This window comes from Methanobacterium sp. (assembly GCA_016222945.1).
GTDB lineage: Archaea > Methanobacteriota > Methanobacteria > Methanobacteriales > Methanobacteriaceae > Methanobacterium_D.
The window spans coordinates 203,041-255,706 of record JACRPY010000003.1 but is presented as its reverse complement, the minus strand read 5'-3'; the positions used below and the strand labels follow the sequence as shown (position 1 = coordinate 255,706).

The 52,666-nt window shown below is 34.3% G+C and carries 51 protein-coding genes and 1 tRNA gene (1 of these 52 cut by a window edge); 26 read left to right on the top strand and 26 right to left on the bottom strand.

The genetic code is table 11. The features are described 5' to 3' along the window. The first annotated feature begins 103 nt into the window (after positions 1-103). The 8 genes from HZC47_05915 (at position 104) to HZC47_05880 (ending at position 5,218) form a co-directional block, all read left to right on the top strand. Complete coding sequence (locus tag HZC47_05915) at positions 104-523, top strand: tetratricopeptide repeat protein (protein MBI5680408.1); 420 nt, start codon at positions 104-106, stop codon at positions 521-523. 38 nt (positions 524-561) lie between these two features. Beyond that, positions 562-1,020 carry a hypothetical protein gene (locus HZC47_05910; GenBank protein ID MBI5680407.1) on the top strand — a complete coding sequence of 153 codons (459 nt, stop codon included), beginning with the start codon at positions 562-564 and terminating at the stop codon, positions 1,018-1,020. After that, positions 1,014-1,832: a tetratricopeptide repeat protein gene (locus tag HZC47_05905; GenBank protein MBI5680406.1), complete on the top strand. Its 819-nt coding sequence runs from the start codon at positions 1,014-1,016 to the stop codon at positions 1,830-1,832. Before HZC47_05910 ends, HZC47_05905 begins: the two co-directional genes overlap by 7 nt. Before the next feature lie 559 nt (positions 1,833-2,391). Further along, entirely contained in the window at positions 2,392-3,171 is a 780-nt protein-coding gene (locus tag HZC47_05900; GenBank protein ID MBI5680405.1) for a hypothetical protein, read from the top strand. 84 nt (positions 3,172-3,255) lie between these two features. Further along, on the top strand, positions 3,256-3,417 hold the full coding sequence (locus tag HZC47_05895) for a hypothetical protein (protein MBI5680404.1): 162 nt from the start codon (positions 3,256-3,258) through the stop codon (positions 3,415-3,417). 27 nt (positions 3,418-3,444) lie between these two features. After that, positions 3,445-4,164, top strand: coding sequence for a hypothetical protein (locus HZC47_05890; protein ID MBI5680403.1), 720 nt, complete (start codon positions 3,445-3,447; stop codon positions 4,162-4,164). A gap of 32 nt (positions 4,165-4,196) precedes the next feature. Then, a complete protein-coding gene (locus tag HZC47_05885; protein MBI5680402.1) occupies positions 4,197-4,439 on the top strand; it encodes a hypothetical protein in 243 nt (80 codons plus the stop codon). 53 nt (positions 4,440-4,492) lie between these two features. Beyond that, positions 4,493-5,218, top strand: a complete 726-nt coding sequence (locus tag HZC47_05880) for a SagB/ThcOx family dehydrogenase (protein ID MBI5680401.1) — start codon at positions 4,493-4,495, stop codon at positions 5,216-5,218. 61 nt (positions 5,219-5,279) lie between these two features. Here the strand turns inward: HZC47_05880 and fdhD are convergent, their stop codons facing one another. Both fdhD and HZC47_05870 read right to left on the bottom strand, forming a co-directional pair. Further along, a complete protein-coding gene (fdhD, locus tag HZC47_05875) occupies positions 5,280-6,032 on the bottom strand; it encodes a formate dehydrogenase accessory sulfurtransferase FdhD (GenBank protein ID MBI5680400.1) in 753 nt (250 codons plus the stop codon). A gap of 55 nt (positions 6,033-6,087) precedes the next feature. Further along, positions 6,088-6,435 (bottom strand): carboxymuconolactone decarboxylase family protein, encoded by a 348-nt coding sequence (locus tag HZC47_05870; GenBank protein MBI5680399.1) that lies wholly within the window; start codon positions 6,433-6,435, stop codon positions 6,088-6,090. A gap of 265 nt (positions 6,436-6,700) precedes the next feature. On the opposite strand from HZC47_05870, the gene nuoE reads away from it, so the two are divergent. Continuing rightward, the gene (gene nuoE / locus HZC47_05865; protein ID MBI5680398.1) at positions 6,701-7,168 is read left to right on the top strand and encodes an NADH-quinone oxidoreductase subunit NuoE; all 468 of its coding nucleotides are present in this window, start codon (positions 6,701-6,703) and stop codon (positions 7,166-7,168) included. A 34-nt stretch (positions 7,169-7,202) separates the two neighbouring features. Next, on the top strand, positions 7,203-9,104 hold the full coding sequence (locus tag HZC47_05860; protein ID MBI5680397.1) for an NADH-quinone oxidoreductase subunit NuoF: 1,902 nt from the start codon (positions 7,203-7,205) through the stop codon (positions 9,102-9,104). 99 nt (positions 9,105-9,203) lie between these two features. Here the strand turns inward: HZC47_05860 and mobB are convergent, their stop codons facing one another. Beyond that, positions 9,204-9,911: a molybdopterin-guanine dinucleotide biosynthesis protein B gene (gene mobB / locus HZC47_05855; protein ID MBI5680396.1), complete on the bottom strand. Its 708-nt coding sequence runs from the start codon at positions 9,909-9,911 to the stop codon at positions 9,204-9,206. A 110-nt stretch (positions 9,912-10,021) separates the two neighbouring features. Between mobB and fdhF the strand changes: the two genes are divergently transcribed. The 9 genes from fdhF (at position 10,022) to HZC47_05810 (ending at position 19,527) form a co-directional block, all read left to right on the top strand. After that, complete coding sequence (gene fdhF, locus HZC47_05850) at positions 10,022-12,697, top strand: formate dehydrogenase subunit alpha (protein MBI5680395.1); 2,676 nt, start codon at positions 10,022-10,024, stop codon at positions 12,695-12,697. 66 nt (positions 12,698-12,763) lie between these two features. Further along, positions 12,764-13,042, top strand: a complete 279-nt coding sequence (locus tag HZC47_05845) for a DUF2097 domain-containing protein (protein ID MBI5680394.1) — start codon at positions 12,764-12,766, stop codon at positions 13,040-13,042. 202 nt (positions 13,043-13,244) lie between these two features. After that, entirely contained in the window at positions 13,245-13,712 is a 468-nt protein-coding gene (locus tag HZC47_05840) for a 4Fe-4S binding protein (protein MBI5680393.1), read from the top strand. Positions 13,713-13,945: 233 nt separating this feature from the next. Then, positions 13,946-15,010, top strand: a complete 1,065-nt coding sequence (locus HZC47_05835; GenBank protein ID MBI5680392.1) for a 4Fe-4S binding protein — start codon at positions 13,946-13,948, stop codon at positions 15,008-15,010. Continuing rightward, entirely contained in the window at positions 15,010-15,258 is a 249-nt protein-coding gene (locus HZC47_05830; GenBank protein ID MBI5680391.1) for a 4Fe-4S binding protein, read from the top strand. Before HZC47_05835 ends, HZC47_05830 begins: the two co-directional genes overlap by 1 nt. Continuing rightward, positions 15,255-15,647 (top strand): protein fwdD, encoded by a 393-nt coding sequence (locus tag HZC47_05825; protein MBI5680390.1) that lies wholly within the window; start codon positions 15,255-15,257, stop codon positions 15,645-15,647. Before HZC47_05830 ends, HZC47_05825 begins: the two co-directional genes overlap by 4 nt. Before the next feature lie 21 nt (positions 15,648-15,668). Continuing rightward, on the top strand, positions 15,669-17,378 hold the full coding sequence (locus HZC47_05820) for a formylmethanofuran dehydrogenase subunit A (protein ID MBI5680389.1): 1,710 nt from the start codon (positions 15,669-15,671) through the stop codon (positions 17,376-17,378). A 5-nt stretch (positions 17,379-17,383) separates the two neighbouring features. Next, positions 17,384-18,196, top strand: coding sequence for a formylmethanofuran dehydrogenase subunit C (locus HZC47_05815; GenBank protein ID MBI5680388.1), 813 nt, complete (start codon positions 17,384-17,386; stop codon positions 18,194-18,196). A 26-nt stretch (positions 18,197-18,222) separates the two neighbouring features. Then, positions 18,223-19,527, top strand: coding sequence for a formylmethanofuran dehydrogenase subunit B (locus HZC47_05810; GenBank protein ID MBI5680387.1), 1,305 nt, complete (start codon positions 18,223-18,225; stop codon positions 19,525-19,527). Positions 19,528-19,612: 85 nt separating this feature from the next. On the opposite strand, the gene HZC47_05805 is transcribed toward HZC47_05810, so the two are convergent. Genes HZC47_05805 through HZC47_05790 form a run of 4 tightly spaced genes read right to left on the bottom strand, consistent with a single transcriptional unit; the run spans position 19,613 to position 22,194 of the window. Further along, positions 19,613-20,314, bottom strand: a complete 702-nt coding sequence (locus HZC47_05805; GenBank protein MBI5680386.1) for an ABC transporter substrate-binding protein — start codon at positions 20,312-20,314, stop codon at positions 19,613-19,615. Between the two features lie 60 nt (positions 20,315-20,374). Next, entirely contained in the window at positions 20,375-20,731 is a 357-nt protein-coding gene (locus HZC47_05800; protein ID MBI5680385.1) for a DUF2149 domain-containing protein, read from the bottom strand. Then, entirely contained in the window at positions 20,731-21,372 is a 642-nt protein-coding gene (locus HZC47_05795; protein ID MBI5680384.1) for a MotA/TolQ/ExbB proton channel family protein, read from the bottom strand. The genes HZC47_05800 and HZC47_05795 overlap by 1 nt, the downstream gene beginning before the upstream one ends. A 33-nt stretch (positions 21,373-21,405) precedes the next feature. Then, entirely contained in the window at positions 21,406-22,194 is a 789-nt protein-coding gene (locus tag HZC47_05790) for a DUF11 domain-containing protein (protein MBI5680383.1), read from the bottom strand. Positions 22,195-22,376: 182 nt separating this feature from the next. On the opposite strand from HZC47_05790, the gene HZC47_05785 reads away from it, so the two are divergent. Genes HZC47_05785 through HZC47_05775 form a run of 3 tightly spaced genes read left to right on the top strand, consistent with a single transcriptional unit; the run spans position 22,377 to position 25,279 of the window. Further along, positions 22,377-23,447: an ABC transporter substrate-binding protein gene (locus tag HZC47_05785; protein MBI5680382.1), complete on the top strand. Its 1,071-nt coding sequence runs from the start codon at positions 22,377-22,379 to the stop codon at positions 23,445-23,447. A gap of 21 nt (positions 23,448-23,468) precedes the next feature. After that, entirely contained in the window at positions 23,469-24,506 is a 1,038-nt protein-coding gene (locus HZC47_05780; GenBank protein ID MBI5680381.1) for an iron ABC transporter permease, read from the top strand. Further along, a complete protein-coding gene (locus tag HZC47_05775) occupies positions 24,503-25,279 on the top strand; it encodes an ABC transporter ATP-binding protein (GenBank protein MBI5680380.1) in 777 nt (258 codons plus the stop codon). Before HZC47_05780 ends, HZC47_05775 begins: the two co-directional genes overlap by 4 nt. Before the next feature lies 1 nt (position 25,280). On the opposite strand, the gene HZC47_05770 is transcribed toward HZC47_05775, so the two are convergent. The 19 genes from HZC47_05770 to HZC47_05680 form a co-directional block, all read right to left on the bottom strand. After that, positions 25,281-26,342, bottom strand: a complete 1,062-nt coding sequence (locus tag HZC47_05770; GenBank protein MBI5680379.1) for an ABC transporter ATP-binding protein — start codon at positions 26,340-26,342, stop codon at positions 25,281-25,283. 60 nt (positions 26,343-26,402) lie between these two features. Continuing rightward, positions 26,403-27,092 carry an ABC transporter permease gene (locus tag HZC47_05765; GenBank protein ID MBI5680378.1) on the bottom strand — a complete coding sequence of 230 codons (690 nt, stop codon included), beginning with the start codon at positions 27,090-27,092 and terminating at the stop codon, positions 26,403-26,405. 109 nt (positions 27,093-27,201) lie between these two features. Then, positions 27,202-28,092: an extracellular solute-binding protein gene (locus HZC47_05760; GenBank protein MBI5680377.1), complete on the bottom strand. Its 891-nt coding sequence runs from the start codon at positions 28,090-28,092 to the stop codon at positions 27,202-27,204. 429 nt (positions 28,093-28,521) lie between these two features. Then, positions 28,522-30,966: a hypothetical protein gene (locus tag HZC47_05755; GenBank protein MBI5680376.1), complete on the bottom strand. Its 2,445-nt coding sequence runs from the start codon at positions 30,964-30,966 to the stop codon at positions 28,522-28,524. A 120-nt stretch (positions 30,967-31,086) separates the two neighbouring features. Beyond that, positions 31,087-32,097, bottom strand: coding sequence for a 4Fe-4S binding protein (locus tag HZC47_05750; protein ID MBI5680375.1), 1,011 nt, complete (start codon positions 32,095-32,097; stop codon positions 31,087-31,089). A gap of 5 nt (positions 32,098-32,102) precedes the next feature. After that, positions 32,103-32,294, bottom strand: a complete 192-nt coding sequence (locus HZC47_05745) for a 4Fe-4S binding protein (protein MBI5680374.1) — start codon at positions 32,292-32,294, stop codon at positions 32,103-32,105. 170 nt (positions 32,295-32,464) lie between these two features. After that, positions 32,465-33,322: a class I SAM-dependent methyltransferase gene (locus HZC47_05740; GenBank protein MBI5680373.1), complete on the bottom strand. Its 858-nt coding sequence runs from the start codon at positions 33,320-33,322 to the stop codon at positions 32,465-32,467. 151 nt (positions 33,323-33,473) lie between these two features. Then, on the bottom strand, positions 33,474-35,186 hold the full coding sequence (locus HZC47_05735) for a DUF128 domain-containing protein (protein ID MBI5680372.1): 1,713 nt from the start codon (positions 35,184-35,186) through the stop codon (positions 33,474-33,476). Between the two features lie 154 nt (positions 35,187-35,340). Then, positions 35,341-36,669: a type I glutamate--ammonia ligase gene (gene glnA, locus HZC47_05730; protein MBI5680371.1), complete on the bottom strand. Its 1,329-nt coding sequence runs from the start codon at positions 36,667-36,669 to the stop codon at positions 35,341-35,343. Positions 36,670-36,819: 150 nt separating this feature from the next. Further along, positions 36,820-37,572 carry a HesA/MoeB/ThiF family protein gene (locus tag HZC47_05725; protein ID MBI5680370.1) on the bottom strand — a complete coding sequence of 251 codons (753 nt, stop codon included), beginning with the start codon at positions 37,570-37,572 and terminating at the stop codon, positions 36,820-36,822. Between the two features lie 175 nt (positions 37,573-37,747). Then, positions 37,748-38,596, bottom strand: coding sequence for an AIM24 family protein (locus HZC47_05720; protein MBI5680369.1), 849 nt, complete (start codon positions 38,594-38,596; stop codon positions 37,748-37,750). A 217-nt stretch (positions 38,597-38,813) separates the two neighbouring features. After that, positions 38,814-38,923 (bottom strand) — tRNA-Met (locus HZC47_05715). A 92-nt stretch (positions 38,924-39,015) separates the two neighbouring features. After that, a complete protein-coding gene (locus HZC47_05710) occupies positions 39,016-39,882 on the bottom strand; it encodes a 2-oxoacid ferredoxin oxidoreductase (protein ID MBI5680368.1) in 867 nt (288 codons plus the stop codon). A 139-nt stretch (positions 39,883-40,021) separates the two neighbouring features. Further along, positions 40,022-41,752: a 2-oxoacid:acceptor oxidoreductase subunit alpha gene (locus tag HZC47_05705; GenBank protein ID MBI5680367.1), complete on the bottom strand. Its 1,731-nt coding sequence runs from the start codon at positions 41,750-41,752 to the stop codon at positions 40,022-40,024. A gap of 190 nt (positions 41,753-41,942) precedes the next feature. Further along, entirely contained in the window at positions 41,943-43,382 is a 1,440-nt protein-coding gene (locus HZC47_05700; protein MBI5680366.1) for a 2-oxoacid:acceptor oxidoreductase family protein, read from the bottom strand. Positions 43,383-43,423: 41 nt separating this feature from the next. Continuing rightward, positions 43,424-44,488, bottom strand: coding sequence for a 3-methyl-2-oxobutanoate dehydrogenase subunit VorB (locus HZC47_05695; GenBank protein MBI5680365.1), 1,065 nt, complete (start codon positions 44,486-44,488; stop codon positions 43,424-43,426). A gap of 2 nt (positions 44,489-44,490) precedes the next feature. Then, a complete protein-coding gene (locus tag HZC47_05690) occupies positions 44,491-44,745 on the bottom strand; it encodes a ferredoxin family protein (protein ID MBI5680364.1) in 255 nt (84 codons plus the stop codon). A gap of 74 nt (positions 44,746-44,819) precedes the next feature. Then, positions 44,820-46,487 (bottom strand): AMP-binding protein, encoded by a 1,668-nt coding sequence (locus HZC47_05685; GenBank protein MBI5680363.1) that lies wholly within the window; start codon positions 46,485-46,487, stop codon positions 44,820-44,822. 40 nt (positions 46,488-46,527) lie between these two features. Continuing rightward, complete coding sequence (locus HZC47_05680; GenBank protein MBI5680362.1) at positions 46,528-47,082, bottom strand: helix-turn-helix transcriptional regulator; 555 nt, start codon at positions 47,080-47,082, stop codon at positions 46,528-46,530. Positions 47,083-47,365: 283 nt separating this feature from the next. Between HZC47_05680 and HZC47_05675 the strand changes: the two genes are divergently transcribed. The 4 genes in view from HZC47_05675 to HZC47_05660 are tightly spaced (at most 37 nt apart) and all read left to right on the top strand, a layout consistent with a single transcriptional unit that may run on beyond the window. Beyond that, positions 47,366-51,373 (top strand): right-handed parallel beta-helix repeat-containing protein, encoded by a 4,008-nt coding sequence (locus tag HZC47_05675; protein MBI5680361.1) that lies wholly within the window; start codon positions 47,366-47,368, stop codon positions 51,371-51,373. A 7-nt stretch (positions 51,374-51,380) separates the two neighbouring features. Further along, positions 51,381-52,265 (top strand): tetratricopeptide repeat protein, encoded by an 885-nt coding sequence (locus tag HZC47_05670; protein MBI5680360.1) that lies wholly within the window; start codon positions 51,381-51,383, stop codon positions 52,263-52,265. 37 nt (positions 52,266-52,302) lie between these two features. Continuing rightward, positions 52,303-52,530 (top strand): hypothetical protein, encoded by a 228-nt coding sequence (locus tag HZC47_05665; protein MBI5680359.1) that lies wholly within the window; start codon positions 52,303-52,305, stop codon positions 52,528-52,530. 14 nt (positions 52,531-52,544) lie between these two features. Next, positions 52,545-52,666, top strand: the 5' end (the start) of a protein-coding gene (locus tag HZC47_05660; GenBank protein ID MBI5680358.1) for a hypothetical protein. The gene runs 607 nt beyond the window's last position; only the first 122 of its 729 coding nucleotides appear in the window; its start codon is at positions 52,545-52,547; the stop codon falls past the right edge of the window.

The following is a 52,666-nucleotide window of genomic DNA, read 5'->3' as shown; positions in this document are numbered from 1 at the left end:
TGGCTTTAAACGTGCCACAGATGGTTTAGGTTGGTTTGGAAATAAGATAGGGATATGGTAAATGTGTTTTTCAATTTTAAAAAATATTAAGGGTGTTATTACCATGTTTAATAAAATTAAATGTTTTAAATGGAATGAAAATGGCATTAAACTAATAAAAGAAGGCAAATATGAAGAAGCCATTGAATTTTTCGACAAAATTTTAAAAATCAACCAAAAACATAAATGGGCCTGGTATAATAAAGGTTTAGCTCTTTTGAACCTTGGTAGACACGATGAAGCATTGGAGTATTTTGATAAAGCCTTAAAAATAGACCCAGAAGATGTAGATGCATTAAATAATAAAGGAAGATCACTTAGCGGATTAAGAAAACCTGAAGAAGCAATTAAGTATCATAAAAAAGCATTGAAAATTGATCCTAATAATAAAGGTGCTGCAGCAGGTATGGGAATAGCATTTACTGCGATGGAAAAACCTGAAGAAGCAATGAAATGGTATGAGAAATTTATGATGGATAAATAATTATTTAATATTTCTTTTAGGATTACATCTCTTTAATGATGATAAACACACCAGGGATAATTAGCGGAGCTATAACTGCTACAGGTAATGCTGTTGCATGGGCAGGTAATAAAATTAACGAAGCTAAGATTGTAATGAATAATTTTGTTGATAGTTTTAAAGCCTCAGCTAAGTCCATTTACAATAAAACTCTTAAACCTGCACTTGACCGGTTTAACAGTGAAAGAGCTGAGTTTCAAAAGAAGGGTTTAGTTAAGTATGTTGGATATAAATATGCTCAAGCTAAAACTTTTGTTAAAGAGAAGGTGTATCAGGTTAAAAATGTGTATGATAGGCATTTTAAGCCTTTGGCACAAAAATATATCGCACCAGCAGCACATAAACTATTAGATCCTATTGTGCAAAGTAAGACATTTAAGGCAATAAGAAACCTTCCAGGAATAAAACAAGTGGCTGACGGAGTAAGCTGGTTTGCAAGAGGATTAGGGATTTGGTAAAAGGAGCAGACATAATGGTTTTCGATCTATTTAAACGAAATACGTTAAGAAAATTGAATTCTAAAGGTATTAAACTCAGAGAAGAGGGTAAATTTAAGGAAAGCATTGAATATTATGACGAGGCTATAAAATTAGATCCAAAATTTAAATACGCATGGTATAATAAAGGAAATTCACTTAGGGGATTGAAAAAACCCGTAGAAGCAATTAAATGCTATGATAAAACTATAGGAATTGATCCTGAGTTTTCAGCAGCGTGGTATAGCAAAGGAAATGCATTAAACGACTTAGAAAAATTAGATGATGCAATTAAATGTTATAATAAAGCTTTAGAGATATGTCCAAAAAATTTAGATTCAATGCATAAAATAGGCAATACATTTTTGAAGATGGAAAAGTATGATGATGCTTTAGAGTGTTTTGATAGGGTTATTGAGATTGATCCTAAGTTTAGGGATGCTTATTATGGTAAAGTTTTTGCTTTTAATAAGTTAGGGATGTTTGATGAGATTATCACTTGTTTTGATGAGTTTTTAAAATATGAACCTAGCGATACTGAGGTTTACTATTGGAAAGGCGATGCTTATAAGAAACGTGAACAGTATTTTAAAGCACTTGATTGCTTTGATAAGGCTTTAGAATTAGATCCTGAAGATGAAGAATCATGGTTTGAAAAAGGAAACACGCTTCAAAAACTTAAAAAATACGGTGAAGCGCTTGAATGCTACAACAAAGCTTTAGAGTTAGATTCTGATTTTGAAGAAACAGTTGAAGCTAAAAAGAGGCTTTTAGAGTTGATGGGCAGAGATTGAATGAAATAATTAGTTTATAATTGAAAGCTGTTAATGTATGGAAGAGGTTTTATGAGCTTATGGGAGATTTACTTATTGTTTTGGGGTTTGATAGCTATATTTGTAGCTATATATTCTTTTTTAGGTTCAAGGTATCTATTAATGTTTTTTTTTAGTATCTTTTGGTGTTTATCTCATTTTAAGCGCGTTGCAACGTGAATATTATAATTATTTTAATCCTGAATTAGCTTTTGTGCTTTTAATCATATTTCAAGCATCAATATTGACATATGTCTGCATATTTGCACTAATATACACATCAGAACTATTATTCTATTTTGAAATAGGATTTTTCTTATATTGTCTAGCAGATCTATATTTAGTTTACAAAGACCAATCTAGATGTTAAACCAGTAACACATAAATATTTAGATCCTGTTTGGAATCATCCGGCAACTCAATGGGTTGTGAAAAATGTGCCTGGCGCTAAACAAGTCACAGATGGTTTAGGCTGGTTTGGAAATAAATTAGGAATCTGGTAAACTAATATAAAAATTAAAAGAAAGGTAGATGAAAGAAAATGTGGGAGTATGATGAATTCAAATACATAAAAAAAGATTACAATAATTTAATCAGTGATTTTGGCGATGTTAATGGTGTTAAGGAATTAGCAGATGAAATAAAGGGTTTGTATGACTCTGAATTATATGAACGATTTTTTAAAACATGGAAGTATACAGATAAACATCATAATAAGGTTAAATTCATTGAGGAGGATGATAAAAAATTAAGAGTAGCTCATCTTGCACATGAGAATATGAGCCACCGCATATTAATTTATCATCCTCCATTAACTGATTTAATTACTTTTTTTGAAGTTTACAGAATGTATTCATTCTTTTTAGATGTTTACCAGATGAATACAGGAAAAGAATTGGGTTACGAGGAAATGAAAAAACTGCATCTTTGCAAACTAGATGAACATCTCATTTTTGCATTAGATAAATTTGACGAAGTTACTGAAACTCCTGAACCTACAGCAGAATACTTCCAAAAACTAAAAAAAATCAAATGGAAAGACAAAAAAACAAAAAAACTTTTTGGGAAAATACATAAATTACATGGTGAAATAAAACGTGAAAAATGGGGTATGATAAAGAGTGGTGTTCTAAATGTTTCAGAGGAGAAATTTCTTTTGTTTTTAGCTGCTTGTAGTGCTGTAAATAATGGTAGGGATAAAATAAACATGGAAGATATTCTGATTGCTTATAAAACTTATTTTAAACTTCTTAAAACAGATTTACCTTCACTAGTGGATAGATTAGGGGAGGAAAATAAGTCTGAATTAGAAAAACACTGAAATAATATTTCTTTAATTTTTCTTTTAATATCAAAATGGTTTAAGTAAACTAAAACTTTTGTTAGGGAAACTGCTCCTAAGGTTGTGAAGTATTATAATAAGACTGTTAAGCCGTGGATGGAGAAGAATGTTAAACCTGCAATACATAAACGTTTAGATCCTATTTGGAATCATCCAGTAACACAAGCAGTAATCAACAATGGATATTCCATATATAATGGAATAAAAAAATGGGCATTCGGATAAAAAAAGATAAAAACAGGAGTTATACTTATGGGATTATTACATGCAGAACCAACAGAAAAAGTAGCAGAAAAAGTACTAAAAGACTTTAGCGATATTGAAGGATTAAAAGAAGTAGTGGAAGGTATATTAAGTTTAGTTGATTCTGAGGTTTATGAGAAGCTGGTTCATGGTGTACCTAACGATCCGTTGATGGATTCTGGAGATTATGATGAACCTTCAGAATTAATCAAAATAGCCTCTAAGAATATGAGTAAATTTCCTTTAAATATACCTTTTACGCCTTTAATCGTAGCTAAACAGGTTCTGTTGCCTTATACTTTTGTATCAGATATTTACTGTATTAGGTTGGGCAGGCAATTCTCCAAAGAAGAGTTATATAACGTTTGTTATGGTGAAATGGCTGCAAGAATACTTTTACTGCTTGAGAATTTTGATTCAAAACAAGAAACACCCCAACCAACTAAAGAATTCTTCAAGAAGTTAGGTAAGGTTAAATGGCAGGATAAAAAAGCTAAGAAACTCTTTAATGGTTTGCATGAAATAGGGTACATGTCTGTGTTTAATAATTGGAAAGGTGCTGGGGGGAGAACACCAATCTTCACAAATACTGAAAAAGCTTTTATTTTGCTTTTGTCTGGTTGTAGTGCTGTTATTGATGGAAGAGATAAAATTAGCACTTATGACATTATAAAAGCTCATAGAACTTATTTTAAGTTGATTAATACTGATATTAGTAAGTTAATGTGAATTAAAAGTTATATCTTAGATGGACGTGTTTAATGGTGAATGTTAGGAAAGTTATTGCAATTGTTGTGGCTGTTTTAGTTTTTATTTTCTTGTTTAGTGGTATAGCTATTGGTGTTCCTGCGGTTTGGCCAGGCTATAGTTTTAGTAAGCATCCCTTAGAACGAATAATTTTATTAGGGCTCGTGTTTTGTGCAACAGCAATAACATACGGCCTAATAAAAGGCAAAGAACCAGAACAAGAACATGAAATTAAGGAAGAAAAACCTTCTAATTGAATCCAAAATTAAATGTTAAAATATATAAGGAAATTGATTAGAATATATTATTAATGTCTACAAAGGGGAAAATTGCTTTAATTATTTTAATTATACTGCTTTTTGCAGTTATTGCCTATTTAATATGGCCTAAACCTGTTGAATACAGTTCAAGAACAGTTATAGGCACTGTAGATCTTCCAAACCCTAAATTTACAGGAAGTATGTCTGTAGAACAAGCTATTCATGACAGACGTTCTGTTAGAAAATATACTAATGAATCTTTAACCTTAAATGATGTTTCACAACTTTTATGGGCAGCTTATGGAGTTACAGAAGCTAGTAAGAATTTTAAAACTGTTCCATCAGGAGGGCATACTTATCCTCTCGAAATTTACTTAATTGTAGGTAATGGAAGTGTAAAAGGTTTGGATAGTGGGTTTTATCATTATGTTCCTCAAAACCACAGCCTTGAGAAGATATTAGATGGGGATTTAAGGGAGAAATTTGCAAAAGCATCCCATAATCAGCTTTGGATAAAAGAAGCACCAGTAAATATTGTGATAACAGGAAACGATGATAAGATGATGAATAAATATAAAGATAATAAGCTCAGCATCCGATTTGTTGATATAGAGGCAGGGCATTCTGGACAGAACATTTATCTTCAAGCCCAGGCCATGAATCTTGCAACAGTGGCAATAGGATCTTTTTATGAGGATCAGGTTATAAATATTTTGCATCTGCCTTCTAATGAAAGAATTATTTATAGTTTCCCTGTAGGGCATTCTGCAAAGTAAAAAAATAGTTTATACTAAAAAATTTAGGCCTTAAATTTAAAATAAATAAAAAAAAGCTATTTTAGATTAATATACGTTCTGGATGAGTGTAAATATTAAATCTGCCTCCTCTTACAAATCCAACTATTGTAACACCTGTTTCTCCACCTACCATATATCCGGAGGATGTAGGTGCAGATTTAGATGAAATAATAGGAATACCAATCCTTGCGATCTTTATTATCATATCTCCAGGCATTCTGCCGCTTGAAAACATGAAACTATTAGAAAAATCAATATTATCCAATTCCCCTGCACCTACTACTTTATCTATGGCCACATGCCTGCTGACGTCCTCTATAGCAATGAATTTATTTTCATTAACTAAAGCAGCGATGTGAGTCCCTCCGGTTTTACTCCAAATATCTGAACTTTCTCTTAATTTTTTAGATGCATCAAGAATCATCTCTTTGGAGATTTTATAGTCTGATTCGACTTTTTCTGTAAATTCTATTTTACTTCTCATTCCACCAAAACAATCAGAGCTCATTACCAGTTCTCTTCTTAAATCAAAATCAGCAAGGCTGGTTTCAACTTTTATAGTGTTATCTTCAATTTCAAGTTTGGTTATATCTTCTTTGGAACTTAATAATCCTTCTCCAAGTAAATATCCTATTGCAAATTCTTTTAGATGTGTAGGGCTCATTGAAAAAGTTCCAATAACAGTTTTATTTACAATAACCTTTATTTCTTCATCATTACTTATTACTTCATCTATTTCAGAGTTTTCTTTGCCTACTCGCAATGCTTTTATATTTTTAACCATTTTTGGCATGATTCTTCCTCAAATTGGCTTCGAAATTGAATATATTTAAAATAGGGAAATATTATTATTTTTTGGACATAGGGGTGTTTGATTTATCTGAACCTTCTACTATGTCGTCTACCCATGAAATGGCTGCTGCAACAGTGGGGAATCCTATAGTGCTTGTAACTAAAATTAGGGCATGATATACTTCATCAGGCGATGCCCCCAGTTCAAGAGCTCTTCGGGCATGGCTGTGTACAGCACCTTCTGATCTTATAGCTGCTGATGCTGCAAGCTGGATTAAATGGGATGTTTTTTTATCTATGGGGCCTGATTCTTCTGTTGTTTTTCCCATTTCATTTAAAATATTTCCAAATTCTTTAAATCTTTCCCTTATGCTTATATGATGTTCCGGAAATTCATTTTGCATGACGGTTCTCTCCATTGATGTTTGTTTATTTTATGTTTTTGATTAAATATATTTATTACGAATTATAAAATTGGAAAATAATCACAAATACTTTGAGAATATTAAAAAATAGCAATATTAAAGAATTTAAACTCCTTGAATTAATATGAATACAAAAATTTATACAGTACAATTCCATAAATATCACTACTTTTTATACTGATTTAAAATAATTAATTAGAAATTTACAAATCAACTTTATGGGCATTATTGTCGGAGGAATTTAATGGAGAAAACATTAGAGGAAATATTATCATCATACAATGGCGAAAAATCAGAATTAATACCTGTTTTACAGGATATTCAATCTAATTTTGGTTATTTATCTGAAGAATCCATAATTGAAGTTTCTAAATTCTTAAACATGCCTGAAAGCGAAGTTTATGGGGTTGCAACATTTTATGCTCAATTTAGATTCGATCCTATTGGCAGAAAACATATTATGGTTTGTAAAGGAACTGCATGCCATGTGTTAGGAGCTTCCCAGATTATAGAAGGAATAGAAAGACATTTAGGAATAAATGAAGGTGAAGTAACTTTTGACCTTGAATATTCGTTAGAATCGGTAGGATGCCTGGGATGCTGTGCTTTAGCACCATGTGCAATGATTAATGATAATGTAGAATCTAAAATAGGTTTAAAAGATATTAAAAAGATGTTTCGAAAATCTAAATCTCCAAATAAGGATAATTGAGTCATGATTATAAACCAATAAAAAGGGACTTTAAATGAATTTTAATAAAATAACTCAAAAAGCAAAGGAAGAATATAACTCTTTATATGAAAGAGAGGATCCTCTGATACTTATAGGCTCTGCAACATGCGGTAATTCTGCAGGAGCATCAGCATTAATACCAATAATTGAAGAAACACTTGAAGACCATGATTTAAAAGCAGAAATTATGGAAGTAGGATGTATTGGGATTTGTTACGTGGAACCTATCATAACTGTGTTTAAAAAGGGAAAACCAGGAATTTTCTATGGTAATATAACTCCAAAAATTGCCACAAAAATAGTTGAATCATACTTAATTAATGATGACCCTCTGCCAGAACATGCACTGGGAACTGTCGGAAAAGGTGAAATTCAAGGTATAAACTCATTTTTTGATATGCCTGTGCTTAAGCCGCAGGTTAGAAAAATTTTGCGGCATTGTGGATTTATAGATCCAAAAAATATTGACCATTACATAGCAAATGAAGGATACAGTGGATTTATAAATGCTCTTAAACTAAAACCTGAAGAAATAATAGAAAAACTCAAAGAATCAGGATTAAGGGGAAGAGGAGGAGCAGGGTTTCCTACATGGATGAAATGGCAATTCTGCATAGATTCGGAAGCAGATACTAAATATTTAATCTGTAACGCAGATGAAGGTGATCCTGGAGCTTTTATGAACAGATCCTTACTTGAAAGCGATCCACATTCAGTTTTAGAAGGAATATTAATCGGAGGATATGTAACTGGAGCAAAAAACGCTTATATTTACTGTAGAGCAGAATATCCTCTTGCACTGGAACGATTGAAACATGCTTTAGTTCAAATGAGAGAATACGGGTTTTTAGGGAAAAATATCAATAATTCTGGGTTTAATTTTGATATAGAGATTAAAGAAGGTGCAGGTGCATTTGTATGTGGTGAAGAAACTGCATTAATTGCATCAATCGAAGGAAAAAGAGGAACACCACGCACAAGACCACCATTTCCCACAACTTCTGGTTTATGGGGTAAACCAACTGTTATAAATAATGTGGAAACATTTGCAAGCGTAGCTTTTATAATGCAGGAAAGTCCAGGTAAATTTGCTGAATACGGGACAGATGCAAGCAAAGGAACAAAAACATTCTCCTTAGTGGGTCAGGTTAAAAACACAGGGCTAATTGAAGTTCCATTAGGCACAACCCTACGAGAAGTGATTTTTGATATTGGTGGCGGAATTTTAGATGATGGCGAGTTTAAAGCGGTTCAAATTGGAGGGCCATCTGGAGGATGTTTAACAGAGGAGTTTATTGACACTCCTATAGATTATGATTCACTGGTGACGGCAGGGGCAATAATGGGCTCTGGTGGGCTTGTAGTAATGGATCAAAGCACATGTATGGTGGATGTGGCGCAGTACTTCCTTGGATTTATCCAAAAAGAATCATGTGGAAAATGTGTGCCTTGTAGACTTGGAACCAAACAAATGCTGGATATTTTAGGAGATATTACTGAAGGTAAAGGCCATATAGAAGATATAGCATTACTTATGGAGTTAGCTGAGGGAATAAAAGAAGGATCTCTTTGTGCGCTGGGAGGAACATCTCCAAATCCTGTACTAACAACTTTAAATCTTTTTAAAGATGAATATGATGCACATATAAATGAAAAGATTTGTCCATCCCTTGTATGCAAAAATCTCATATCTTACAATATAATACAAGATAAATGTAATGGATGCATGCTATGCCTTAAATCATGTCCAGTAAATGCAATAAGTGGAGAAAAAAAGGAACCACATACAATTGATCAAAGTAAATGCGTTAAATGTGGAACATGCATTGATTTATGCTCTAAAGCTGATGCAGTTGAATGTATTTCTAAACCAAAAGAGGATAATGAAGATAATAATGCTTCAGCGATCATATAATTAAATATAAACTCTAATGGTTTATTTTATTTATTATAATTGCATGAATTAATTTTTTTTGAGGGTATATAAAATTTTAGGGATATTACATGTTTATTTTCAACTTTGAGCATTTTTAATCATTAATTCGATTTTTTTACCTTCAAAGTCTTTTAGTTCATCCCCTTTAAGGGAAGATATCATGCCTATTGTTGTATTTCTTACAAAATTCTGCACAAATTTGTTCATAGGAATAGGATTACCATCTATTTTAAGTTCAATATTTTTTACTTTTTTCATAGCGCATGTGCTTTCAGCTTCATTTCCTTTAACTACAGCTTTTGCAAAATCTTCACATTTTCCATAACCACAATCATTACAGTTTAAATCAGGTAAACGACCGTAGCTACGTTTTTCTATTAGATCAACCAATGATTTAAGTTCATCATCACTTATTTCCAGAGCATTTACATTTTTTATAGTATATTCATCTTTAAAGGATGATACTGATATTTTAGCGTAATTTGATGTTTTTAAACCTTCAATAACTAAAAAATCAAGTTTTTTCATGCATTCTATCATGTTTAAAATATTTTTTAATTCTAAACTCTCATTTAAAATAAAGAATGTTTTATCTGCTGAGCCAACTACAAGCTCTGCACCTGCTTTTTGGTGTTCCCATGTATCTTTACCCTCGATGTCGAAGCTTTTGTGCATATGCTTAATTGTTCCAACCTTAAATCCACGATTTACAAGTTCTTTAACTATTTTAACCACTAAAGTAGTTTTTCCAGTATTTTTTGTTCCTATAACACTAATAATTTTCATAATTATTGCACCTACAAAATAACTAACCTACATCTTTATTATAAATATATATCAATATTAAATTATTCTATATTTTGGTACTATAACTAATAAAAACTTATGAGATTAACATGAATGACAAAATAACGCTTTTTATAGATGGAATGGATATTAAAGCAGAAAAGGGAGACACCATTCTACAAACAGCCCTTAAAAATGATATTTATATACCTAACTTGTGTTATAATCCAAATTTAAAATCATTTGGAGCATGTAGGTTATGTATTGTTGAAATCGACGAGGGACGTGTAGTCACATCCTGTGAAACTGTAGTTGAAGAGGGAATGAATGTTATAACTGAAAATAAACGTTTAAATAACATTAGGAAAGTAACAACAGAATTATTACTTGTAAATCATGAATCAGATTGTCTTACATGTGCAAAAGATAATAACTGTGGTCTTCAAAAGATATCAGCATATCTCGATATAAAAGAAGATGATCTTAAAGGTTTAAGGCGGAAAGTCAAAGAAATTCCTAAAGACACTTCTAATCCCTTCTTTAATCGTGATCTTCAAAAATGTATTTTATGCGGTATATGTGTCAGAATATGTAATGAGATTCTGGGCGTTAATGCTATTGATTTTAGTTACAGAGGATATGAAACCAAAATCACAGCTTTTGCAGATAAACCAATACTGGAATCAAACTGTGTATCTTGCGGAGAATGTGTTGTAGGATGTCCTGTAGGGGCACTTATACCTAAAGAAGGTTTAAAACCTTCAAAAGAAATTAAAACAATCTGTCCTTACTGTGGAGTGGGTTGTGGGATATATCTGGGAATTAGGGGAAATGAAATAAAAAATGTCAGGGGCGATCTGGATAATCCTGTAAATGAAGGTAATCTTTGTGTTAAAGGAAGATTTGGGTATAATTTTGTTAACCATCCTGATAGATTAACTTCACCTCTTATAAAACGAAATGGAGAGTTTAAAGAAGCAAGCTGGGACGAAGCATTGAATTATATAGCTCAAAACCTTTCTAATTATAAAGGAAGTTCTTTTGCAGCCATAGCATCTGCAAAATGTTCTAATGAAGAAAATTATCTCATTCAAAAGTTTACAAGGGCAATAATGGGTACAAATAACATTGATCACTGTGCCCGGCTTTGCCATGCCTCCACTGTTTCTGGACTTGGTCAAAGTATAGGAAGCGGGGCAATGACTAATTCCATAACAGAAATTGGTGATGCAGACTGTATATTTGCTATAGGAACAAATACTACATCCTCACACCCAGTATTGGCATTAAAAATAATAAAAGCCGTTGATAATGGTTCAAAATTAATTGTAGCTAATCCCAAGGAAATTGAACTATGTAAACATGCAGATTTATTTTTACAGCATAAACCGGGAACAGATGTTCCTCTTCTTATGGGAATAATGCATATAATAGTTAAAGAAAATCTTCATGATTTAGAATTCATAAAAGAACATGTTGAAAACTTTGATGATTTCAAAAAATCACTTGAAGAATTCGATCCAGGTTCAGTAGAAACAATTACAGGAGTAACTAAGGAAAATCTAATTGAAGCAGCAAGGATTTATGCAGTTTCTGATGCCGCATCTATATTGTATTCAATGGGCATAACACAGCATTCTCATGGAACTGATAATGTCTTAGCTGTTAGTAATCTTGCATTAATTACTGGAAATCTTGGTAAACCGTCTTCAGGAGTAAATCCACTTCGTGGACAAAACAATGTGCAAGGATCCTGTGATATGGGAGCTTTACCCGATATTTATCCGGGTTATCAGAAAATAGATAATGGAGAAACTTTAAAAAAGTTTGAAAAATCATGGAATTGTGAATTAAACAAAGAAAAGGGTTTAACTCTTACTCAACTATTTGAATCTGCTTACAATGGTAATATTAAAGCCATTTATATTGTAGGGGAAAACCCTGTTTTAAGTGATCCTGATTCTGCCCATGTAAAAGAAGCACTGGAAAAACTTGATTTTTTAGTGGTTCAAGATATTTTCTTAACAGAAACTGCCGAATTTGCAGATGTTGTTCTTCCGGCATGTACATTTGCAGAAAAAGAAGGGACTTTTACAAACACTGAAAGGCGAGTTCAAAGAATTAACAAGGCAATAATGCCATTAGGTGATTCAAAGCCTGATTGGTGGATTATAGCCGAAATTGCAAAAAGAATGGATGGTAAAGGCTTTATTTTCGCTAATCCTTCAGAAATTTTCGATGAATTAGCATCTCTAACTCCTATTTATGCAGGTATTTCCTATGATCGCCTGGAGAATGGAGGGTTACAATGGCCATGTACTGATAAAGATTGTTCAGGAACTTCTACTCTTCATAAAGAAGGGTTTTCCACTGAAAACGGTAAGGGCAAACTAAAAGCTTTAAAATACCGTCTGCCCGCCGAAATTCCTGATGAAGAGTATCCTTTAGTTTTAACAACAGTACGTAGTCTTTACCAGTATCATACAGGCACTATGACTCGGAAAGTGGAAGGATTGAATAAATTATATGAATTTGAACTTTTGGAAATTAATCCAGAAGATGCATTAAATCTTGAAATTAGTAATGGAGATATTGTGAAAGTTTCATCAAGAAGAGGAGAAATGAATGCTAAAATCAAAATAACAGATACGGTTCCTGAGGGTCTTGTTGCCATGACATTTCATTTCAGCGAAACTCCAACTAATTTAATTACAAACAACGCTTTGGATCCGGTATCTGAAACTCCTGAGCTTAAATATTGTGCTGTAAAGGTTGAAAAAGCTTAATTTATTTGAAATATTATTTTTTAAATACAATGAACTACAAATTTTAGTATACAAAATGAAGGTGATATGTTGAAAGAAGAAAATGTTTGTGTTAGCTGCGATGAACTATGTGAATATCTAGAAAATGAAGTTAAACCGGGAGATTCTGTTAAATTATCCCTTGGAAGGTGTTATATCCCAGGTAAAGTAGTTACAAATAACGATGGAATTTTACAGATTCAAGTAGAAGGTGAAACAATAAGAGGTTTAACTTCAATCGATGTTGAAAAAATTAAGGATTTTTTAATTGAAGTTGAACATGAATGTAAAGATGGAAAATGCACTCTTGAAGCTAAGGATGAATAGTTTAACAACTAAAATTCTTTTTTATTTAAATTAAAGAGTTATTCATATTGTATTTTTATTTTAAGTAGTTTAAATGTTGAATTGCAATATCATATTGTGTGTGAATAGTACACATCACTATATAAACTTTCCTATTTGATTTTAGTGAGAATGTATATATATAAAGATCAAGAAACGTGTAATCAATACACATGGTGAGTTCATGCCTAAACATATCCTCTCAGGTTTAAATTACCTAGCAGCAATAAATCTTAGAAAAGATGGTTATCTTCAAAAAGAAATTGCTGAAACACTGGGAATGGATAGATCAACAGTATCGCACTATATTAACGGCCGAAATATATCATGGGATTCCATTGAAATCGCTGAAACTATAAGCAAACTATGTCCTGAAGATTTTTTAAAAATGACCAATGCACTAACAAAAGACACAGAAAAGACAAGGACAATCATTATAACGTTAATGGGGCATAAATTTGACCCTAAAGTGAAAGATAGCTGTATAGGATGTGGGCTTTGTGTAGATACATGCTTAATGAAAGCTGTAGATTTAACTGACCTCAAAGCACAGATAGACCCTAATTGGTGTTGTGGATGTCGTATATGTGAATCAAGGTGTCCAACCAACTCAATAGAAATTTTGGAGGTTCAAGAAACCGAAGGTTTCTGAACAGCAAAAATTAAAAATTTTTGCATGTTGAAGTAAACGAAAAGTTTCCGAAACCCCAAAAATAATATTTTTGGAGGTTCAAGAAATCGAAGCATTCGAAAATCCATGATTTTTGATAGGTTTCTGAACCACAAAAATTGGAACAAGCAAAACTTTGGAAATCAGAGATTTGCAAACTTTCAGTTTTGTGTCCCAAAAATCTACGATTTTTGAGGAATTTTTGGAGGTAGAAAATGGTATCAAATGAAAAAACCACTGAAGAAAAGAATATCTGCATTGAGAGGGAAGCAGAAGAAGACAGAAAGCTTTCCTTTGAAAATGATACTTGTATTGGATGTGGTATATGTGAGCAAATATGTCCTGTGGATGCAATAGAACTTGGTCCAATAGGTGCAATTGTAAGAAATGAAGTAGATGCTTCAAAAATCGACATAAATGAAAACAAATGCGTACTTTGTGGTATGTGTAGTGTAGGATGTCCTGTTGAAGCAATAGATTTCACAATAGACGATAAACCAATTAAAGAAATAGAAGAATACCCAAAACTTATCAGATCAATTACACCTGAACTTGAAAAGTGTGTTTATTGCGGAGCATGTGATATAGCATGTCCACAAGGAGCTATAAGCGTTATTAGAGAATTACCTGACAGATCTGAACTTGTCACAGGTGAAATAGAAGTAGATAAAGATGCTTGTATTTCATGTGGAATGTGTGAAGAAATGTGTCCAGCAGACGCCATATATTTAGAAGAACAGCTTCCTACATCTTCAAGTCCAGAAATAGCATCTGATATAATTGTGGATAAAGATAGTTGTGTATACTGCGGAATATGCAAGCGAATATGTCCTGAAGATGCTATAAAAGTCATATGTAAAGTATGTCCTTACGGAGAATATGAAATTTCCGAAGCAGAAATTAAAGGAAACATGGTAGTAGATGAAGGTTTATGTGTTAACTGTGGATGGTGCAAAGAAATCTGTCCAAAAGATGTATTTGAAGTTCAAAAACCATTTGAAGGTGAACTAACCATAAATCAAGATGCCTGCCAGGGATGTGAAACATGTATTGAAGTATGTCCATGTAATGTGCTATCATTCCCAGCATCATCTGCATCTGGTAAAATAGCTGAAAGGCTCCATAAAGACGAAAAATACTGTATATACTGCGGAGCATGTGAAAAAGCCTGCCCTACTGAAGCTATAGCAGTTAAAAGGACTGATGTAAACTACACTCCTACTAAATCCAAAGCATGGCAAAAAGCTGTGGAATCATTAAAATTAACGGAGGGTAAATAATGGCGATTAAACTTGTAGCACATAGAGAACTTTGTCACGGATGCGGGAACTGTGTTGTAGCATGTCCTGTAAACGCATCAAAAAGTACAGAGATTGCTGGAGGAAAAGGAACATCTGGAGATGTTGAGCCAGTTATTTTAGTAGATGACGGTGCTATAAAAATAAACAGATCAAAAGAATGCAAAGAATGTGCAACTTGTGTTAAAGCGTGCCCAGTAGGCGCCATAGCCCTGGAGGTTGTAGAATGAATTTTATATTAAACACAGGAAGAACAGTATGGCAAGGTCAAGCCATAGAATCTGGTAAAGACCTTCCAATGTACGTTGACGCTGCAGCAATATGCCACATGAACAAAGATCAAATGGAAGATTTAGGTGTAACTGCAGGGGATAACATCGAAGTTGTTTCAGAATACGGAGATGTTATTGTTAAAGTTGTAGCTACAAAAGAAACTCTCCCTGATGGAATGTTATACATCCCTATGGGCCCATGGGCAAACAGAGTTATAAGGCCTATAACTGACTGTACAGCAACACCAAGTTTTAAAAACATTCCTGTAGATGTCAACCCAACAGATGAAGAAGTTTTAGACATGCCTACTTTAATGAAGGTTTATAAAAAAGCGCAGATGATTTAAGACCTCAAAGGAGGATTTTCATTGGAAAAAATAATAAAAAACGGAATGGTTTATGATCCACTAAATAACATCGATGGAGACAAGATGGACATCTGTATAAGAGACGGACAAGTAGTGGACAGTGTAAGTGATAAAGCAGAAGTAATAGATGCTTCTGGAAAAATCGTAATGGCTGGAGGAGTTGACCCTCACACACACATAGCCGGTGCAAAAGTTAATGTTGGAAGGATGTACCGTCCAGAAGACAGTAAAAAAGACGTTGAAACAAATTTTGGAGGTAGAAGAGCTGGAAGTGGGTTCTCAGTTCCATCAACATTCATGACCGGTTACAGATATGCTCAGATGGGTTACACAACTGCTATGGAAGCAGCTATGCCTCCATTACTTGCAAGACACACTCACGAAGAGTTCCATGACATGCCTATAATTGACCATGCAGCTTTCCCACTATTTGGAAACAACTGGTTTGTAATGAAGTACATAAAAGAAGGCAATCTGGATAAATGTGCAGCTTATGCAGCATGGTTACTTAGAGTAACCAAAGGATACGCAATAAAAATTGTAAACCCTGCAGGTACAGAAGCATGGGCATGGGGAGGAAACGTTCACGGAATCAACGACCCAGTACCATACTTTGATGTAACAGGTGCAGAAATCATAAAAGGCTTAGCAGAAGTAAATGAAATGCTCGGACTTCCACACGCAATACATTTACACTGTAACGACCTTGGACACCCTGGAAACTACGAAACAACTATTGCATCCTTCGATGTACCTAAAGACATTACTCCGACCCCTAAATATGGTAACAGAGATAAAATTCTATACGCTACACACGTTCAGTTCCACTGTTACGGAGGAACAAACTGGAGAGATTTTGTATCGGAAGCACCTAAAGTTGCAGATTACGTAAACAAAAACGATCACATTGTAATTGACGTTGGTCAAGTAACATTAGATGAAACAACCACAATGACAGCAGACGGACCAATGGAGTATGATTTACACTCTTTAAATGGTCTTAAATGGGCTAACTGCGATGTTGAAATGGAAACTGGTTCAGGAGTAGTTCCATTTATATATGCAGCCAGAGCACCAGTTCCTGCAGCTCAATGGGGAGTTGGAATGGAACTCTTCTTACATACAAAAGATGCAAGTAAAGTATGCTTAACCACTGACAGCCCAAATGCAGGGCCATTCACAAGGTATCCAAGAGTTATTGCATGGTTAATGAGTAACCAGTACAGAATGAACATGATTGAAAATGAACTTCACAAATGGGCACAAACCAAAACCACTGTGGCCACATTAGACCGTGAATACTCATTATACGAAATAGCTCAAGTTACAAGAGCAACAGCTGCTAAAGTGCTCGGTTTAAGTGATACCAAAGGACATCTCGGAGCAGGTGCAGATGCAGATATTGCAGTATATGATTTCAACCCAGAAACACAGGATCAATCTGCAGAATACATGGCAATAGAAAAAGCCTTTGGAAATGCATCTTATGTGCTTAAAGATGGGGAAATTGTAGTTGTTGATGGAGCAATGACAAACCCTGACATTTATGGAAGAACATACTGGATAAACACCCATGGAAAACCAGAAGCAGAAGAAGCTGTAAAAGCTGATGTGGATAAATGGTTTAAACAATATTACTCAGTAAACCTTGAGAACTACCCAGTACAGGATGAATACATTCCAAAATCAGTTCCATTAATTGAGGAGTGATTAAAATGGCAGAAATAATTTTAACACCAAAATCACAGCCACAAGTACCTATTGAGGCTGATACAATAACTCCTGATGCAATAGCAGGTAAAAGCATTGATGAAATCAAAAATATAGAACTCTGGTTTGGTAACAAAAAAGCTCTTTTATCTGACTTCTTTGATGTAGACGGCGAATCTTCTGAAAATGCATCTGAAATAAAGATCATCTTCGACGGAGATGTCTACAACACCAAAAGAATAGGACAAGGCATGACCACTGGTGAAATAGTCGTCAAAGGTAATGCTAGCATGTATGCTGGTGCTGAAATGAAAGGCGGAAAAATCACTGTTGAAGGAGATGCAGGTCCATGGGCTGGAAGAGATATGGAAGGCGGAGAACTTACCATAATGGGTAACGCTGGAGATTACATAGGTTCAGCCTACCGTGGTGACTGGAGAGGAATGAGTGGAGGTTTACTCACAGTTTACGGTGATGTTGGTAACGAAATAGCCGAATTTATGCTCGGTGGAAAAATGGTTATCAAAGGAAACGTGAACATCATGCCAGGAGTACACATGAACGGTGGAACCTTGATTATAGAAGGTAACGTTAAGGCCAGAACTGGCGGAGAAATGAAGGGCGGTACCATCGTAGTTAAAGGAGTTATAGGTGAATTCTTACCTGGATTTGAATTCCTTGGAGTCGAAAAGGACGTAGATATTGAAGGAGAGGTAATAGAAGGTAACTTCTTTAAATTTAAAGGAGATCTTGCAACTAAAGGTGCAGGCGGAATTATATACGCAGCAACTGCAGGAAATGGCCATATAGCGCCTTAATTTACCTAATATTAGGAGGAATAGTTGTGGAACTAGTAGAAAATGTTGTTTGTCCGTTTTGTGGAACCCTATGTGACGATATTATCTGTAAGGTAGAAAATAACGAAATAGTAGGTACTATAAACGCATGTAGAATCGGACACTCTAAATTTGTACACACAGAAGGTGCAATGAGATGGAAAAAGCCTATGATAAGACAGGGCGATGAATTTGTAGAAACCACTTATGATGAAGCAATCGAAAAGGCTGCTCAAGTACTTGCAAACTCAAAAAGACCATTAATGTATGGATGGAGCTGTACAGATTGTGAAGCTCAGGGAGTAGGTGTAGACCTTGCTGAAAAAACAGGGGCTGTAATTGATAACACAGCGTCTGTATGTCATGGACCGTCAGTACTCGCTCTTCAAGATGTGGGATATCCAATATGTACATTTGGTGAAGTTAAAAACCGTGCAGATGTAGTTGTATACTGGGGATGTAACCCAATGCACGCACACCCAAGACACCTTTCAAGAAACGTCTTTTCAAGAGGTTTCTTCAGGGAAAGAGGAAGAGCTGACAGAACACTTGTAGTTGTAGATCCAAGAAAATCAGATTCATCTAAATTAGCAGATATACACCTGCAAGTAGACTTTGACAAGGATTACGAACTTCTTGATGCTATAAGGGCAGTTGTACACGGTAAAGAGATTTTATATGATGAAGTTGCAGGTATTCCAAGAGAAGAAATATATGAAGTAGCTGAAGCACTTAAAAACGCTCAATTCGGTATTCTCTTCTTTGGAATGGGTATAACTCACAGCCGAGGAAAACACAGGAACATTGACACTGCAATATGTCTGGTTCAGGAGTTAAATGACGCTTCTAAATGGACTCTTATTCCAATGAGGGGCCACTATAACGTAACTGGATTCAACCAGGTATGTACATGGGAAAGTGGATTCCCATACTGTGTTGATTTTGCAACAGGAGAACCAAGATACAATCCTGGTGAAACTGGGGCGAATGATTTACTTCAAAACAAAGAAGCAGACTCAATGATGGTAATTGCATCTGATCCTGGTGCTCACTTCCCACAAAAAGCATTAGAGCGAATGGCAGAGATTCCTGTTATTGCTATTGAGCCTCACCGAACTCCAACCACTGAAATGGCAGATATTATAATTCCACCAGCAATTGTGGGTATGGAAGCAGAAGGAAGTGCATATAGGATGGAAGGTGTACCTATACGAATGAGAAAAGTCGTAGAATCGGATCTTCTATCAGATAAGCAAATCCTTGAAAAGCTCAGGGACAGAGTTCAAGAAATTAAAGCATCTCAGGCAAAATAAATATTTAAAATAAGTTTTTAAGCCATTAACGGCTTAAAATCTTCCTATTTTTTTTAAATACATCATTTAGTATTCATTTTAAGATTTAATTTCTTTTAACTGCACTAATTATTCCATCATTATTATCTACAAAGAGTATGGATTTACCATTTAGGGGACATGGTTTCACAGATTTATTTGCATCGTTAAATATCATACCTGCAGTGACGAGTTGACCATCAAGTGTGAATATAGCATCAATACCTGCAGCCATCAATTTTTCAACAGGCTGAGGGCCTAATAATTCTCTAATGTGACCTATTTGCAAATATCTGCCATCATTTCCAGTAAATGCCAATCCAAGTCCTGCCATGGAACCTATAACTCCATCTTCTGTTCCTCCAAGACCTTCAAGACGAATATTAAGATTTTTTGCAAGAGTTCTTGCGTTTTCCTGTGTTAAAACTGTATCTTTGGCATCTTTACCATATGCAACAAGTGATGGTAAAATCTGGCTTTCATGTGCTACTGAAAGACCAGGATCGCTTCCTTCAATAAAATCATCATATATCTCTTTTTTTGCAATCTCAAAAATTTCATCTGTGCACTCTTTTATGTCAGTATCAATATGGATTACAGCACAGCTATTATGGGACGTGAACGGGATATCTAGATGCACATAAAGTTGATGTCGTGTAACTCCAAATACAGAATATTTTTTTGACAGTTTTGCTGCAATTGCACGGGCAAGTCTTCCTGTGCCCCTTGATTTTAGGTTATCTGTGTCATCAACACATAAATAAATCATTTAAATTCTCCTTTAACCTTTAATAAGTTTAAAAAATCAATTAAACTCCTGATTGTTTTTTTATCCTGGAACCATTATCATTTTCCCCGTTTTAGGGTCTTTATAAACGGTTCCCATTTGTGTATAACCATTGTTTGATCCAGATGAATTTTGTAATTGAGGAGTTCCATTTAACTGGGATCCCATTTTAAGCTCAATGGTCTGCTTAACAGTTTTTATCAAATCTTGTTTTTCCTGTGGAGACATGTCATTAAACATAATGCTTTGCATGTTCATGGACATTATAGTAAATATGAGGAACCCAACTGCAAGTACAAGCATACAATCAACCATATTAACGGCATAGACCATGGGATCTATCTCTTCATCGGTAGATAATAGTTCTTTTCTCCTCTTCAGCATTCTTTTTTTTAGCATTATAAAATCTCCAGAAGTGTGTCTACCATTGTTTCCAGATTTGAAATATCTTCCTCGTACCATCTTCGCCTGATTTTTGATATGCTGAATGCAATTGCTGCAGCAGCCATACCCAATATAGCGGCATCAAAAGCAATTATAAGATGATCTGCAAGGTCTTGAATATTTCCTGCTCCTAAAGCTGTGAGTCCAGGCCCCAGCGGTATCAATGTTCCCATAAGGCCCACTGCAGGAGAAATCTTGGCGATTATATCCGTTTTTTCTAATCTTTTAGCAGCTTTAATGCCTTCATCTTCAACCATTTTAAGGGCAAGTGACTCTCTGTATTCTCTACTTAAATTTGAACTGTTTACAAGAGTTATAAGTATGCTTTTATGACTTTGAGGGATTTCAACAGTTTCAATCACTTTAATTAATTTATCAGGATTTTTTTGATCTTTAAATGATAAAATATGATTTATGAAGTATTTAAAATCAAATTCAGTTTTTCTTCGTTTGTAATATTCTGCTATAATAATTCCCAGGTTAATTAGGGCGTATACAAAAAATATGGCAAGAATTATCATTACAGGTATTAAAAGCCCCTGAGAAATGGCATGGGTCGTGTTACTGAGCATTCCATTAAATATTTCTGTTGTCATTGAAGCACCGTTAAAATATGAAATAAGGGAAATTTAACCTATTATCCCTTTGAAATAGCCAATTCCAATCATAATTGCTATTGCCAAACCGCCTAAAATAGCGTATACTGTTTGGGGAGTATTTGATGAAATGGGAGCTGTTACATTGTTAACTTCGTAAGCATTTCCCAGTGTGGGTGGATTTAGATTTTGAGGATTATCAATTCCATTTTTTGACGTTGTATTTTTAATAGCTTTAGCAATAGCAGTTTTTTTAGCAGTATTTTGACTGGTTGGTGCAGTATTACCATTATTATCAGTGGTAGTGCTGGTGTTATTTACTTTTAAACTAGTAGATACGCTGGATGGCAGTGATGTAAGTTGAACAATTTTAAGGGTGTTATTATAATAAATTTGAGTATATACTGTATCAGCTGTAATAGTTTTACCTGCAAGTGAAGAAGATACCTTTGCAACTATATTAATGGTCTTTTGTGAGCCTTTCTTTCCGTAGGTCATATTGCCTACATCCCATATTCCGGTGCTTGGATCGTAAATATTCCGGTCTAATCCAGTGTAATGTTCTTGATATGTTAATCCATCAGGTAATTTTGCTTTTACTAATACTTTTGTAAGATTGTATGGTCCTCCATTGGTTATGGTTACTTTTAAAATGACATTATCGCCGATGTTTACAGTTTCTTTATCAAAAACCACACTTATACTGGCGTTAGGAGTGTCACCTGAGCCTCCGCCCCCTCCTCCAGCAGCGAATACAATTCCTAATGCAGAAAAAATTACAAACATCATTAATATTATTGAAATTAATTTATTATTTTTCATTTTTATACCTCCATCCAATTTATAATCATGATTTTTAAATAGGCATATATATACATATCGAATAAATTGAGTATTATATTACAATAATGTAATTAAAATACTATTATCCAATTTATATAATTCAACATGTTTATTAATCCATATCGCATAAAATGAAATATGCTAAAATCAGAGGGTTCATAATGAAAAACCAAAAATTGATAATGATAACAGTAATCGCAGCCATAGCCCTAATGGGTGTTATTGGAACATACATGGCTTACCCGGGAACCAGCTCAGGCTCAGGAAACCAAATAACAGATATGATAGGAAGAAACGTCAATGTCCCTGTAGAAGTTAATAAAGTTTATTCTCTAAGCTCTTCAACCACAGTAGAACTATTCATGCTTGCCCCTGACAAAATGGTAGGATGGGATGCTCAAAGGTCCGAAGAAGAAAACATTTATATGCCTAATAAATATCAAAACCTCCCGGTTCTTGGAGGTGGAAAAAAAGACGCGAATTATGAATCCATAATATCATCAAATCCCGATATGGTCTTAATAGGGCATGGTGGCACGTTAGACGATGTTAATGAAATACAACAAAAATTTGGCCAAATTCCAGCCATAGATATTGAAGGCGATAACAATTTAACAAGCATAGTTCCATCAATCAATTTTCTGGGAAATGTACTTGGAGAAGAAAATAAGGCATCTGAACTAATAAATTATTATAATAAAGTTTTTAAACAAGTTAATGGAGTTGTAACAACTATTCCAGATTCACAAAAAAAGAAAGTTTATTATGCAAAGGATCCAAACGGTTTAAAAACATATGCACCTGGTGCTGCACATACACAGCTTATAAATATCTGCGGAGGCATAAACGTGGTTCAAGCTCCAGTATCAAAGGGAAGCATGGGAGTTTCCATTGAACTGATTCTACAATGGAACCCAGATGTTATTATCACCAGCGACTCTCAATTTTACAAAAGTGTGTATTCAAACCCACAATGGCAAACAATAACTGCAGTTAAAAATAAAGAGGTTTATTTAGTTCCACAGTCTCCATTCAACTGGTTTGAAGGCCCACCTGGCGCTAACACAATTATTGGCATTCCCTGGACATCTAAAGTGTTATATCCTGAAAAATTCAAAGATATGGATATAAAAGGCCTTACAAAAGAGTTTTACTCTAATTTTTATCATTACAATCTAACAGATAGCCAAGTTTCAAATATATTAAGCTCTTCAGGACTAAAAGAATTCTAGAAACAACAGGCAGCTAATAACATGTTTAAATTGAAAATCAGAGACAAAATAGCATCACATGAAATATCAGTGACAGTTTTAATGGTTATTCCATTGATTCTCCTATTTTTTATTTCTTTTCTTGTGGGAAGATATCCAATATCTCCAAACGATGTTATAATGGCTTTAATTTCAAAAATATTCTTCATTAATTCTACACTATCTCCAACATTAAACACCATCATTTTTGACATAAGATTACCCCGAATATTAGCAGCAATGATGGTAGGAGCATCATTATCCATTGCAGGGGCTGCGTTTCAGGGATTATTCCAAAATCCCCTAGTTTCTCCAGATAAACTGGGTGTTTCAGCCGGTGCAGGGTTTGGTGCAGCTATTGCAATTCTATTTTCAACCAGTGTCTTCATGATACAATTTTCAGCATTTTTATGGGGTTTAATAGCGGTTGGATTAACATATTTTTTAGGAAGAGCTTTTAAGGGAACATCAATGCTTACACTGGTTTTATGTGGGATTGCCATTGCATCACTATTTGCTGCACTGCTATCACTGATTAAATATGTCGCAGATCCATATGGGCAGCTTCAAACCATTGTTTTCTGGCTTATGGGAAGTTTAGCCGCAGTGAACAATCAAGACATAATTATAATGGGAATTCCAATATTCATTGGAACAATAATTCTTTTAATGATACGTTGGAGGATAAATGTACTTTCAATGGGGGAAGAAGAAGCTCAAACACTTGGAATTAATACAAAACGATTACATGCAATTATAATTATCTGCTGCACAGTGGTAACTGCATCTGCAGTAAGTATATGTGGTATTATTGGTTGGATTGGACTTGTAATTCCTCATGTTGCTCGTATGATTGTAGGTCCAGATCATAAAGTACTTTTACCTACGAGTATTATATTAGGGGCATTTTTTCTTCTTTTAATCGACAATATTGCCAGAACAGTAACCACAACTGAGATTCCACTGGGGATATTAACTGCCATTATTGGTGCTCCCTTCTTTTTATATCTCCTCATGAAAAGTAAAGAGGTATGGTCATGAGTCCTTTAATGGAAATGGTAAATGGAACATTTTCATATAATTTAAATGATAATATTTTTGAAGATATTAACTTTGAAGTTGAAAAAGGAGATGTTTTCTGTATTTTAGGAGCTAATGGTACTGGAAAAACCACTTTGATTAAGTGTTTAAATGGTCTAATGAAATTAAATTCAGGAAATGTTCTTTTAAATGGACAGGATATCTATTCTTTGAACCATTCTGAAATAGCTAAAAATATGGGTTATATTCCACAGATGCACAACTCAACATTTCCTTTTACCATTTTAGACGTGGTTTTAATGGGAAGAGCCCCTCATATCGATACATTTTCCTCTCCATCAAAAAAGGACGTTAAAATGGCAGAAGAATCTTTAAAATCTCTTAATATTTATCATATGAAAGATAAACCCTATACAGAGATTAGTGGAGGGGAACAACAGCTTGTTTTCATTGCAAGGGTTTTAGCCCAGGAGACAAGTGTCTTATTATTAGACGAACCAACTTCACATCTTGATTTTGGAAATCAAATAAGGACACTTAACATTATAGAAAAATTAGCTAAAAATGGACTTTCTGTAATAATGTCCTCTCATTTTCCTGATCATGCATTTATTTCGGCAAATAAGGTTGCAATAATGAAGGGAACTGAATTTATAGATATTGGAACTCCAGAAGAGGTTATCACTGAAGAAAACATGGAAAAAGCCTATGGAATTAAGGTTAAAATTGTGGATATTAATCATAGGACTGCTTGTATCCCTTTAAAGATTTAAATTAGAATACATGTACTGCTGAGGCTTTAAAATATATCCAAACTGATTTTTTTAATGTTATTTCAAGTTCTTTAAGTGATTTTCTTGTTATAAAAACATTGAAAGATTCTCCTGCATCTATTTTGAGTTTTATCAGTGTTCCAGTGTCTATTATTTCTTTTATTTCGCCTTTAACCATATTTCTTGCACTTGTTTTTAATTTTTCCATAGATAATGTAATTTCATCAGGCCTTATGCAAAAATTTACTTCCCCTTCCTTTTTGCTAACTCCATATACTGTTATTTTGCCAGTGTCTATGCTGACCATTCCATTTTCATATTTTACTGCAGTTCCTTCCATCACATTTTCGATACCTACAAAATCAGCTACAAATCTACTTTTTGGAGTTTTAAAGATTTCATCAGGAGTTCCTGTCTGATAAATTTGCCCATTACTCATTATAATCATTTTATCCCCTAATTTCCTGCCTTGAAAAAGGTCATGGGTAGTCATTATTAGGGTGGTTTCAAATTCTTGATTTATGGTGGCAATTAATTCTTCCATTTTCTTTGTAGATATAGGGTCAAGGTTTGCAGTAGGTTCATCTAAAAGTAATAGTTTAGGATCTGTAATCATTGCCCGTGCAAGTGCAAGTCTTTGAGTTTCTCCCCCAGATAATTTAAGCGCATTTCTATTTGCATAACCTTTAAGCCCAATCACTTCAAGAAGTTCTTTGATCCTTTTATCCATATCTTCTTTTTTTCCCCTAACCTTCAAACCATAAGCAATATTATCATACACACTGGCATTAAAGGCGATTGGTTTTTGAAATACCATTCCAATTTGTCTTCTTATATTTAAACAAGTATTTTTAGATGAATATGCATCTTTTCCCTCAAAATAAACTGTTCCTGAAGATGGTTTTTCAAGGAGGTCTATTAACCTAAGTAAAACTGTTTTTCCAGAGCCAGTAGGGCCGACAATTGCTGTTCGTGTACTTTTTTTAAACTTAAAATTAATATTTTTAAGTATTTCTAGATCATCATAATTTTTATAGATATTTTCCAGCTCTACAATGGGCATTGTTTTCCACCTAACTCTTTAAACAGCTTAATTTATAATTTAAACATTTTTATAACATATTTATTCTTTTCCCTGTACAAAATTCAACATAAGGTTAATAATAAGCGCTATAGCTAGAAGTATCATACCTAAAGCTAAAGAAAGCTCTAAATTACCTTTTGAAGTTTCAAGAGATATCGTAGTAGTGAAAACTCTTGTAAATCCCCTTATATTACCTCCAATCATCATTGCTACTCCTACTTCAGATATTGCCCTTCCAAAGCCCAGTATAACTGTTCCCATTATTGCATATTTTGCTTCTTTTATAATGGTATATATGGTTTGGGTCGTGTTTGCTCCAAGAGAAATTGCAAGCTCTTTTATTTGTCCACTCACACCTGTAAGGGCAGTTATTGTAAAACCCATAATGATTGGTAGAATTAATACAGTTTGTCCGATAATCATACCTGTAGGTGTAAAAAGTAAATGAAAACTTCCAAATGGGCCTGATTGGGATATAAGTAAAAAGATTAAAAGGCCAACAATTACTGTGGGTAAACTGTAAAGGGTTTGGATAAGATTAATAAGGCTCCTTTTTCCAAAGAAATCATGATAATAAATTATTCCTCCAAGGGGCACTGCAATTAAAGAAGCCATAATTGTTGCAGATAAAGAGATATAAAGGCTTTTAATGGTAATTTCTATAACTTCTGGATCAAGTGTTAATATTAAATATATGGCCTGTTGAATTGCTCCAATGATTTCGCTCACTTGATCACCTGAAAAATAGTAATATGTGATTTATACTCTAATAAGAATTTTAAAATATGTAGAATAAGTATGTTCCTTAAAAATAAAAATGTTGGGATAATTTTCCCAACTATGCAGGCACAGGATTACTAACTATTGGAGTAAATAGAGATTGTCCATATTTTTCTTTACCGTAATTACCAACAATCTGCTGCCCTTCTGGGGACATAAGGAAGTCAACAAAGCTTTGGGCGCCTTCAACATTGGTTTTTCCATATTTTTGAGGATTTACGGGTATTGCAGTGTAAATGTTCAATAGGTCTTTTCCGGTTGTTATTAGTGGTACTAACTGGATTTTACTGTCCTTTGAGAATGCAAGGAATGTTCCTGAGTCAGTTATGGTGTAAGCATTCTTTTCATTTGCAAGAATAAGTGTATCTCCCATACCCTTACCGCTTTCTATGTACCATGAACTTGAATTTTTAATGTTAGTGTAATTTGCTCCTGTAGAATTCCATATTTTCTTTTCCCTTGAATGTGTACCGGAATCATCTCCACGGGACACGAATTTAACCTGTGCAGAGTTTATTTGACCTTCTTCCATTATCTTTTTAAATGCAGCTGTAGCATTTAACCCTTTAATACCTGCAGGGTCATTTTGTGGACCTACAATCCAGAAATAATTATATGCAAATTGAGTACGGTTTGTACCAAAACCATCTTTAATAAATTTCTCTTCACGGGCTTTATCATGGACAAGAAGTAAATCTACATCTCCCCTTTCACCGTACTGTATGGCTATTCCTGTACCTCCTGAAACGATTTGCACATCTACTCCAGGATATTTTTTCTCATAAGCAGCTTCAACCTCTTTTAAAAGACCTGTATCTTCTAAACTGGTTGTTGTAGCGATTCTAATCTTTGATTTATCAGGACTATTGCTAGCAGAGTAAGCATAGATGCCTATTCCCGCAATAGCTATTATTATTACTGCTATAATTGCAATTGTTTTATTATTCATTATTTAACCTCCAACATATAAAATTTAGATTTATAGAACTGAATATATAAGCATGTCGGTGAAAAATAGGATAATTAGGGGATTGATTTTTCAAAAGATTTTGATTTTAAATCTTACAAATGCCTTATATTAATTGTATATTCTTAAATAATATGAGAAATCAGATGATTTTTTCACTTTGACTTATATGTAAATTGAACCGAAGCACGGAATGGTTAAAGAGCTCCGGTTCAGAAATTTTCCACGGCGAGGATTATCGATTTATAAATATTTTATTGCGTGGAACGTAATGTAATGTTATACATATTGATATATATACTTTTCCTTCAATGTATAAAAACATCAAATAATCTCTTTTATTTAAAAAGGAATAGTTATCCAAATTTTATAATCAAACTTCTAAAATAAAAAAGAAAAAAAAGAAGTTATTTATTTTCCGGGCCTTTCAGATCTTTTAATGGCAGATATTATGCTCTCTCTTCCAAGATATAATAAAACAAGTATAACTGCAAGTATGGCACTAACTACAGGTAAAACAGGTATTTCTGAATTAGAATTCTTTGTAGTATTATCTCCTAACGGAAGTCCGGAGGCTATTTCTGATGGGGCTGCGGTCTGTTGAGTTATTGAGGATGTTTTGGTAAGTGAGGCAAAAGTTTGATCAATTGCAGGAATCCCTGAAATTATCCCTGTTCCATGATCACTAGAATTAGGTGTTTGTGTATTGGGATTTACAGGCGATACGAAGTTTTTTATAAATTTTACAGGGTCTCCACCTGCTGCAACGAGAGTGTTGAAATCTTGCTGTGTAATTGTTATTATTGCTGGTGTAATTCCATCACTTTTTGTTGCAATACTGTAACCAGCTAGAACCTGTCCATAGAGATCTGTTCCAGGGAATCCATGCTGTAGATACCACATACCCCAGTACATTGTTTTGTACCAGTTACTGTTCTGCGGCTGGATAGGATTTAAAACAGCCTTATTGAAGTCTATGAGTATTGCTGTACCGGTATTGGTAATAGAGTTCCATTTAATGGCTATGCCCACAGAATTAGTGTCACTTGGCGAAGTCTGCAAGCCTGGTGTGAAATAGGTTCCTTGAGCAGGAGAAATACCTAATCCTTCCATTATGGCCTGTTCCTTACAGTGTGCTGGAATTCCAATATACATGTAGTATTCATTAGGTCCAATGGGTAATACTGATCTTATATAGTCTGTAATCACATAACCCATACTGAGCCCTGAACCAGGACATCCACCGTCACATGCAGGCCTTAAAAAATCATAAGGCATGCCAGCTGCCCACAAGTTAGCAAGGCTCACTATGTAGAAATCTTGCTGAGCATATGATGGCTTACTGTATGTATATGCATTGAAAACTGCTGAAGACTTTGCCCAACCTTCCGATCCACTACTACCAGCTAGATTGGTGCTGCTTATATCAAATACATTATAAGCTGCACTGTTATAGTTTACAGGAACTACATTGCCTAAAGCATCTACAAATACTGCATACAATGGCCCTTCTGTGTTGGTAGGTTTTTTAACAAACACAAACCATAATGGGGTCTGTGAGCCTCTTTTAAGACTAAAAAGATTCTCTAATTTCAGTTTTGTAAATGTAGCACTAATAATTCCATCTAAAGCACCAAATGATAAACCATTTACCTGTGAATATCCTGCAGAAGTTATAACCAAATCATCTGTATTCAATGTCCCCAGACCTTGGCTAGCAAAGGCAGCATTAGCTTTATCTGCTGCATTTTTACCAGCATTAAACATGTTACTGTAATTATTTTCAGGTAACACATTTGTATATGCATTCCAGATTGGTGTTGCTCCTCCTAATTTCATTATGTAATTTTTATTTATTCCATTTGCCCATAAATAGTCGAAATCGGCTTTATTTATTACAGTATTTTTTTCGATATGTACAAGAGAACTTGCATCAGTACCCAATTTACTTAAAAGCCAGTTATTAAATTTTATTTCACTTAATGTACCACTTACAACTGTACCAAACTGGGTTTTAAGATTTTCATTAAGTGTCCAGAAAGCAAGGTTTCCAGCAATGGTTCCGCTATCCCACCAGATGTATACATTGTCATTTAGATTTCCGTTACTCATACCATAGAAATTATAGTATTTATTGCTGCCGGTTGTTGACCATTTTAATGGTGTATCGTCCATTAAAAACATTGGTACATTGTCATCTCCACCTCCAGGAGATACCAGTACATGGTATGACTGATCGTTTTCTGTAAGTGGATAATTTTTAACGAAGTTTTGTGCCATTGCATAACTGCTTATAAGTCCTTCAGAAACACCTCCTGAATATCCTGCTATTTTTAGAAGGTCTTTAGGTGCTCCGTTAGCCCAAGCATTTGCTATGCTTACAATTCCAAACCCGTTAGGTCCTAGCTGCTGTTTTACATATTCCCAATTAGTTATATCTGCAGCAGATATAATGACAGAGTTGCTTATATTAAAGTTATATCCAGTTCCAGATGAAACTGATGTATATTTCTTTGCAATCAAGGTAGTGCCTGATTTTTTTACAAAAGTAAACTCCAACGCTCCATTAGGATCATTTAAAGTTACTAAATTTCCATTTCCAGGAGTTATAGCACTTGTAGTGTCAACTATGCCTTGTAAACTATCTTCTGTAGTTTTTCCTTTAAATTTAGCTGAACCTGCTGTTGTTATGACCAATGCATCGTTAGGATTTGTTGTATTTGTGATGCCAGGGTCGTTATTTGCCATTTTTGCAGCATTGGTACCTATATCATAGGTTTCCGTAGCAGAAACTGCTCCACAAAGTAATATTGCAAATATAAATACAATGGCCATAAAAGTTGCTTGTTTTTTCATAATTTTCACCTCCAAATTATTTTGTAAAAATAATCTATTGAAATGCATATATATACATATCGATAGTTAGCATTTATTGTGCAGAAAATATGATTAAAATAAAAAAATTAAAGGAATTTTTTAAGAAATATCTTCCATTAATTGCCCAATACGGGTTTTCCATGATTTAGAGCGAATATTATTAAGATTCATTTTGTCCCGCTTAATAACAATACATTTTTGAGGGCATGCCTTTTTACAAGCACCACATAACACGCATAAATCAGGATTTACAGATGATTTAGTATCAACGATGCTTACAGCATTACATGGACAGACATCTAGGCATGCATGGCAGGAATCTCCTTTACATTCAACATTCTCATCCATGTATATATGACCTTCAAAGGGTTTTGTAACAACTGCAGCATCTTTAGGACATATTTTCTGGCACCATCCGCAGTTTATGCATTGATCTTCATTTAAAAGTATATCTCCTATAATTTCAGGTTCTTCTATTTCATCACGGTACATGCATGTTGTACAGATAATTTTTATGGCGTCTTCTGGGCATATTCTCCTACATAAACCACAATAAACGCATTTAGACTCGTCAATGCGTATCCCCTTTGCAATTTCAGGGTTACTTGAATTTATATCGTTAGGTTCAATTTTAATAGCTTCTGCAGGGCATATATCTTTGCACATACCACAATAGATGCATTTATCTTCATTTATATCTGTTTCACCAATTACAAATTCAGATCTTTCAGGCATTACCTTTTGCAGGAATATTGCATCTTTAGGACATACTTTAACGCAATGTCCACAGTATATACATGATTCTTCATCAATTTTTGCTTCATGTTCCCATTTAGGGTATGCTTCAAGCTCTTTAATGTTTTTATCATCAATTTTAAATTCTAAAGCATTAAATGGACATGTAGAAGCACATAGGCCACATAAAACACATTTAGCATTGTCTAAATTTATGTAATCCATTTTTACAATTCCTCTTGCTATGGGGAGGACAGGACCTAATTTTATGGATTCTGTTGGACATATATCTGTACATATTCCACAACCTACACATTTTTCATTTTTATGTGCAAGAGAACGTTTTTGATTACCATTTCTTTCTACTGAAGTCATATATCTCAACTCTTGGATATGGCCTGATTTGGACAGTTTTGAATGCATAGGTCGCAATCATCGCATTTTTCTGGAACTAGAATAACGTCTCCATTTTCTTCTATGAGTGCTTCTTTTTCGCATATCTTTATACATAATCCTTCTCCAGGGCAATTTTTGATTTTACCACATTTTTCTGTATCAATAATAACTGGCATAATTGATCCTCCAAAATATTTTCAATATTTTGGGCCCCAAAAACTATCAAAATCTTTGATTTTGATGCAGCAAAAACGTAGTTTTTGCATGCTTCGTTTTTGATGGCTCCAAATATTTTAATGTATTGAGATATACGATATGGATATATAAACATATCGATATTTAAAAATTATTTTTTCCACCAGATCAAAACCCAATCTGACTTATCATAAGGATATTGTAAAATTCCATTATCATCATTTATCATTACATCCTTAAGATAATCTTTTAATAAGGACTCCTCTTTATCTGTAAGATCTTTTATTCTCCACCTTAAAAAGTCAATTGCTTCATCTAAATTAGCATAAGTAGGTTTCGTTTCACATTCGAGCATTTCAACGTTGGCATATATTCCCATTTGATGAAGAATATTATATACATATAAATAGTCAGGATGATTCTGAAAGTTTCTTCCAATAATTTCATAGGCTTTTTTTTCGAATCCTCTGGCATTTACGCCCCATAAGGTTATAAATACATATTTTTTGGCTGCAAAATCTATTTTCTTTAATTCATTTTTAATATCAGCTACTCCATTAAGTGATCTTGATGCTATTACAACATCATAAATTTTATCCATTTCAAAATCCTGTAAAGTGCTTCTAATGTAATCAATATTTGATAATTCTTCATTAAGAGCATTTTTTCTTAAAAATTGGAGCATTTCGCTGGACATATCAAGGGCAGTCACATGATTAACCTTTTTTGCAATTTGTAAAGTTACAGCTCCATTTCCACACCCAATATCCAAAATAGTGTATTGGGGATATGTAATAATCTTTTCCAATAATTTTTGTGGATAATCGTCAGTTTCCATCCATTTATTAAACTGCACAGCAATTTTATCCCAAGCGGAATAATTTAATGTAGGCATTTTCTTTAAATCTTCATTCCAAAGTCTATTCCAGTCTATTTGATCCTTTTCTGTTTTCAGATTACTTTCTTTATTGGTTATTATATCACCACCATGATATGCATATAGTTGCATTTAATAGGGGTGGAACTTTTTTATCATATAAATTTAATTGGAATTAAAAAATCTAAAAAGTATTAACTAAAATTAGAATTAATAAAAGAACGAAATTAATGATTTAGAAATGTAAAAACTTATTTATTATCATGAAAAATTTAAATTAGAGTTAGAACTCTTCCATATCTTCTAATTTCATTAAACGTTCCACAGCTTTAACTTCTACAGGAATTTCCCTTTCAATAATGGCTGCAATTGAATTTAAACCGCCAGGAGTAACAATTCCCACGTGGTACCGTTCTATTTTAGCGTTATAAATAAGTTCACTTGGTTCTCCAATTTTAAGTATGGAAAATCCGGCATCTTCAATTTTTTTAAGAGTATCAACGGCATCAGGGCGAGCAAGATATGGAATTTCTCTTAAACTTGCAAGTATTCTACCATTTCCGTTTAATGTTTCTAAAACGGAAGTCATATCTTTAGAAAGATATATTTCATGCGGATCAATAGATGAACCACTGTATGCAGTTAATTCAACAAATCTTGGTCCTTTCTCTTCTATTTCAAGGATTCCTCCATACTGGGGAGTTGTTAATATATTGTTTTTAGTGAGTAATCCGTCAATAGTAAAGCTACAGACTGTTGCAATCCCAGTTCTTCCTCCATCTGGATGAGGAACTGTTTTATAGAATTTACTGGTACAGTACTGAGGTCTGGAACTGAAAACATCATTTACTATTTCTACTGCTTCATCAAGATTATCATTATCTACATAGGATATATTTACAATAACATTACCTTTTTGGGATTTTAAATCTAAATCCACATTATATATAAGATTCCATGCCTTAGAAAGTAAAAATTTAACTTTTTGGGGAGTTTCAGGGGCACTGGTTTTTAATACAGGCTTGGAAGACACGATTTTACCCATATCTTTAAATTCCATTATGTTTTCAGCTAATTTAATGTTAACCTCGCAACCTGCTTCTTTTGCAGCACAAAGAGGTGCTATACCTCCAGTTATAGCTATTCCTATCATATCATCATCAACAGGAACACCTAAAACAGATTCTCCGCTTTCACCAATCTTTAAAAGCCCGGAAACGTGTATTTTTTGAAGCTGCTTGAATAGTTTAACTGCATTTTCTCTTGCTGCAGCAGGAATTATCCTGAAATTTGCAGGAATCATTCCATTACCAACTCTTGCCACATTCAATACAGAAGTCATGTTTTTTGCAGTGAAAGCTTCAAGAGGAGTCATAGATGTCTTTTTATAGGCTATAAGTTCAACAAAACGGGTAGGTACATAATCTTCTACATTTACTAGGCCGCCATACTGGGGAATTACAGGAATTCCTTCATTTAGAAGCATTCCGTCTATGGTGGTTCCACATATAGTATCTAATCTAATTTCTTTTTCATTAGATTCTTCAGAACCGCGTTGTTCCATATCTGAAAGTTTAACAAAGGGGCTTACTGCAATACCTTTACTGAAAACTTCTTTAATTATTTTTAAAACTTTTTCATCGTATGTAAAACTGGAAGTGTTTACAACCACAGTTCCAGTACCGTTTCTTGGATTCAGGGATGTTTGATAAATCATTCCCTCAAATTTAGAAAAAGCAAAATCCACCTGATCGTAAATAAGGCCTTTTTTAAGCTCTTTTATTCCCTTTTCAGTTATTTCTCTTCCAGCATATCCAATTCGCTCTGTAAATCCTTTTTCATCCAGAATACGCATGTGATATCTTACTGCACGCTCTCCGAGATTATAACCTTTTCTTTTAAGCTCTTCTGCAATTGTTTTTGCACCAAGTACTTTATCTTGGTCTGCAAGTATTCTCAGAATCTCTATCATTTTACGATCAGTTTCATCAGGCATTTCTTCACCAAATTTTAATTATAAATCTAGTATTATATTGTAAAATTTAAACACTTAAACACATAAGTGTTTTGGGCCTCAGAAAACATCTGTTTTCGAGTGATAAAAACCTTTCAGAAAATAAATTGTAAAAAAATTAAAAAGGAAAGGGATTTTAAATGTTCATGTATTTTTCCAGTTCGTACTGGAACACCTGTATTCTGTATTCATCCCATTCTTTTTTCTTGATGGCCATGAACTGGTTGTATACATGGTCTCCAAGAGTTGATTTCACGACTGCATCTTTTTCAAGTTCGTGGTATGCTTCCCATAGGCTGGATGGTAATGTATCTATTCCCCGAGCACTTAATTCGCTGGAGTCTAGTTCAAACATGTCAATTTCTGTTGCTTCACCTGGATCGATTTTATTTTTAAGACCGTCCATTCCAGCTTCAAGTGTAGCTGCAAAAGCGAGATATGGATTACATGATGGGTCAGGGCATCTGAGTTCTAACCTTGTACCTTTACCACGGGACGCAGGAATCCTTACGAGTGTGGATCTGTTTCTTAGGCCATATGCTATGTAAACAGGTGCTTCATATCCTGGAACCAACCTCTTGTAAGAGTTTACAGTAGGAGCTACAACAGCTGAAAGCGCTTTGGAGTGTTTTAATAAACCTCCTGCAAAGTGGAGTGCTTCTTCTGATAACTGGTTTTCAGTATCTGGATCAAAGAATATATTTTCACCGTTTTTAAATAAACTCTGGTTAATGTGCATACCGCTACCATTTACACCGAAGAATGGTTTAGGCATGAATGTCACCATACATCCCATATTGTCAACAATTGCCTTTATGGCCTGTTTAAAGGTTATAACTGCATCTGCTGTTTTTAAAGCTTTATCAAACTTGAAATCGATTTCGTGTTGTCCAGGACCTACTTCGTGGTGACTTACCTCAATATCGAAGTTTAAAGATTCAAGACCTAAAACGAGTTCTCTTCTAACGTCTGTTCCTTGATCTACAGGTTCTACGTCGAAATATGCTCCCTGGTCGTGAGGTACGATGTATCCATCCTCATCTTGGTCGATTATGAAGAATTCTGGTTCAGGGCCTACGTAATATTCGTAACCTTGTTTTCGTGCTTTTTCTAATGTATTTTTAAGTATGTATCGCGGATCTCCTTCAAATGGCTTTCCTTCTGGCCAGTAAATGTCACAGATGAATCTGCAAACACTTTTTTCTTCTGGTCTCCATGGAAGGGCAGAGAAAGTATCTGGGTCTGGTTTAAGGATAAGATCGCTTTCATAAATGTCAACGAATCCTTCAACAGATGAACCGTCAAATAGAAGACCGTCTTTAATTACATCTTCAATATCATCTGGTTTAACCAATGGAATTGCCATATTTTTTGGAGTTCCGTGTATGTCCACAAATTGCAGCCTTACAAATTTTGTGCCGCATTTTTCAATATTTTCAATAACTTGTCCTATTTTGTCTGACATTAAATTTACCTCCGTAAAAGTTAGAGTAAATGTACACCGGAAAGAGATTTCCTTTTCCTTATATATAAATGTTTCCAAATAATTTATAGGCTAAAATTTGTTTATTTTAAAAGGGAAAAGAAGCTTAAAAACATAATATAAGAATTAAAATTAGAATTTAACAGTTGAAAAAGGTTCTTTACCTAAAAGATCAAACATCAAAACATCAGGAGCCATAATTGGTTCTCCTTGACCTGTAATAAGTTTAAAAGCTTCAAAAGCCTGCAAACAACCCACAATATTAGGTAATGGGGCAATAACTGGAGGAACTTCAGCACCCATCCCATTTACTTTGTTTATTATTTCTTCTGTCAAATCCTTGCTTAGGGATGGTAATTTGAAAATTTCCTCATAACTGGGAGTATTATTTGTAAAAACATTTACTTGGCCCATTGTTCCATGAATTGCACCATGAATAAAAGGAATATCCAGATTTCGGGCACATCTACTTACTATAATTCTTGTTATAATATTATCAAGGGCATCTATAACTATATCACTATCTGCAACGATTTCGTTGACATTATCTTCATTTACTTCTTTTTCTATTGCTTCAATATTTGTAAAAGGGTTTATTGACTTTAAAGTTTCCTCTGTCACACTTACTTTAGATTTTCCAACGCTATAGAAGCTGCTCATAAGCTGACGGTTAATGTTAGACACGTCGAAATTATCTTTATCAATTATTCTAAGGTTTCCAACACCCATTCTAACAAGCATTTCTGTAGTGGCACCACCAATTCCACCGCAGCCAACAACAGTGATTTTAGCTTCTTTAAGTCTTTCTTGCTCTGATTTAGTTACAATTCCCATTTGTCTGCTTACAATTTCCCAGTAAGCCATTCCTTCAAATCTTTTTGGCATTTTCGTGCTCCTAAATATCCTGTTACAATGAATTAAGTTTTCATGTAATAAAGTTTTTTTGATAGTATAACTAATTAAAATGAAACTAAATTAATAAAAAAATTGTATAGGAACTCCTATTACGTAAATAAAATAATTCATGGGATTTTTTAATCCCATAGTTAGCTATTGTTTTTTATATTTGACCTAAGCCGCCGGCAATTTCTTCGTAAGGCTGAACAATTACAAAACCAGTTCCCTGGAACTTCATCTGGAATGTTTCACCGCTGCTTCTGCCTAAAAGGGTACCTAAGCCCACATCCATTTTAATTTCAGGAACAACACCATCAGACCAGGCAACAGTTGCATTTGGATCAGTGTAAATAGGCTTATCTGGAGTTACTTGAATTGTTAATGGTGTGAAATGGGTTGTTATTGCAACCATGCCTGTACCTTCAAATCTTATCTGGAAAAGACCTCCAGACATCATGCTTCCTCCTCCAGACATCATTTTAATGTCATAACTCACAGTTTCTTCAAATGCAAGCACGTCATTTCCATTTACATACAGTCTTTCGTTTTGAAGGTTTAATATGATTATTTCCTTTCCATAATCAGCAAGATAAAGATGTCCTTGGCCTTCTGCTTTCATTAAATGTGCTCCGGCTCCAGTCATTTTCTTCTTTAAGAACTTGTCAATTCCACCTTCAAGAGAACTCTCTTTCCTAAATTTCATATCGCCTATATAGGATACCATTGAACCCCATTTAGCCCAAACTTTACCATTTACATTAACATCCAGCAAGTAAGCATTTTCAAGTTCGAATACTTCGTTACCACCAGTTTTTTCACTGGTTTTACTTACAAATTGAGCTATTGAGTATTTAGTTGTAGTTTGGCCTCCGGCTACTGCTGGAACTTCAGCAGGAACTGGTTCTGGCACCACTTCTGGAGCAGCTGTTTCAACTACTTCTATTTTTGAACCGCATTCAGGGCAGAATTTAGTATCTGCATCTACTTCTACACCACAATTTGGACAATTCATTAAATCACCTCATGAAATAATCAATTTTTTCATTCAATTGCTGATTATTGTTTTAAAATAAATAAATGTAACTATTTGATTTTTTAAAATCAAATTCAAAATTAAATACGAATTATCTTAATATTATAGAATTTAGAAATATAATAGTTTTATAATAAATTAAAAATGAAGTCCTGGAGATAGAATACTTATTTGAGGCTTTTTTGATAGAATTTAGTGCCGGGGGCGGGATTCGAACCCGCGGCCTCACGGTATCCCAGGAAAAAGTCAGAGCACTGCTTAAATACCCTATGAGCCGTGCGCTCTAACCAACTGAGCCACCCCGGCGTGGCTTATCCTACATTATTTTTTATCAGTTAAAAAGTTTTCTGTTAAATTATTGAGCCTTATTCATAAATTTATTTGAATCTAAATGCTTTTCATATTTTCCTTTTTATTTCAATTAAATCCTTTAATTTCTGCATATCAACTTCTCTTTCATATAACGGAGATTTATCATCACTGTAAACTGTTAAAGTCTCTTCAAATGTTGGTTTATCAGGATTTATATAGAAAATTCCCAAAGGATACTTTTCAGTTTCTGCAGCCCTTTTAAATGCTTCATGTTTATCATAAGGGTCATGAGACTCTTCAAGAGGATATGTATTATCTTTAAACCATTGGTAGGTGTTTATTTTGTTGAAAGCGACACATGGCTGGAAAACATCAACAAGAGCATATCCTCTATGTTGTATTGCCTTCTTAAAAATCTCTTTCATATTTTTTATATCTCCAGCAAATGTTCTAGCCACAAATGATGCATTAAGAGATATTGCAACAGTTAATGGGTTAAAAGGCTCTTCAAACACCCCTTCAACTTGCAGTGGTGTTTTCATCTTCAGCTGGCTTGTTGGTGATGCTTGACCTTTTGTTAGGCCATAAACCATGTTATTATGCACAATATTTGTGATATTGGGATTTCGGCGGATTGTGTGCATAAAATGGTTTCCTCCCTCACCATACATATCACCATCGCCACCAACAGCTATTACAGTCAAATTTTTATTTACTGCTTTAATTGCAGTTGCAGGAGAAAGAGCCCTGCCATGAAGGCTATTATAGGTGTTTGATTTAAGATAATGAGGTAATTTCCCGGCCTGACCAATTCCAGATACAAGTACAAGCTTTTTAGGATCAATTTCAAGTTCTCCCAGAGCCATTTTAAGTGTTCTTAATATTGCAAAGTCTCCACAGCTAGGACACCATGCAATATCAGCATTTTCCACATCATACACGTTTGGATCCATTATAAATCCTCCAAAATTCCTCAAAAAATCCTTGATTTTTTGGGACGCAAAACTATCAAAAATCTTCGATTTTTGATGCAGCAAATTGTAGATTTGCATGCTTTGTTTTGCTAGTTTCTATTTTGGTGGTTCAGGAAATTCAGAATGAATTTTCCTCAACCTCCAGAATACTTTTTAATGTTTCAGTAACCTCTTCAACAGAAAAGGGCATTCCATCATACTTTAAAACAGATTCATGAATTCTAAATCCTGTTTCGATCTGTATAAGATTTCCAAATTGGGAAGTGGCATTATTCTCAAAAACAACCGTCTTTTCTGCAGTTTTAAAATACTTTTCAGCATCTTCATGTATAGGATAAACCTGTTTAAACTGCAAGAGTGCAATATCATCCCTTTCAAGCTTTTCTATACCCTCTTTAAGGATTTCATATGTGGAACCCCATCCTACTACCAGAATTTTATAATCAGGGCTCCCTATAAATTCTGGGGCAATTACATCCTCGTATACGCCTTCAATCTTTATTAAACGTTTTTCAACCATGTCATTCCTTAAATTAAGGTCTTCTGTTAAATGACCCTCTTCATCATGCTCATCTGAATCCACACATACAAGGCCATCCCCCAATCCGGGAATTCCCCGCGGAGATACTCCATCAAAGGTTAATTCATACCGCTTATATTTTTTATCTGTTTTAATAATATATTCTTCAATTTCAACATCATCAATGCTTAGGGAAGGTAAATTATAGTATATATCTGCAAAATATTGGTCAGATAATATAAAAACGGGGATCTGATATTTTTCTGCAAGATTAAATGCCTTCCAAGATACATAAAATGCATCTTCAAAATTTCCCGGTGCAAATATTGCTTTTGGAGTTTCCCCAGGACTTGAATATAAAACAAGGTCTAAATCTTCCTGTGCCATTCTGGTTGGAAGCCCAACTGCAGGACCCGGGCGCTGGCCAACATAAATAACTATGGGGGTTTCTATCATTCCTGATAGGCCCACAGCTTCGCTCATAAGTGCAAAACCGCTTCCAGATGTTGCTACAATTGATCTTGCACCAGCATACGATGCTCCCAGACCCATATTTATAGCAGCTATTTCATCTTCTGCCTGCTCAAAAACTATTCCAAAATCTTTTGAATTATTAGCAATAAAAACTTGAAGAGGGGTTGATGGAGTCATAGGATATGATGACATGAATTTACAGCCACCAGCGATACAACCCATCCCTACAACATCTGTACCATTTAAAAGAAGTTCATCCTTTAGTTTAGGGTCATTTTTAATTTCAATTTTAATTCTACCGGATTTTATTATGTTTTCTCCAATATTATAACCTTCTGCGCCGGCTTTAAGGTCGCTTTTAACTATTTTATCTCCCTTTCTGCTGAACATGGATTTTATGCATTCATCAAATATTTCTTTATCAATATTTAAAATCCTTGAAATTGCTCCTGCAGCGATTATATTTGCAAATATAGGGCCTCCAATTTCTGCAGCCATTTTTAGAAATGGAATTTTTATAATAGATGGATTAGCAATGTCTTTCAATGTTTCTTCATCTCCAATTATAATAGTATCTGGAGATACTCTTTCTTTCAGGTGATTTATGGCTCCTTTACTTATTGCAACCAGTATATCAATACGGTCAACGTATGCTGCCACTTTTTTTGATGATACCCTTATTTGAGTGGAATTTTCACCTCCACGCACTCGTGACATATATTCTTTTGAGGAAAAAACGTTATATCCTCCAAGTTTAACAGTCTGGACAAGTATGGTTTCAACAGTTTGAATTCCCTGTCCTGCCTCACCGCAAAGAACAATAGATACTTCTTCTTTTGATAAAAACTCAGACATGGCTTTACCACCCTTTAATAGTAAAAATATATAAATTTATCATAAATATATATGTACTCAATTTAACTTAAATTTTGGCATTCAGGCTTATTTTTGGTTTTTGAATTTGAAAACATGAAAATAAAGCTTTAAAAACAGAATTTAATATAATATTTTATTTATAAATAAAAAGAAAAAAAAGAATTTGAAATTAAATAATATTTTCCCTTGCCCATTTAGCTCCAGCATCAAAAATTTCAAGGTTAATATCAATTAATTTAGGTTTTTTAGAGAATGTATGCTGCACAGCCATTTTAAACACATTTTCAGGAAGTTCAGTATTTTCAAGAGCCATTAAAACTCCAAGAAGGACAGTATTGCCAGCTCTTTTAACACCATGGGCTTTAGCAATCTTAAACGCCGGAACTGAAATAGCTTTAACATTTTTAGGAGCTTCAAATTCTCCTATTGCCGAATCATATAAAATCAACCCTCCTTCCTTCACTTCATCCTTGAATTCTGCAAGGGAGGGTTTATTCAGCGCTACAAGAACATCAACCTCATGAACCGCAGGAGAACCTATTACTTCACCAGAAATCACCACTACACAGTTAGATGCTCCACCTCTCTGCTCTGGCCCATAGGAAGGGTAATAGGATACATGCCGTCTTGCTTTCATTCCTGCTTCTGCAAGGGTTAAACCCATGCTTAAAACACCCTGACCGCCGAATCCTGCGATTTTCACACTTTTTTCGGTAAAATCTGCATCATCTACAGCATCGCTGGTGCTATCAATCTCCACTTCAAAAATTTTGTCCAGTGAATCCTTTGAAAAATCACTTTCACCTCTACAAAGAGGTTCAACATCTTTAATCCTGTTTCTGAAGTTTTTTACAGGGAATTCTTTTTCCATCTCTTCATTAATGAATTTTTCAGCCCCTAATGCATCTTGTCTGAGATTTGTAGGGCAGGGAGATAACACTTCAATAAATGCATATCCTTTACCATCTCTTTGTACTTCAAGAGCCTTTTTTACAGCTCTTTTTGCTTTTCTTATATGTGGGGCATCTGAAAGTGATACTCTTTCAATATATACAGGAGCATCGAGGTTATCAATGAGTTCACACATGTGTAAAGGGTATCCTGCAAATCGGGGGTCTCTTCCTTCAAGACAAGTTACTGTAACTTCTCCAATAAGAGTTGTTGGCGCCATCTGGCCTCCAGTCATCCCATAAACAGTGTTATTTATAAAGAAAACTGCCATTTTCTCGCCACGGTTTGCAGCTTGAATCGTCTCGTTAAGTCCTATTGAAGCTAAATCTCCATCTCCCTGGTATAACATAACAATAGCATTATCTTCTGCACGGGATAATCCTGTTCCAACAGCTGGGGCCCTTCCATGAGCTACCTGAACATTACCACAGTCAAAATAATAATAGGCAAATACTGCACATCCTACTGGGCTGGTCATAATGGCTCTGTCTTGTATTCCCAGCTCATCTATTGCTTCTCCTATGAGTTTGTGCAATATTCCATGACCGCAGCCAGGACAGTAATGTGTTGCTGTAGGAGAGCTTCCACCTTTTCTTGGAAATTCATTGAGTATTGATTTGGGCTTACTGATGATTTTCTCATTTTGAATATTTTCCATTTTATTTCCTCTCCAAAAATTTATTTTTGGGGTTCGGAAAATCAGAGATTTTCCTCAACTCCTGCAACTTTTCTAATTTTATCCATTAAATCATTAAGTTCGATGATGTTTCCACCCATTCGATTAACAAGCTCCACATTCTTACATTCAATGGCCATCTTTATATCTTCAAGCATCTGACCATTACTCATCTCTACAGATATAAATTTAGGGTTTTTAGTATCTGAAATCCTTTTTAATTCTTTTTGAGGGAAAGGAAATAATGTTTTAGGTCTAAATAATCCTACTTTAATTCCTTCTGACCTTGCAGCGTCTACAGCAGACCTTGCGGTTCTGCTGCTTATTCCATAGGATACAAGGACTATTTCAGCATCTTTTATCAGGTATTCTTCATAGTCAACTTCAGTTTCATTAATTTTATCATATTTCTCTTGAACTTTGAAATTAAATTCTTCTAACTGGTCAAAATCAAGAAATATGGATGTAACAAGGTTTTCTTTTGTTTCTTTATTTCCACAGACTGCCCATGAAGTATCAATTTCAGGTTCAACCACTTCTTCAGGGAAGTGCAATGGCTCTATCATTTGCCCTAAAACAGCATCTGCAATTATCACAACAGGATTTCGCCATTTATCTGCAAGTTCAAATGCTTTCATGGTGAAATCGCACATTTCCTGAACAGAATTTGGAGCTAAAACTATATTTTTATAGTTACCATGCCCTCCACCTTTTACAAGCTGATTATAATCACCCTGTTCTGGGCCGATGTTTCCAAGTCCGGGTCCGGCTCTCATAATATCTACAATAACACATGGTAGCTCTGCACCAGCTAAAAATGATATTCCTTCTTGTTTTAAACTTATACCTGGGCCTGAAGATGCAGTCATAACTCTATGGCCTGCTGCAGCTCCACCGTAGACCATGTTTATGGCAGCTTCCTCTGATTCTGCTTGAACAAATTTTCTTCCGACCATTGGGAAATATTTCGATGCTTCATGGAGGATTTCACTTGCAGGGGTTATTGGGTATCCAAAATAACAGTCACAGCCTGCGTACATGGCTCCTATTATCACTGCTGTATTTCCCCTTATAAGTTGTGTTGCCATGTTTAATCCTCCTTTTCCTTTTTAAGTTTTTTTGGAATATGAATTTCAACAGCTAATGGTTCTGGACAGGTGTAATAGCAATCACCACATCCTGTGCATCCTTCACCTTCATAAACTGCATAATGGTACCCTCGTTCATTTGTATCATCACTCATCTTTAAAATGCCTTGTTTACATGCAATAATGCATCTTTCGCATGCTTTGCATTCTAAAGTGTTGATTACAGGGTAAGGTTCTTTTTTTTCTGATTTAGACATAATTTATCCTTCTAATTTGATTAAATTAAAATAAAAAAAGGGTTTTTCACCCTTACATGTAAAATTTGTTATTTTTATTCCTGGTCTTTGCTTCGTATTTCAACTCTCCTTATTTTCCCGCTTATTGTTTTTGGAAGTTCATCTACAAATTCAATGATACGGGGATATTTATAAGGTGCTGTTACCTTTTTAACATGATTTTGAATTTCTTTTTTTAATTCTTCTGAAGGTTTGTAATCATTTGTAATCACAATTGTTGCTTTTACTACCTGGCCTCTTACAGGGTCTGGAAATCCAGTTATAGCGCATTCTAACACTGATGGATGTGATATTACGGCACTTTCTACTTCAAAGGGACCTATTCTGTAACCTGAGCTTTTAATCATGTCGTCTGTTCTTCCAACAAACCATATATAACCATCTTCATCCATCCAGGCAGTATCTCCAGTATGATAACATCCATCATACCAAACTTCTTTTGTTTTTTCAGGATCAAGATAATAACCTCCAAATAATCCTAATTCATTATTATCTGTTTTAATGGTAATTTCGCCTTCTTCACCAATATCTGAAGCTTTGTTTTTTTTATCTACAATTTCAATGTCATAGATTGGTGCAGGTTTACCCATTGAACCGGGTCGTGGTTCCATCCACGGGAAATTAGCAACAGATACGACGCTTTCGGTTTGTCCAAACCCTTCCATCAACTTTAAACCAGTAAATTCATAGAATTTATTATAAACTTCCGGATTTAATGGTTCCCCTGCTGTTACTGCATATTCAAGGGTTGAAAAGTCATATTTTGACAGATCTTCTTTTATTAAGAATCTGTAAATAGTTGGAGGGGCACAGTAAGTTGTAACGCCATATTTAGATGCTTTCTCAAGCATATTTCCTGCATCAAACCGGTCATAGTCATATACAAAGACTGCACTACCAGATATCCACTGCCCATATATTTGGCCCCAAACTGATTTAGCCCAGCCAGTATCAGCCACAGTGTAATGAAGACCATCATCAACCACGTTTTGCCAGTACTTTGCAGTTACTATATGTGCTAATGGATAAGTAAAATCATGTTGAATCATTTTAGGAAGGCCAGTAGTTCCTGATGAGAAATATACCAGAGATATATCATTATTCGATGTATTTTCATCTCCTACAATTCTTTCAAATTCAACTGAAGCTTCTTCTATTTCTTTGGTGAAATTAAACCATCCGTCTCTGCCTTCATTTCCAACAATGGCTTTTATAATTTCTATATCTTTTAATTCTTTGTCAGCTCCATCAAAATATTCTGGAACTCCTTCTTCGCCAATACAAACAACCATTTTAATTTTGGCGCTCTCTATTCTGTAGACAATATCCTCAGTTCTAAGCATGTGAGTTGCAGGAATTGCAATTGCACCAATTTTATGAAGTCCAAGAAGGCAAAACCAGAACTCATAACGTGCTTTAAGTGTGAGCATTACTGTATCGCCTTTTTTTATCCCACATTTTTTAAAGAAATTAGCTGCTTTATCACTGTAATATTTCATGTCTTTAAATGTGAAAATACGGTCATTATCGTTATCATCACACCATACTAATGCTATTTTATCTGGAATTTTTTCTGCGTACTCATCAACAATATCATAAGCAAAATTGAAATTTTGTGGAATGTTTATTTTGAAATTATCTTTAAAATCATCGTATGATTCAAATTCAACCTTTGATAAAAATTTGTTTAATAGTGAAGACATATTATTTACTCCTTTTACCCAAATATTCAATTATATTCTTTCACATGACTATTGCAATGAATTTTGCTGGTTTATTGTTTAATGCTTCCATGGCATGTTCATAGGACGAATCAAAGAATATGGAATCTCCTTCTTTTAGAATAATCTCATTATTGTGAATGTAAATCTTTAAATTCCCTTCAAGCACATAATCAAATTCTTGTCCAGGATGTGAATTTTTGTTAGGTTCCTTATCATTATTTTTTGGTTCAACTGTAACTATAAACGGCTCTGCTTTTTTATGTATAAATTTTTCAGCAAGGTTCTCGTATTTGTACTGTTTTTGTCTTTCTACTTCAATTCCTTTACCTTTCCTTGTAACTGTGAAGATGTGCATCCTTGTTTCTTCACCTGTAAGCAAGAGACCCATATCCACATCAAATTTATGGGAAATTTCATATAGAATACTTGCAGGAATATCTACAACTCCCTCTTCATATTGTTTGTAGGTTCCAACATCGATATTTAGATATTCTGCCATCTCTTCAGCACTTATTTTGGATAAATCTCTTAATTCAAAGATACGTGAACCGATTTCTTTTATTTTCTCTTTCATCTTGATCATCTCTACAAAAAAATTGAACCTAGATCTTTTAACTTAGTTATAATTTCAGATTATTATAATTATACAGTTAAAGAGCTTAAAATGGAATGATGAAAATTCGAATAGAACTATTATATATAATGATTATTAATGACAATTTAGATGAACTGATATTTATAACTGATCATATCAAGATAACATTTAATTTATTTTTTTTATTTTTGATTTGTTTTTTGTGGGTATGACGTAGTTGTTACCGTTAAGTATTTATTTGTTATTGTATTATTATTGTATTATGAATTTTAGGTTTTTTATTGTATCATTGTTGTTTTTATTTATAGCATCTTCTTTTTGTAGTGGTGTGGTTTTTGCTGATGTTCATTATGCTAATCCTGGTAATTATAAGTCTGTTTTGGGTGTTGCGGGTTATAGTGACACTATTATCTTTAATAATGGTGTTTATGGTTTGGATGAGCCTATTGAGGTTTTAGAGTCGTGGAAGTTGTTTGCTGCTAATCCTGGTGGTGCGGTTTTAAGGGCTACTGAAAATATCCATACTTTGATTGATGTGTGGAGTTCTAATGTTGTTGTTTCTGGGCTTGTTATTGATGGTAATGGTTTAGCTAATTATGGTATTCATGGTAATTATGAGGGTCATTATGCAATTAATGGAAGTAATACTATTATTAATAATAAACGGTTTGGTGTTCTTTTAACTAATACTAATTCTGTGTTTTCTAATAACTACGTGGCAAATAATGGTGAAATAGGAATAGGTTTATTGGATAGTCCTACATCTACTTTAAGTGGTAATCAGGTGGTTGGTTCTGGTTATACGGGTATTTATCTTTATAATTCTCCGGGTTCTAGTTTAAGTGGTAATGTGGTGAATGGTAATGGTGGTCATGGTATCTTTTTACGATTAAGCCCTTATAGTTGGATTGAAAATAATGTTGCTAATGGTAATGGGTGGACTGGGATTAATTTAGAAAGTAGTGGTAGTAGTGCTGTTGTCACTAATACTGCTAATAGTAATCATATTGCAGGTTTATGGCTTACAAGTACTGATTCCACACCTATTATAGGTAACACTCTCCAATATAATCCGTATGGTGCGGTTTTCACGGGTAGTAATGGTAATTCTTTCACTTTTAATACTGTAACTAATAATGCGTACGGTGTAACTACTCCTTACTCTAATATTATCTCTAATAATCTTATAATGGATAATGGTGGTTGGGGTTTGAATATGGATACTTATGGAAATAATTTAAACAATCCCACCATTACAGATAACCAGATTTACAGAAACGGCATTGGAATAAAACTGGTGGGAAATAATAATATTTTAGGATCATTTTTATTCTTAAATAACAGTGTTCTAACCAACAACTACGCACTGGAATTCACGGGTAATGGTAATCTCTTAGATGGAACACAATTATTCGGTAACACCAACGGAATGCATTTAATAGGAGATAATAATGTTTTAACCAATCTCACTGTGGTTTATAACACATTTAACGGTGTTTTGATTGATGGTAATGGAAACCGTTTAAATGAAAGTTTCTTTTTAAACAATACCAATGGTTTAATCTTAAACGGGAACAATAACATGGTTAATGGTTCAGGTGTTCTTAATGGAACCAATGGAATGCAAATCACCGGAACGGGTAACATTGTGGCTAATAATAGTGTTAGCAGCCAAAACAACACAGCAATGTACATAAACGGAGACAACATTGTTACAGGAAACAGTTTGACAGATAATAATGGTACAGGACTCTTAATAAGGTCAGATAATGATGTTGTTAACTTCTTGAATATGCTGGGAAACACAATAATCCGTAATGGCCAGGGAATAAACATAGTTGGAAACAATAACCATATAAACAACATTCTAATCCTCTTTAACATTCTCCTGGATAACGGATACAGTTTAACAATTAGTGGAAATAATAATCAGATGAACAGCACCATTTTAACATTGAATAAGAATGGTTTACAGGTTATTGGAAACAATAACAGTTTTTCTAATATTACCAGTCGTTTTAACAACCAAACTGGAATCATACTTAACGGAAACAACAACACACTCAACAACAGCCTAATACAAAACAACACAAATGGCCTAATAGTGAATGGAAACGAGAACAGAGTTAACAGCACACTAATCTTTAACAGTACCAACGGAACTACTATAAACGGAAACAATAACAACCTAACAGGTAATAATGTTCATAATAACACAGAGAATGGTTTAATAATAAACGGCACAAACAATACATTCGTTCAAAATAATATCACAGGAAACCCAAATGCTATATTAGTGGAAAACGGCACCAATAACACATTAAACTTTAATCGTATCGCTGGTAACACTCATAACCTTCACAACAATGGCTATGGAACTGTTGATGCTCGGTATAATTGGTGGGGACAAAACAACCCTATATGTATCACAGGAATGAATATAAACACCAATAATCATGTAATAGCTAATTTAAATGTGCCATCAGGCACTATTAATCCAGGGCAAATATATGATATTACTGTAACCCTCAAAAGCAGCACAGGTGATGAATTAGCATTGGAGATTCCTTCATTCCTGGTGCAATTCTTTATTAACAATGGTGGTGATGTCTACCCAGAAACAGCAGCTATGAATAATAACAGTGCCTGGACCCAGTTCGTGGTTTTTAACCCTAGAAGCTACACACTAACTGCTGTAGTTGACCAGCAAACACTAACAAGTACATTAAGCACTCCTGTGAACAGTCAACCAGTAACACCACATAAAATACCTCGAAAACCCGCTGATCCGACTCCAAATAATAATCTTTGCGGTGCAATAGCAGTTGGTAACCTTTTAAACAGTTTAGGTGCAAAGGCAGATGCTAATCTTATATCACAGATTGGAGGATTAACAGATAAAGGCATCAGCATGTATGGTCTGTCACAAGCAGCATCATATTATGGAATAAACCTAACAGGATTACATTTAGATGCAGGTCAACTAAAAACTAACGACATCGTGCTCCTAAACATAAACGGAAACAATCATTATGCTCTAATACTCGGAAAACTCGGAGACAACTACATAATACAGGATCCGTTCCTCGGAACAGTAATCATGACCCCGGAACAGTTCAACAAGTATTATACAGGAAATGCGTTGACTTTAAATCCAGATGGAAGAGGAACACCTTTAAGTACGGATGAAATGAAGAATTTGTTTGGCGGTACAGGTGTTGGACAAGCTGCGGGAAATGCATTCCAATTAGCTGAATCTTTTTTCATTGGATTTCCAATTAAACCATTAGCAATATTGGCTGCTGTAGCTGCTGCGGGAATATTTGTAGGTGGATTTATCTATTACTATTTCATAGATGAACATGTAACACCTAAAGGAACAGGAATAGATGGAATAATAAACGACATAATAGGTTTACCTTCTTACATCGCAAGTTTAATGCCAAAAGAAGTTCCAGAAAAAAATCCAGATTATAATGTTGATAATTTTAAAAAATATCAGGACGATGGTGGGATTAAAGAAGTTATTAAAGGGTTGATTCCTACGGATCCTGATGATGATAGAGGTATTGTGGAACGGTTGATTGAGGGTGCGAAAAATGCTCCTTGGTATTTTAAAATTCCGGCTTATATTGTTGTAGGATCATTAGCTTTTATTTATGCATTTCCTGCAATATATGCTGCTGGGGGGATATTTTTAAATAATATTATGAATAGGGTTAATACAACATTCTCATCATCAGGTTCTTATACAATGAACAATACTTCTTTCAATTTCAAATTTAATAACACAACTAATGCTACGTGGAATTCTCGTTTAATGATGATAAACGTGCCGGGAATTATGAATGCTGCAGGTAATTTTGCAGGTTGGGTTAGTGGTAAGGTTAATGAGGCTAAGGCTGCAACAAGTGGTTTAGTTGATAGTTTTAAAGCTGCTGCCAAAGATGCGTATAGCAAAGTTGTTCAACCTGCCTTAGACAGGTTTAACAGTGAAAGAGCTGAGTTTCAAAAGAAGGGTTTGGTTAATTATGCTCAGTCTAAATATATTCAGGTTAAAAGTTATGTTAAAGAGAAGGCGTATCAGGTTAAAAATGTGTATGATAAGCATTTTAAGCCTTTGGCACAAAAATATATCGCACCAGCAGCACATAAATTATTAGATCCTATTGTGCAAAGTAAGACATTTAAAGCAATAAGAAACCTTCCAGGAATAAAACAGGTAGCTGACGGTGCAAGCTGGTTTGCAAGAGGGTTAGGGATTTGGTGAATAAGAAATGGGATTATTAAACATTTTCAAAAACAAAAATAAAGAATGTAACAAAATTGCAAAACTTGGAAGATATGAAGAAGCACTCCAATGTTACAATAAAATACTGGATAAATATCCAAAAAATGCAGTTTCATGGTATAATAAAGGTTTAACGCTTAATAAACTTGGAGAACATGAGGAAGCACTCCAATGCTACAACAAAGCATTAGAAATTAACCCTAAAAATGGAAACGCATGGCATAATAAAGGTTTAACGCTTAATAAACTTGGAGAACATGAGGAAGCACTCCAATGCTATAACAAAGCATTAGAAATTAACCCAGAAGATGCAGAATCATTGTATAATAAAGGTCGGGCACTTAATAAACTCGAAAGATATGGAAAAGCGGTTAAATACTATGAAAGTGCTTTAAAAATTGATCAGGAGTATTTTGAAGCATGGCACAGTAAGGGGAATGCTTTACTTAAACTTGAAGAATACAAAAAAGCATTAGAATGTTATAATAAAGCTTTAGAGTTAAATACAAAGTCAGAATACTCATGGAATAATAAATGTGTCGCACTTCGTAATCTTGGAAGGTATGATGAAGCTTTAGATTGTATTAATAAAGCATTGGAACTAAACCCTGAATCAGAATATTCTTGGCATGAAAAAGGTAATCTATTCCAAAAACTTGGAAAATATGAAGAAGCATTGAAATATTACAATAAATCTCTAGAAATAGATAATGACGAAGAAACATGGCTTGAAAAAGGAAGAACCCTCAAAGAACTAAAAAAATACTCGGAATCACTTGAATGTTACGATAAAGCATTAGAAATTGATCCTGATTTTGAAGAGGCTAAGGGAGCTAAAGAAGAACTTTTAACCTTGATGGATGAGAATTAATTAAATATTTATTTATTTTTAAATTATAGACTAATTATTGAGTAGCCCTACTGTTCAAGCAATAATACAACATCCTCTAACTCAAAAAGCAATAGGATACGGTAAAAAAATTATATCTTACGGGAAAACGGCATATAATACACTTAAATCAGTGGGCAGCACAATATACAATGGAATCAAATCAATAGGAACAGCAATCTACAACGGAGTCCAATCACTAGGAAACACAATTTATAAAGGAATAACAAACATATTCAGATGGTAAGGAGGTGTAAAAAAATGGGGATTTCAAAAATCTATAAAACAAGCCAAAAACTAATAAAAGAAACACAAACCGAATTCAACGATACTGACGAGTTAAACGAAACAATAAAAGGATTATTAAATTTAAAGGATTCTGA

Coding starts and splice junctions, on each gene's coding strand:
- HZC47_05915 (MBI5680408.1), top strand. CDS start 104: ATGTTTAATAAAATTAAATGTTTTAAATGGAATGAAAATGGCATTAAA.
- HZC47_05910 (MBI5680407.1), top strand. CDS start 562: ATGATAAACACACCAGGGATAATTAGCGGAGCTATAACTGCTACAGGT.
- HZC47_05900 (MBI5680405.1), top strand. CDS start 2,392: ATGTGGGAGTATGATGAATTCAAATACATAAAAAAAGATTACAATAAT.
- HZC47_05890 (MBI5680403.1), top strand. CDS start 3,445: ATGGGATTATTACATGCAGAACCAACAGAAAAAGTAGCAGAAAAAGTA.
- HZC47_05885 (MBI5680402.1), top strand. CDS start 4,197: ATGGTGAATGTTAGGAAAGTTATTGCAATTGTTGTGGCTGTTTTAGTT.
- HZC47_05880 (MBI5680401.1), top strand. CDS start 4,493: ATGTCTACAAAGGGGAAAATTGCTTTAATTATTTTAATTATACTGCTT.
- fdhD (MBI5680400.1), bottom strand. CDS start 6,032: ATGCCAAAAATGGTTAAAAATATAAAAGCATTGCGAGTAGGCAAAGAA.
- HZC47_05870 (MBI5680399.1), bottom strand. CDS start 6,435: ATGCAAAATGAATTTCCGGAACATCATATAAGCATAAGGGAAAGATTT.
- nuoE (MBI5680398.1), top strand. CDS start 6,701: ATGGAGAAAACATTAGAGGAAATATTATCATCATACAATGGCGAAAAA.
- HZC47_05860 (MBI5680397.1), top strand. CDS start 7,203: ATGAATTTTAATAAAATAACTCAAAAAGCAAAGGAAGAATATAACTCT.
- mobB (MBI5680396.1), bottom strand. CDS start 9,911: ATGAAAATTATTAGTGTTATAGGAACAAAAAATACTGGAAAAACTACT.
- fdhF (MBI5680395.1), top strand. CDS start 10,022: ATGAATGACAAAATAACGCTTTTTATAGATGGAATGGATATTAAAGCA.
- HZC47_05845 (MBI5680394.1), top strand. CDS start 12,764: ATGTTGAAAGAAGAAAATGTTTGTGTTAGCTGCGATGAACTATGTGAA.
- HZC47_05840 (MBI5680393.1), top strand. CDS start 13,245: ATGCCTAAACATATCCTCTCAGGTTTAAATTACCTAGCAGCAATAAAT.
- HZC47_05835 (MBI5680392.1), top strand. CDS start 13,946: ATGGTATCAAATGAAAAAACCACTGAAGAAAAGAATATCTGCATTGAG.
- HZC47_05830 (MBI5680391.1), top strand. CDS start 15,010: ATGGCGATTAAACTTGTAGCACATAGAGAACTTTGTCACGGATGCGGG.
- HZC47_05825 (MBI5680390.1), top strand. CDS start 15,255: ATGAATTTTATATTAAACACAGGAAGAACAGTATGGCAAGGTCAAGCC.
- HZC47_05815 (MBI5680388.1), top strand. CDS start 17,384: ATGGCAGAAATAATTTTAACACCAAAATCACAGCCACAAGTACCTATT.
- HZC47_05805 (MBI5680386.1), bottom strand. CDS start 20,314: ATGATTTATTTATGTGTTGATGACACAGATAACCTAAAATCAAGGGGC.
- HZC47_05800 (MBI5680385.1), bottom strand. CDS start 20,731: ATGCTAAAAAAAAGAATGCTGAAGAGGAGAAAAGAACTATTATCTACC.
- HZC47_05795 (MBI5680384.1), bottom strand. CDS start 21,372: ATGACAACAGAAATATTTAATGGAATGCTCAGTAACACGACCCATGCC.
- HZC47_05790 (MBI5680383.1), bottom strand. CDS start 22,194: ATGAAAAATAATAAATTAATTTCAATAATATTAATGATGTTTGTAATT.
- HZC47_05785 (MBI5680382.1), top strand. CDS start 22,377: ATGAAAAACCAAAAATTGATAATGATAACAGTAATCGCAGCCATAGCC.
- HZC47_05780 (MBI5680381.1), top strand. CDS start 23,469: ATGTTTAAATTGAAAATCAGAGACAAAATAGCATCACATGAAATATCA.
- HZC47_05775 (MBI5680380.1), top strand. CDS start 24,503: ATGAGTCCTTTAATGGAAATGGTAAATGGAACATTTTCATATAATTTA.
- HZC47_05770 (MBI5680379.1), bottom strand. CDS start 26,342: ATGCCCATTGTAGAGCTGGAAAATATCTATAAAAATTATGATGATCTA.
- HZC47_05760 (MBI5680377.1), bottom strand. CDS start 28,092: ATGAATAATAAAACAATTGCAATTATAGCAGTAATAATAATAGCTATT.
- HZC47_05755 (MBI5680376.1), bottom strand. CDS start 30,966: ATGAAAAAACAAGCAACTTTTATGGCCATTGTATTTATATTTGCAATA.
- HZC47_05750 (MBI5680375.1), bottom strand. CDS start 32,097: ATGACTTCAGTAGAAAGAAATGGTAATCAAAAACGTTCTCTTGCACAT.
- HZC47_05745 (MBI5680374.1), bottom strand. CDS start 32,294: ATGCCAGTTATTATTGATACAGAAAAATGTGGTAAAATCAAAAATTGC.
- HZC47_05740 (MBI5680373.1), bottom strand. CDS start 33,322: ATGCAACTATATGCATATCATGGTGGTGATATAATAACCAATAAAGAA.
- HZC47_05735 (MBI5680372.1), bottom strand. CDS start 35,186: ATGCCTGATGAAACTGATCGTAAAATGATAGAGATTCTGAGAATACTT.
- glnA (MBI5680371.1), bottom strand. CDS start 36,669: ATGTCAGACAAAATAGGACAAGTTATTGAAAATATTGAAAAATGCGGC.
- HZC47_05725 (MBI5680370.1), bottom strand. CDS start 37,572: ATGCCAAAAAGATTTGAAGGAATGGCTTACTGGGAAATTGTAAGCAGA.
- HZC47_05720 (MBI5680369.1), bottom strand. CDS start 38,596: ATGAATTGTCCAAATTGTGGTGTAGAAGTAGATGCAGATACTAAATTC.
- HZC47_05710 (MBI5680368.1), bottom strand. CDS start 39,882: ATGGATCCAAACGTGTATGATGTGGAAAATGCTGATATTGCATGGTGT.
- HZC47_05705 (MBI5680367.1), bottom strand. CDS start 41,752: ATGTCTGAGTTTTTATCAAAAGAAGAAGTATCTATTGTTCTTTGCGGT.
- HZC47_05700 (MBI5680366.1), bottom strand. CDS start 43,382: ATGGAAAATATTCAAAATGAGAAAATCATCAGTAAGCCCAAATCAATA.
- HZC47_05695 (MBI5680365.1), bottom strand. CDS start 44,488: ATGGCAACACAACTTATAAGGGGAAATACAGCAGTGATAATAGGAGCC.
- HZC47_05690 (MBI5680364.1), bottom strand. CDS start 44,745: ATGTCTAAATCAGAAAAAAAAGAACCTTACCCTGTAATCAACACTTTA.
- HZC47_05685 (MBI5680363.1), bottom strand. CDS start 46,487: ATGTCTTCACTATTAAACAAATTTTTATCAAAGGTTGAATTTGAATCA.
- HZC47_05680 (MBI5680362.1), bottom strand. CDS start 47,082: ATGAAAGAGAAAATAAAAGAAATCGGTTCACGTATCTTTGAATTAAGA.
- HZC47_05675 (MBI5680361.1), top strand. CDS start 47,366: ATGAATTTTAGGTTTTTTATTGTATCATTGTTGTTTTTATTTATAGCA.
- HZC47_05670 (MBI5680360.1), top strand. CDS start 51,381: ATGGGATTATTAAACATTTTCAAAAACAAAAATAAAGAATGTAACAAA.